At 60.2% G+C, this 57,671-nt stretch carries 48 protein-coding genes (1 of these 48 running past the window's edge); 28 read left to right on the top strand and 20 right to left on the bottom strand.

Translation table 11 applies throughout. The annotated features are described in order from the left end of the window. The 3 genes in view from DWU98_RS11295 to DWU98_RS11285 are tightly spaced (at most 15 nt apart) and all read right to left on the bottom strand, a layout consistent with a single transcriptional unit that may run on beyond the window. Positions 1–367, bottom strand: the 5' end (the start) of a protein-coding gene (locus DWU98_RS11295) for an efflux transporter outer membrane subunit (RefSeq protein WP_230474811.1). Its footprint begins 1,070 nt before the window's first position; 367 of the gene's 1,437 nt are visible here — the first part of the coding sequence; its start codon is at positions 365–367; the stop codon falls past the left edge of the window. 15 nt (positions 368–382) lie between these two features. After that, positions 383–1,549: an efflux RND transporter periplasmic adaptor subunit gene (locus tag DWU98_RS11290; protein ID WP_115495672.1), complete on the bottom strand. Its 1,167-nt coding sequence runs from the start codon at positions 1,547–1,549 to the stop codon at positions 383–385. 14 nt (positions 1,550–1,563) lie between these two features. After that, positions 1,564–4,782: an efflux RND transporter permease subunit gene (locus DWU98_RS11285; protein WP_115495671.1), complete on the bottom strand. Its 3,219-nt coding sequence runs from the start codon at positions 4,780–4,782 to the stop codon at positions 1,564–1,566. 141 nt (positions 4,783–4,923) lie between these two features. Here DWU98_RS11285 and DWU98_RS11280 point away from each other — a divergent pair, with 141 nt between their 5' ends. Both DWU98_RS11280 and DWU98_RS11275 read left to right on the top strand, forming a co-directional pair. After that, on the top strand, positions 4,924–5,601 hold the full coding sequence (locus tag DWU98_RS11280) for a heavy metal response regulator transcription factor (RefSeq protein ID WP_115495670.1): 678 nt from the start codon (positions 4,924–4,926) through the stop codon (positions 5,599–5,601). Then, positions 5,598–7,025, top strand: a complete 1,428-nt coding sequence (locus DWU98_RS11275) for a heavy metal sensor histidine kinase (protein ID WP_115495669.1) — start codon at positions 5,598–5,600, stop codon at positions 7,023–7,025. The genes DWU98_RS11280 and DWU98_RS11275 overlap by 4 nt, the downstream gene beginning before the upstream one ends. Before the next feature lie 93 nt (positions 7,026–7,118). Here DWU98_RS11275 and DWU98_RS11270 read toward each other — a convergent pair whose 3' ends face one another. From DWU98_RS11270 to DWU98_RS11255, 4 genes are all read right to left on the bottom strand, one after another. After that, positions 7,119–7,913: an SDR family oxidoreductase gene (locus tag DWU98_RS11270; protein ID WP_230474810.1), complete on the bottom strand. Its 795-nt coding sequence runs from the start codon at positions 7,911–7,913 to the stop codon at positions 7,119–7,121. A 12-nt stretch (positions 7,914–7,925) separates the two neighbouring features. Beyond that, positions 7,926–8,732 (bottom strand): enoyl-CoA hydratase/isomerase family protein, encoded by an 807-nt coding sequence (locus tag DWU98_RS11265; protein WP_230474809.1) that lies wholly within the window; start codon positions 8,730–8,732, stop codon positions 7,926–7,928. A 167-nt stretch (positions 8,733–8,899) separates the two neighbouring features. After that, a complete protein-coding gene (locus tag DWU98_RS11260) occupies positions 8,900–9,532 on the bottom strand; it encodes a VOC family protein (protein WP_230474808.1) in 633 nt (210 codons plus the stop codon). 249 nt (positions 9,533–9,781) lie between these two features. Next, positions 9,782–10,351, bottom strand: a complete 570-nt coding sequence (locus tag DWU98_RS11255; RefSeq protein WP_115495666.1) for a cysteine hydrolase family protein — start codon at positions 10,349–10,351, stop codon at positions 9,782–9,784. A 673-nt stretch (positions 10,352–11,024) separates the two neighbouring features. On the opposite strand from DWU98_RS11255, the gene DWU98_RS11250 reads away from it, so the two are divergent. From DWU98_RS11250 to DWU98_RS11190, 14 genes are all read left to right on the top strand, one after another. Beyond that, complete coding sequence (locus DWU98_RS11250; protein ID WP_230474807.1) at positions 11,025–11,978, top strand: sigma 54-interacting transcriptional regulator; 954 nt, start codon at positions 11,025–11,027, stop codon at positions 11,976–11,978. Positions 11,979–12,139: 161 nt separating this feature from the next. After that, positions 12,140–12,409: a hypothetical protein gene (locus DWU98_RS11245; protein WP_115495664.1), complete on the top strand. Its 270-nt coding sequence runs from the start codon at positions 12,140–12,142 to the stop codon at positions 12,407–12,409. A 327-nt stretch (positions 12,410–12,736) separates the two neighbouring features. Further along, positions 12,737–13,528: a hypothetical protein gene (locus DWU98_RS11240; protein ID WP_115495663.1), complete on the top strand. Its 792-nt coding sequence runs from the start codon at positions 12,737–12,739 to the stop codon at positions 13,526–13,528. 9 nt (positions 13,529–13,537) lie between these two features. Next, positions 13,538–14,128 (top strand): hypothetical protein, encoded by a 591-nt coding sequence (locus DWU98_RS11235; RefSeq protein ID WP_115495662.1) that lies wholly within the window; start codon positions 13,538–13,540, stop codon positions 14,126–14,128. Positions 14,129–14,178: 50 nt separating this feature from the next. Next, on the top strand, positions 14,179–14,745 hold the full coding sequence (locus DWU98_RS11230) for a hypothetical protein (protein ID WP_115495661.1): 567 nt from the start codon (positions 14,179–14,181) through the stop codon (positions 14,743–14,745). 22 nt (positions 14,746–14,767) lie between these two features. Then, positions 14,768–15,256, top strand: coding sequence for a hypothetical protein (locus DWU98_RS11225; RefSeq protein ID WP_147293301.1), 489 nt, complete (start codon positions 14,768–14,770; stop codon positions 15,254–15,256). Positions 15,257–15,366: 110 nt separating this feature from the next. Beyond that, positions 15,367–19,317, top strand: a complete 3,951-nt coding sequence (locus DWU98_RS11220; protein WP_147293300.1) for a S8 family serine peptidase — start codon at positions 15,367–15,369, stop codon at positions 19,315–19,317. 420 nt (positions 19,318–19,737) lie between these two features. Next, positions 19,738–19,983, top strand: coding sequence for a hypothetical protein (locus DWU98_RS21700; RefSeq protein WP_147293299.1), 246 nt, complete (start codon positions 19,738–19,740; stop codon positions 19,981–19,983). 355 nt (positions 19,984–20,338) lie between these two features. After that, positions 20,339–20,917, top strand: coding sequence for a TetR/AcrR family transcriptional regulator (locus DWU98_RS11215; RefSeq protein WP_115495658.1), 579 nt, complete (start codon positions 20,339–20,341; stop codon positions 20,915–20,917). Continuing rightward, positions 20,914–22,332, top strand: coding sequence for a nitrilase-related carbon-nitrogen hydrolase (locus tag DWU98_RS11210; RefSeq protein ID WP_115495657.1), 1,419 nt, complete (start codon positions 20,914–20,916; stop codon positions 22,330–22,332). The genes DWU98_RS11215 and DWU98_RS11210 overlap by 4 nt, the downstream gene beginning before the upstream one ends. A gap of 569 nt (positions 22,333–22,901) precedes the next feature. Beyond that, positions 22,902–23,276 carry a DUF6632 domain-containing protein gene (locus tag DWU98_RS11205; protein ID WP_115495656.1) on the top strand — a complete coding sequence of 125 codons (375 nt, stop codon included), beginning with the start codon at positions 22,902–22,904 and terminating at the stop codon, positions 23,274–23,276. A gap of 208 nt (positions 23,277–23,484) precedes the next feature. After that, positions 23,485–23,853 carry a PadR family transcriptional regulator gene (locus DWU98_RS11200; RefSeq protein ID WP_115495655.1) on the top strand — a complete coding sequence of 123 codons (369 nt, stop codon included), beginning with the start codon at positions 23,485–23,487 and terminating at the stop codon, positions 23,851–23,853. Continuing rightward, entirely contained in the window at positions 23,850–24,791 is a 942-nt protein-coding gene (locus DWU98_RS11195) for a sensor domain-containing protein (protein ID WP_115495654.1), read from the top strand. The genes DWU98_RS11200 and DWU98_RS11195 overlap by 4 nt, the downstream gene beginning before the upstream one ends. A gap of 6 nt (positions 24,792–24,797) precedes the next feature. Beyond that, entirely contained in the window at positions 24,798–25,253 is a 456-nt protein-coding gene (locus tag DWU98_RS11190) for a DUF1579 family protein (RefSeq protein ID WP_115495653.1), read from the top strand. 62 nt (positions 25,254–25,315) lie between these two features. Here DWU98_RS11190 and DWU98_RS11185 read toward each other — a convergent pair whose 3' ends face one another. The 3 genes from DWU98_RS11185 to DWU98_RS11175 are packed head-to-tail and all read right to left on the bottom strand — an operon-like array spanning position 25,316 to position 29,690. Further along, complete coding sequence (locus DWU98_RS11185) at positions 25,316–26,845, bottom strand: DUF1800 domain-containing protein (RefSeq protein ID WP_115495652.1); 1,530 nt, start codon at positions 26,843–26,845, stop codon at positions 25,316–25,318. A gap of 51 nt (positions 26,846–26,896) precedes the next feature. Further along, positions 26,897–28,096, bottom strand: a complete 1,200-nt coding sequence (locus DWU98_RS11180) for a DUF1501 domain-containing protein (protein WP_115495651.1) — start codon at positions 28,094–28,096, stop codon at positions 26,897–26,899. A 13-nt stretch (positions 28,097–28,109) separates the two neighbouring features. After that, positions 28,110–29,690, bottom strand: coding sequence for a DUF1800 domain-containing protein (locus DWU98_RS11175; protein ID WP_115495650.1), 1,581 nt, complete (start codon positions 29,688–29,690; stop codon positions 28,110–28,112). A gap of 155 nt (positions 29,691–29,845) precedes the next feature. Between DWU98_RS11175 and DWU98_RS11170 the strand changes: the two genes are divergently transcribed. Continuing rightward, a complete protein-coding gene (locus tag DWU98_RS11170) occupies positions 29,846–30,451 on the top strand; it encodes a class I SAM-dependent DNA methyltransferase (RefSeq protein ID WP_115495649.1) in 606 nt (201 codons plus the stop codon). 59 nt (positions 30,452–30,510) lie between these two features. On the opposite strand, the gene agaR is transcribed toward DWU98_RS11170, so the two are convergent. The 3 genes from agaR to DWU98_RS11155 all read right to left on the bottom strand — a co-directional run bounded on the left by agaR (position 30,511) and on the right by DWU98_RS11155 (position 33,705). Continuing rightward, positions 30,511–31,320 carry a transcriptional repressor AgaR gene (agaR, locus tag DWU98_RS11165; protein WP_115495648.1) on the bottom strand — a complete coding sequence of 270 codons (810 nt, stop codon included), beginning with the start codon at positions 31,318–31,320 and terminating at the stop codon, positions 30,511–30,513. Continuing rightward, positions 31,317–32,573, bottom strand: coding sequence for an amidohydrolase family protein (locus tag DWU98_RS11160; RefSeq protein WP_115495647.1), 1,257 nt, complete (start codon positions 32,571–32,573; stop codon positions 31,317–31,319). Before DWU98_RS11160 ends, agaR begins: the two co-directional genes overlap by 4 nt. Positions 32,574–32,787: 214 nt before the next feature. Continuing rightward, positions 32,788–33,705: a class I fructose-bisphosphate aldolase gene (locus tag DWU98_RS11155; protein ID WP_115495646.1), complete on the bottom strand. Its 918-nt coding sequence runs from the start codon at positions 33,703–33,705 to the stop codon at positions 32,788–32,790. A 92-nt stretch (positions 33,706–33,797) separates the two neighbouring features. On the opposite strand from DWU98_RS11155, the gene DWU98_RS11150 reads away from it, so the two are divergent. The 6 genes from DWU98_RS11150 (at position 33,798) to DWU98_RS11125 (ending at position 44,231) form a co-directional block, all read left to right on the top strand. Continuing rightward, entirely contained in the window at positions 33,798–34,964 is a 1,167-nt protein-coding gene (locus DWU98_RS11150) for an SIS domain-containing protein (RefSeq protein ID WP_115495848.1), read from the top strand. Beyond that, positions 34,961–35,902: a carbohydrate kinase family protein gene (locus tag DWU98_RS11145; protein ID WP_115495645.1), complete on the top strand. Its 942-nt coding sequence runs from the start codon at positions 34,961–34,963 to the stop codon at positions 35,900–35,902. Before DWU98_RS11150 ends, DWU98_RS11145 begins: the two co-directional genes overlap by 4 nt. Continuing rightward, complete coding sequence (locus DWU98_RS11140) at positions 35,899–36,861, top strand: 1-phosphofructokinase family hexose kinase (RefSeq protein WP_115495644.1); 963 nt, start codon at positions 35,899–35,901, stop codon at positions 36,859–36,861. The genes DWU98_RS11145 and DWU98_RS11140 overlap by 4 nt, the downstream gene beginning before the upstream one ends. A 217-nt stretch (positions 36,862–37,078) precedes the next feature. Next, positions 37,079–40,096, top strand: a complete 3,018-nt coding sequence (locus DWU98_RS11135; protein ID WP_230474806.1) for a TonB-dependent receptor — start codon at positions 37,079–37,081, stop codon at positions 40,094–40,096. Positions 40,097–40,185: 89 nt separating this feature from the next. Beyond that, entirely contained in the window at positions 40,186–42,201 is a 2,016-nt protein-coding gene (locus DWU98_RS11130; protein WP_230474805.1) for an alpha-galactosidase, read from the top strand. A gap of 152 nt (positions 42,202–42,353) precedes the next feature. After that, on the top strand, positions 42,354–44,231 hold the full coding sequence (locus DWU98_RS11125) for a beta-galactosidase (RefSeq protein ID WP_115495642.1): 1,878 nt from the start codon (positions 42,354–42,356) through the stop codon (positions 44,229–44,231). 152 nt (positions 44,232–44,383) lie between these two features. Here DWU98_RS11125 and DWU98_RS11120 read toward each other — a convergent pair whose 3' ends face one another. The 3 genes from DWU98_RS11120 to DWU98_RS11110 form a co-directional block, all read right to left on the bottom strand. Next, on the bottom strand, positions 44,384–45,730 hold the full coding sequence (locus tag DWU98_RS11120; RefSeq protein ID WP_115495641.1) for a carbohydrate porin: 1,347 nt from the start codon (positions 45,728–45,730) through the stop codon (positions 44,384–44,386). Positions 45,731–45,998: 268 nt separating this feature from the next. Then, positions 45,999–47,828, bottom strand: coding sequence for a translational GTPase TypA (gene typA, locus DWU98_RS11115; RefSeq protein WP_115495640.1), 1,830 nt, complete (start codon positions 47,826–47,828; stop codon positions 45,999–46,001). A 268-nt stretch (positions 47,829–48,096) separates the two neighbouring features. Next, a complete protein-coding gene (locus DWU98_RS11110; RefSeq protein WP_115495639.1) occupies positions 48,097–48,366 on the bottom strand; it encodes a hypothetical protein in 270 nt (89 codons plus the stop codon). 127 nt (positions 48,367–48,493) lie between these two features. Between DWU98_RS11110 and DWU98_RS11105 the strand changes: the two genes are divergently transcribed. The 3 genes from DWU98_RS11105 to DWU98_RS11095 all read left to right on the top strand — a co-directional run bounded on the left by DWU98_RS11105 (position 48,494) and on the right by DWU98_RS11095 (position 51,437). After that, the gene (locus tag DWU98_RS11105) at positions 48,494–50,239 is read left to right on the top strand and encodes a 3-hydroxybutyrate oligomer hydrolase family protein (RefSeq protein WP_115495638.1); all 1,746 of its coding nucleotides are present in this window, start codon (positions 48,494–48,496) and stop codon (positions 50,237–50,239) included. A gap of 119 nt (positions 50,240–50,358) precedes the next feature. Beyond that, entirely contained in the window at positions 50,359–50,868 is a 510-nt protein-coding gene (locus tag DWU98_RS11100; protein ID WP_115495637.1) for a peptidylprolyl isomerase, read from the top strand. 137 nt (positions 50,869–51,005) lie between these two features. Continuing rightward, positions 51,006–51,437 (top strand): YidB family protein, encoded by a 432-nt coding sequence (locus DWU98_RS11095; protein ID WP_115495636.1) that lies wholly within the window; start codon positions 51,006–51,008, stop codon positions 51,435–51,437. A gap of 75 nt (positions 51,438–51,512) precedes the next feature. Here the strand turns inward: DWU98_RS11095 and DWU98_RS11090 are convergent, their stop codons facing one another. Further along, positions 51,513–51,767 carry a GlsB/YeaQ/YmgE family stress response membrane protein gene (locus DWU98_RS11090; RefSeq protein ID WP_115495635.1) on the bottom strand — a complete coding sequence of 85 codons (255 nt, stop codon included), beginning with the start codon at positions 51,765–51,767 and terminating at the stop codon, positions 51,513–51,515. Between the two features lie 240 nt (positions 51,768–52,007). Here DWU98_RS11090 and DWU98_RS11085 point away from each other — a divergent pair, with 240 nt between their 5' ends. Both DWU98_RS11085 and DWU98_RS11080 read left to right on the top strand, forming a co-directional pair. Then, entirely contained in the window at positions 52,008–53,207 is a 1,200-nt protein-coding gene (locus DWU98_RS11085; protein WP_115495634.1) for an aminotransferase class I/II-fold pyridoxal phosphate-dependent enzyme, read from the top strand. Positions 53,208–53,276: 69 nt separating this feature from the next. Continuing rightward, positions 53,277–54,263: a malate dehydrogenase gene (locus tag DWU98_RS11080; RefSeq protein ID WP_115495633.1), complete on the top strand. Its 987-nt coding sequence runs from the start codon at positions 53,277–53,279 to the stop codon at positions 54,261–54,263. Between the two features lie 150 nt (positions 54,264–54,413). On the opposite strand, the gene lpxH is transcribed toward DWU98_RS11080, so the two are convergent. From lpxH to DWU98_RS11065, 3 genes are all read right to left on the bottom strand, one after another. Continuing rightward, positions 54,414–55,139, bottom strand: a complete 726-nt coding sequence (lpxH, locus tag DWU98_RS11075) for a UDP-2,3-diacylglucosamine diphosphatase (RefSeq protein WP_115495632.1) — start codon at positions 55,137–55,139, stop codon at positions 54,414–54,416. Beyond that, entirely contained in the window at positions 55,136–55,810 is a 675-nt protein-coding gene (locus DWU98_RS11070; protein WP_115495631.1) for a peptidylprolyl isomerase, read from the bottom strand. The genes lpxH and DWU98_RS11070 overlap by 4 nt, the downstream gene beginning before the upstream one ends. A 136-nt stretch (positions 55,811–55,946) precedes the next feature. Then, complete coding sequence (locus tag DWU98_RS11065; RefSeq protein ID WP_425480226.1) at positions 55,947–57,446, bottom strand: Ppx/GppA phosphatase family protein; 1,500 nt, start codon at positions 57,444–57,446, stop codon at positions 55,947–55,949. Positions 57,447–57,671 lie beyond the last annotated feature (225 nt).

Below are 57,671 nucleotides of genomic sequence, written 5' to 3'. Positions count from 1 at the left end.
TGCGATTGACGGCCACGCCGGCGCTGATGGTCGGCATATAAGCCGCACGCGCTTCACCGACCAGTGCTTGCGCCTGTTGCAGATTCGCCACGGCCTGCTTGATGGTCTGGTTGGAAACGGTGACACGCGATTCCAGTGCGTCGAGTGGTGCGTCGTGGAAAACCGTCCACCATGCGCCTCGATCGAGGCTGTCTTGCGGTACGGCTGACTTCCAGCCGGGTGGCGGCGTGGTGGCGCCGATGCCCTTGTAGTGATCCGGGACCGCAACACTCGGCCGTACATACGCCGGTCCAGGTGTGCAGCCTGTCAATGTAGCGACTGTCAACGCAGCGATCATTGCAACGAGTTTGGTGATTTTTTCATTCATGGCGTTCTCCGGCAATCAGGTCGATGCAACCGCTGTCGGCGACACACGCACGGACTGGCCCCCGCTAATCGCATCGCCAGGATTGACAATCACGCGTTCGTAGCCGCGCAGCCCGCTTCGAATCTCTACACGCGTACCGAAATCGCGACCCAGGACAACCGGTATCAGCTGAACTTTGCCCTGATCGTTCACCACCGCCACCTCCACACCTGTCGGTCGGAACAGCAAGGCGTTCGCGGGCAGGCTGAGTCCGGGTCGTGAATTGGTCAGACCCAAATGCACTTGCGCAAAGGCGCCCGGAAGAATCGCGTCGTTCTTGTTGTCGACGTCGACCTCTACACGCAGCGTGCGACTGACGGGATCGATGGCGCCCGATGTGCGCGCCACGACACCGCTGAATAGACGTCCCGGATATTGCGGCAGGCTCAATTGGGCGGTCGTTCCAGCGACAACCTCGGGCGCCTGATCTTGCGGAACATCGACGAAAACACGCAAGCGATCGATCTCGGCCAGGTCGAACAACGCAGCAGGCGCGCCGCCGTTGCTGCCCGCGTCGATAAGCGAGCCTGTATCGATATTGCGACGCGTAATCGTGCCGGCAAACGGCGCATAAACCTTCTCGTAGGACTGCATCTGTTCCAGACGTGCCACGTTTGCATTCGCCGCGGCCAGCGCGGCCTGCTTCGCCTGCATGGCGCTGAGGTTTTCCTGTGCGGACTGGCGCGAAACGGAGTTAGTGGCAAGCAGCTGCTGCCACCGATCCGACGTGATTTTTGCAATGCGGTAATCGGCGAGCTCCGTATCCGCGTCTGCCCTCGCTTGCTGCAGTTGCGCATCGACTTCAGGCGCGTCGATAGTGGCCAGTAGCTGACCGGCTTGCACTTGGGTGCCTATATCGGTGTACCAGTGACTCAGGTAACCGTTCGTTCTCGCGTAGATGCGTGTAGCCTGGAAAGCCTGCACGTCACCGGGCAGATCGATCGTCCGCCTCTCGGGTGCAGCAGTGGGACGGACTACGGCCACAGTGGGTTCGCTCAGCGACTGCGTCTGGCGATTCACCGCCATGTGCGCGATGAGTCGTGGCGCTGCGCCGATACCCAGTGCGAGTACCACGACGGCACCGGGTATGAGCCGAAGCATCAGCGTCGATCTGGACGAACGTGATTTGGGTTGCGTAGCCATGACCGTATTCCCCGTCAGGATTTTGATTCAGTGTCGAGTGACAGATTTGCCGGCGCGATGGCAGCACGACGGCGTTGCAAGCAGCCTTGGGCGGCGGCAAACAAGGTCGGCACGAAGATCAACGTGGAGAGGGTGCCGAACATCAAGCCGCCGATAACGGCGCGGCCCAATGGCGCGTTCTGCTCGCCGCCATCGCCCAGTCCAATTGCCATCGGCAACATGCCGATCAACATCGCCAGCGCCGTCATCAACACAGGCCGGAAGCGGCTGCGGCCCGCGTCAAAGGCCGCATCGAGCGCGGTTGCGCCGGAGGCAAGGCGCTCGCGCGCGAAGCTCACCACCAGAATGCTGTTGGCCGTGGCAATGCCGATGCACATGATCGAGCCGGTCAGGGCCGGCACGCTCACCGTTGTGCCGGTCACAAACAACATCCAGACAATGCCGGCGAGTGCGCCAGGCAGCGCGCAGATGATCACCAGCGGATCGATCCACGATTGGAAGTTCACCACCATCAGCGCATAGACCAGCCCGACGGCGAAAAGAAGTCCAAGCAGCAATCCATGGAACGACGACTGCATGGTCTGAACTTCGCCGCGAATCTCTATACTCGATCCACCGCCAAGGCCGGCGCGCGCTTGATCGACCAGCCGCGAAATATCGCCAGCCACTGCGCCGAGGTCACGCCCCTGCACGCCGGCGAAAATATCGATCACCGGCTGCACGTTGTAATGGGAGACCACCGCATCCTGGTTAGTGCGCTGAAACGTGCTCAGCGATCCGAGAATCGGCACCGTCTGGCCCGATGGAGGCGCCGTGCCGCTGCCAAGGGTCGCATTCAAAGGGATATTGCCCAGCGCCTGCAGCGAGTCGATGGTGTACTGCGGGGACTCCGTCATCAGTGGGTAACTGACGCCATTCTTGGGATTCAGCCAGAAATTGGGCGTCGTTTGCGAACTTCCAGAAAGCGCTATCAAGAGGTTCTGCGCAATCGTTCGTTGCTGGAAACCGGCCTCGATCGCCTTCGTTCGATCAACCTTTACGTTGATGGCAGGCGCATCATCCGGCTGCTGGATGCGGGGGTCGACCAGACCTGGCACTTTGCGGAATGCCTGCAACAGTTTCTCCGCCGTGGCGCGATTGGCTGTCTCATTGTTGCCGACGATCTGTACATCGATCGGGGAGGGCAGGCCGAAATCGAGAATCTGGCTGATGATGTCCGCTGGCAGGAACGAGAAGCTGGTGCCGGGAAAATCCTGATTGAGCTTTTCGCGCAACAACGAAACGTATTGCTGCGTCGGCTTGTGGCCGGGCTTGAGCGTAATAAGGATATCGGCGTCCGCAGAGCCGACCGGGGACGATGAATCGTAGGTGAGATTGATGCCGCTTACCGGCAGGCCGATATTGTCCAGGATGCCGGACAGTTGCGATGGCGGAATAAGCTCACGGATCCTCTGCTCGGCCAGATCGACCAATCGCGCCGTCTGCTCAATCCGCGTTCCTGTTTTCACACGCATGTGCAAACGGATCTCGCCGGTATCGGAGGTCGGAAAGAAATCGCGCCCGAGCACCGGCAGCAGCAGCATCGAACCGAGACAGATCGCGGCAAATGTCACGGCAACCTTGCCGGGGTGCGCGAGCGCGTGATGCAACAGTGCGTGATAGTGCTCGCCAAGCGCTTTGAATCCGCGCTCGAAGCGCCGCTGAAAGCGCGCCAGCGCATGCGTGCTCTGCTTTGCGCCAGCGGTTCCCTTGCACTCGTGGCGCAGCAGATACATCGCCAGGGTCGGAACCAGCGTGCGCGAGAAGAAATACGACGCTAGCATAGCGAACACCACCGCATCCGCCAGCGGCACGAACAAATAGCGCGCAACGCCCGGCAGCAGAAACATGGGCAAGAAGACAATGCAGATCGACAGCGTCGAAACCAGTGTCGGTAGCGCAATCTCCGCGGATGCGTCGACGATGGCGGTCATCAGCGGTTTGCTGCGCTCCAGATGATGGCTGATGTTCTCGATTGCCACGGTCGCGTCATCGACCAGAATGCCTACTGCCAGCGCCAGACCACCCAGCGTCATGATGTTGATCGTCTCGCCAAGACACGAAAGTACGATCAATGACGTCAGAATCGACAGCGGAATGGTCGCCGCGATGATAAGCGTGGAACGCCAGCTACCGAGAAACAGCAGAATCATCACCGCAGTGAGACCGGCTGCGATCACGCCCTCGCGCACCACGCCACTTACCGCCGCGCTGACAAAAATCGACTGATCCGAAACCGGCTTTATGACCAGTGCCTTCGGCAAACCCGACGCGATTTTCGGCAGTAGCGCCTTGACGTTGGCGATGATGTCGAGCGTCGACGCATCCCCGGTCTTCTCCACTTGCAAAAGGGCTGAACGTACGCCGTCTACGCGCACGATATTCGTCTGCGGCGCATAGCCATCGCGCACCGTCGCCACGTCGCGCAGATAAATCACGCCACCTTGCGTCGCTTTGATCGGCAGATTGTTGAGTGCGGCTATCGAATTGGTGCTGCCATTCAGATTGACGTTGTATTCCAGTGCGCCGATCTTCGCGGTGCCACCCGGAAGAATCAGGCTCTGCGCGTTGACAGCGTTGACGACGTCGAGCGGAGACAGCCCCTTGGCTTGCATCGCCTGCGAATCGATATCGACCATCACCTGACGCACCTTACCGCCGAACGGCAACGGCACCGCTGCGCCCTGCACGGTAGCCAGCTGCGTGCGGATGAAGTTATTGCCAAGATCGTAAAGCTGTTGTTCCGACAGCGTCTTGCTGGACAGCGCCAGTTGCAGGATCGGTACGGTGGATGCGTTGTAGGAAATGATCAGCGGCGGCAACGTCCCCGGCGGTAATACGCGCAGCAGCGATTGCGAATTGGCAGAAGCCTCAGCAATGGCGCGATTGATATCGGCGCCGGCGTGAAAGTAAACCTTGACGACAGCGACGCCGTTAACCGTCTGCGACTCGATGTGCTCAATATTATCGACGTCAGACGTCAACGCCCGTTCGTAGGGCGTGGTGATGCGATTGGCCATGTCGGTCGCGGAAAAACCGTTGTACGACCAGACAATGCTGAGTACCGGAATATTGATATTCGGAAAGATATCCGTCGGCGTACGCCGGATCATCAGCGGCCCGATGATCGCGATAAGCAGCGCCAGCACGACGAAGGTGTAAGGCCGTTTCAGCGCAAGTTGGACGATCCACATACTGCTTTCCCCGTCACGTTGGCTCGGGCTGCAGACTAGGTCGGCGGCGTTTGCCTGGCCCTGACGGAAAGCTGACAAATTTGTAATCGCGCCGCTTGGGGCCCCCGCGTATGATTTCCGGGTACGCGGCGGAGACGCTCCATGCGCCTTTTGGTGATCGAAGATGAACGCAAAGCCGGCGAGTACCTGAAAAAGGGGCTCGAGGAATCGGGTTTTACCGTCGACATCGCCTGCAATGGCATCGACGGCTTGCATCTTGCCCTTGAAGACGATTACGAGTTGATTATTCTCGACGTCATGCTTCCAGGCATCGACGGCTGGACGGTGCTGGAAAGGCTACGCGCAAAGAAAGAAACACCCGTGCTTTTTCTCACCGCGCTGGACGAGCTGGAAGAACGTGTGCGCGGACTTGAGTGTGGAGGCGATGATTATCTGGTCAAGCCCTTTGCTTTTGTCGAACTTCTGGCGCGTGTCCGCACCCTTTTGCGCCGCGGGCCGCCTCGAGATGTCGAACATGTCCATATCGGTGATCTTGAGATCGACGCTATTCGAAGGCGTGTACGCAGAGCGGGCCAGAAGATCGACCTGACACCGAAGGAGTTTTCATTACTTCAACTTTTGGCGCGTCGGCGCGGCGAAGTCTTAAGCCGTACGCAGATCGCTTCCTATGTGTGGGACATGAATTTCGACAGCGACACCAACGTCGTCGAAGTAGCGATACGACGCTTGCGCGCGAAAATCGATGACGGTCACGATGCCAAGCTTATTCATACGGTGCGCGGCGTCGGTTACGTGCTCGATCTGGAAGAACGTGGATGAGCGGCCTTTCGCTAAGCACACGACTTGCTGCGACGTTCATCGCGATCACCGCCGTGTGCTTCATGGCGGTTGGCTTTCTTCTCTACGATGCACTCGCCTTGCGTCTAACCGCACAGGACGATACGAACATCGTGCTTGCGGCACGCCATTTGCGTCGTCTGGTGGCGGAGGTGCAATCGGATGCGGAGGTGACGCAGCATCGCGATCGCATGGTCAGCCTTGTGCTGGGAGATCCGGCCATCGCCATGCGGATATCCGACGCGAACGGCCACGCTCTCATCGATTACAACCCATCCGGCATCCCGCTCCAACCGATGGCCGCGACGCAAGCGAACGAACGCATCACGCGGAAGAATGTCCAGGTCTGGCGCGATCTCAACGGTGCACCCATCGATGGTGTCGCGACACAGGGCGTCCTCGCGGGTGGTTCGCATATCGTGATTGCCGTAGCGCGGTCGCTCGAGGATAGAGCGGTGTTGCTCTCACGCTTCAGGCGTGACATTGCCGCCATTGTGGTGGCTGCCATGGTGCTGGCGGCAATGTTGAGTTTCCTGCTGGTTCGCCGTGCGCTGCGCCCGCTTCATGCCATGGCTGCGCAGGCCAGGGTCATTACCGCGCATCGCCTGGACGCGCGAATGTCCTTGGAACAGACCCCGGTTGAACTTCAACAGCTGACATCGTCGCTCAACGATATGCTGGAACGATTGGAACAAGGATTTTCCCGGGTGTGGCAGTTCACTGTAGACCTGGCCCATGACCTTCGCACGCCGTTAAGCAACCTGCGTGGAACGAATGAGGTGGCGCTTACACGACCTCGCGCGGTCGCTGAATACGAATCGCTGCTCGGTTCCAATATCGAAGAATGCGAGCGGGTCAGTCGCACCATCGAAAGCGTCTTGTTCCTGGCGCGGGCCGAGAACCCACAATTCGCGCTGCGTATCGTGGAGATGGATTTGGCCGAGCAACTTGGCGCCATGGCGGACTACTTCGAAGGGCTATTGTCCGAGGCCGGCATATCGATAGACGTATCAGCTGAAGGCAGCGTCTTTGCCGATCGGGAGCTCTTCCGTCGTGCAGTCAACAACCTATTGGCCAATGCCATTCGCTATACGCCGCAGAGAGAGACCGTCGTTCTAAGGGGTTTTGCCACTGCCGATGAAGTGGTGGTTTCGGTCGAGAATCCCGGAGTAGGCATTCCGCGTGATCAGTTGGAGCATATTTTTGAGCGTTTCTTCCGTGGTGATCGATCGCGTAGCGGCTCAGCGAATTCAGCCGGACTTGGACTGGCGATAGTGAAAAGCATCATGGATCTTCACGGCGGTTCGGTTGTTGTGCAGAGCCAATCTGCTGGCCTTACGAGATTCGATCTCCGATTTCCGCGAACACCGACCGTTGGCGCGTTGCCTGCCGCCATCGGTCAATGAGAGCGGTTGGGTTCTTTTCGTATGTTCTCTGTCGAGGGCATCCATAGGGGATATTGTTTTAGGCCCATTGAAATGAACATCCGGACGGCGACTTCATCCAGTCTGCGGCAGGTAGATGGGTCTGGCTGCCGTCAGGCCTTCCTTCACCTGCCTCGTGCGTTCATCGGCCAGAACCTCATCCAGCCCCGATTCGAGCCCGTCGAGCGCGCGTTTGACGATCTCTTCAGCACTGGACTTCGGGGCGTCGAACCCGCGCGCAAGATCGGTATCGACAAAACCCATGTGCAGCGCGAGCACCTGTGTCTTCTGCGCAGCCAGTTCGATGCGCAACGCATTGGTAAGCGACCAGGCGGCTGACTTGCTCGCCGAATAGGCGGCCATCGCGCCGCTCACCCATGAGACGACCGACAATACATTAAGCAATGCGCCACCGCCATTGGCCTTGAGTACCGGCGCAAAGGCCTTGCTCATGCGCAACATGGCGAAAAAGTTGGTCTCGAAAATGCGTCGCGTGACATCTTCGCTGTCCGGTGCAAGGAAGCCGCCGGCCTGAGCGATGCCGGCGTTGTTGATCACAAGCGTCACGTCTGACGCCGTTTCTGCGGCTGCTGCTACATCTTCTGCGTTGGTGACGTCGAGCCGCAGCGGCTGAACGCCGGGTTGCGTGATGGATGCAGGGTCGCGTGCACCGGCATAGACCTTGCGGGCGCTGCGGGCGAGCAACTCGCGTGTGAATACCAGACCGAGCCCGCGATTGGCGCCGGTGACAAGAACAGTAGCGTTCTCGATTTTCATAGCAAACTCCAAAGGTGCAAGAAGAAAGGGGAGGGCATCGCCCTTAAGCCTGCCATGGGCCGTCAGAGAAGTTGAAAACAATCGCGGACGCATCACGCATGGTCATTATTTTTGCTGACCTGTCTGCTGCATATGCGTGCCATCGGCGTCTGTGCGCCCGAACGCGGGGAGGTATCGCCCGAAGTTCAATTCAAAGTCGCCGGGGACGCCGTAAGCCATGCCGCGGACCTTGACTCGGCGAGCCTGCGCACTGGGTGAAGCCAGCGTCGAGAAGAACATGTCGATGCTCGATTGAAGCTCGGCTGCGCTCGGCGTTCCGAATCGATTGATCTGTGCCTTCGCCGGGGCCAACGTTTCACGGTCGAACGATGCCAGCCGCGCGCAGAGCCCATCGACGTACGCGTCGAGGTCGGCATCGTTCAGCGTGCGGTTTACCCAGCCATAACGTTCAGCGATATCCGCGTCGAAATCATCGGCACCGAGGACAATCTCAAGTGCCCGCGAGCGACCGACCAAACGCGGGAGCCATTCCATCGCTCCGCCGCCCGGGACTAACCCAACGCCAACCTCGGGGTTGCCGAACATGGCATTTTGCCGGCTGGCAAAGCGCATATCACAGGCCAGCACGAACTCATTGCCAATGCCGCGTGCGCGGCCGCGAATCTTGGCAATGCTCACGACTGGCGAGGACGAGAGGCGCAGCACGGCGTCGCGCCAAAGACCCAGCACCTCAGGTCGCTCCGCTGCCTTGGCCACGTCGAGATGGGCGATGAAAAAACGGGATCCGCCGACTGGAACACGATGACCTTCACGCACGGATTGGCGTCGATATCGGTCAACAATGTCGCCAATTCTTCGATTGTCGCGGGGACAAACATATTGATCGGTGGGTTGCTGAAAGTAATCGTCCACCGACCTGGATAGGTGCGATCGATATTGAACTGTGAGAGGGCAGACATGGCAAATCTCCTGGAAGCGTTGGGGCCGGATTTGCGTTCAAGGTGATCGCGGGGCGCGGCCGCTTATACGATGGCATCGTTAGCCGCAGTGCTGCGACATGTCGGCATTCACCATGATCTTCACAATGGCAACTCCTTCCCCGCCTGTTCGTGAATGAGATATTCGGCGTACCAGTCCGGCCAATTCTCGTCGCGTTGGCCACCGTTACGCTTCTCGTGCTCGCCGTGCGCGGCTTCCGCCCGCCGCAGCGCAGCCGCCAGGTCTTTCGGCGAGGTAAATGTCGAGACGTCCGTATCCACGCGACCGGGTAATCGATCGGTGATCTCCTGAAACAACCAGCCATTGCCATCAGGGTCATTGAACGATGCGAACGAGCGGTAACTTGCATGTTGGGGATGCGAGCCGCCAACCCGGATGCGCCCGAACAGGTAGGGCTCATCCGGGCCAGCGTAAGCGCCGGCAGCGTCATGGAACACTTCGCCGATCTCCACGCCCCGGCGGACTAATTCATTGCGCGCTGACTCCATGTCGGTGACGATCAGGTACAGTCCTTGGGCCGAGCCTGGGCGAGCCGCGGTGACGTTCTTGCCGAAGATAACGGAGCATCCGGAACCGGGCGGCGTGAACTGGATGACGCGGTAGTAGCCATCATCTGAGGCGTAGTCAGCGTCTAGCCGCCACCCTAGGCTTTCATAGAAGCGCTTGGCGCGGTCGACGTCCGAGACAGGGATGACGACGACCTCAAGTTTCATGTCCACGCCCCGCGCGAGGGGGATATCGACTGCAGCGCTGCTCATAGGAACCTCCGATTGCCAGGACCGCAACACGGCCTTTGGGGTTGAGCACAACTAAGGTGTGGTGAACGGAGCAAAGTCGGCGTTGAGCCATTCCTTCCTACGCGACAATGGATACTCATGGTTCTATGGCGCGCTGGGCGCCGCAGTCTCGGCGGAAGACAGCAAGCCGGCGATTTCCTGCGCTGTGGCGATGTGGCTGGCGTATCAGGGAATGTTGACCTCCAGAGCGGCGTACATCTGCTTGTCCGAATAGTCCGCCGTCGCATCGCTTACTACCTTCACCCCATAGCCAAGCTCAGCGGCAAAGCGGACTGTCGATTCAAGGCAGGTATGCGCGAGGAGTCCCATGATGATGAGCTGCTCGATGCCATGCTTCCCCAGCTGCAGATCCAAATCCGTATTGGCAAATCCGCTTGAGCACCAATGCTCCGTGGCGACGATGTCACCCAGCTTAGGCACGAACTCGGGATGTATCTCGCCACCCCAGCTACCGTATTCGAAGGCCTTGTTCGTCCAGGCTAACCTTTGAACGGGGGCGATGTACTTCCACGTCTCGTAGTCGCCCGGGCGATAGCGATGATGAAGTGCATAGAAAACGCGAAGCTTCGCTGCGTGCGCCGCTTTAAGAACCTGCAGTATGTGAGGAACGCACCCGTTTGCTTCTGCGACGGCGCGAAGGCGTCCCCACGCCTTGCCTCCCTCGGATAAAAAGTCGTTGTAGGGATCGATCACGACAAGCGCCGTGATCTCCCGGTCATAGGGATGCGTCGTCATGGCGCCGTATCCGTCCCAAGCTGTGTGGTCGTTGCAAAAAAACTATGGGCTGAAGCAGTCGGCGAATGGGCGGCGAAACGCGCAACGATTTCAGCTCAGGAAAACTAACGCTGCGCACGTTAGCGCGACGTACTGTGGTCGTTGGCATAACGTTTCAGAAAAAGACGTCTCCCCTTGGCCGGATATTGCACGAGGTGCCTTGCATCGTGTGCGTGGTTACATACGCGCCTGGCATGTGCTGTGGCATCAACGTTTGCGCGGCTTTGGAAGCCAGCGGCCGTGCAACCGGCACACATCGTTCGCACCCCTTGCGGTGCATCCAAAAGCCACGCATGCGCCCTTGCAATGAGACAAGATCTATTGAATCGGTGTTTTCATGGTCGATCTAATTTGACAAGCAAGGCGTGTACCCAAACCCGGCGCATGACGTTCCTGCTTGTGCATTTATCTAACGAGTGCTCGCAGCATACGCATCTGAAATGGATGCCATGAACCATGGGTGGTCCATTCGTATTAAGCCAATCATCACAAATGATTACGACAGATGACACGGCTGCAGGCGCAAACTATGAAAGAGAAGCGTTGCGAGGTGCTGCAGGGGATGGCACCTATGAAGTGCATGCTTTGACAGGCAACTCGGGAGCGGGCGATGCCAGTCATGCTCGGGCAATCCATGGCCTTCAAGGTGGCGTGCGCGCAGCTCAGGCGCTACGCCAGCTGTGACGTACCGGTTCTTATAGAGGGCGAAACCGGCACAGGCAAAGAGCTGGCGGCGCGCGAAATTCACTACAGCAGCGCGCGTAGGGAACTTCCCTTTATCCCCGTTAATTGTGGGGCGATTGCCGACAACCTGATTGAGAATGAGTTGTTCGGCCACGAGCGTGGTGCCTACACAGACGCCAAATGTGCCCAGCGAGGGTTGATCGACCATGCGCGCGGCGGCACGCTGTTCCTTGATGAGGTCGATGCGCTCTCCGGCAAAGCCCAGGTAGCACTTCTGCGCTTCCTTGAAAACAACGAATATCGTCCCGTTGGCGGTGGCATGATTCGCATTTCGGACGCACGCATCATTTCGGCGACCAACAGTTGCCTTGAGGAAAGAGTGGCAGCAGGCTGTTTTCGCAGCGATTTGCAGTATCGGCTCAATGCACTGCGTGTGCGTTTGCCGCCCTTGCGCGAACGTGCCGACGACGTGCCTTTGCTCGCCGAGTACTTTGTTGGTGTTGTCGCTAAACGGTTGCGCGGGCCCATGAAACATTGGAGCATAGACGCATTGCAGGCGCTGACTACCCATGCATGGCCGGGAAATGTGCGCGAGCTGGAGAACGTGGTGCTTCGTGCCTATATGCGCACCGAAGGCGCGATCATCGAGCTAGACGCCGCTGAGTTGGTGTTCTCGGTACCGGCCGATGCCGTGGGTCCCGTCATCGATGGCAGCAAAGACAGCTTTATTGAGGCCAAGCATCACGCGATCCGGGCCTTCGAGTACCGCTACCTTTCGCAATTGATGCGCCGCGCCGGTGGCAACGTCAGCGCAGCGGCGCGCATGTCCGGCACCGAACGTCGCCAGCTCGGGAGGTTGCTCAAGAAGCACGGCATCGAGACGAATCAATTCCGCAGCCAGTAGGTGGCCCCCAGTGGGGCCACATGGGCCCGGAACGATGCTTCACTGGGTCATGGCGAGCCCACCCTTATGCAAGGAAGGGCGATCGTTGCGGACGTTCGTCGATGGTTTTATGTGGATGGTACGCATGTTGCCTTCACGTTGACGCGAGTGGAGGTTTTTGTATGACGCATCGACCATCCGAAGAAGAGAGCCGTCGACACGAGGTGGAGAACGCAGTGCTCGGCTATCTGCAGCGGCGACCTGGCGCGGCCGACACGATCGATGGCATTGTCGGTTGGTGGTTGCCTCAACAGCGCTACGAAATCGAGCGGCAACGCATCGAGCATGTGCTTAGCAACCTGGTCGCGCGCGGAAAACTCCGATGCGAGGAGCTCCCTGGCGGAGTCATCCTCTATGCGCTGAGCGAACCCCGCGAGCCCTATACGCATTGATCCGGTGGTACTGGGCATCAGCGTGCGTCGCCCTAACGGGCGCATTCACATCGCATTCTCGCTACGGCCGCTGTCAGGGCTCGGCAACGATCGCCCAGCGCCCATGCATTGGCTGCACAGGCAAACCGCGGGCGCATTGAGGGTGGTGGGTCTTCGCAGCCCCGATCCAACGCGCAGGTGGGGCGGCAATGTCCCATGTACCTACACGCCGCAAACGCGAATACCGCTACGTAGCGAGACTTAAGGAGTCCGTTCGCAAAGGCATGCTCATTGCTTCGCTCGTTGCGGGCGTTTCTCAATGAGTCAAGCATCGAGAGGACTATTCGGATGCCATTCGACAACTCCTATCCAGGCATTCGCTCGCAGCTAAAGCCAGGCTTCGCGGACCTATCGGATGCAAGCATCGAAGCCGAGCTTGTGCGACAAAATCTGAATCCCGTGGCGTTGGAAGGTTTCCTCAGCGACATCGGAAATTTTGCGTCCAGTGCCGGCAAGGAAATTCTCAAGGCGGCTCCTGCGGTGCTACCCGTAGCGGGAAAGATCATTGGTGGTGCAGTGGGCGGCCCACTGGGTACGCAGCTGGGTGGCACGCTGGGATCGCTGGCCGGCGGGGCGCTTGGTAGCGTTGCCGGCGGTGGCGCGGGCGGGCGCGCCGGTTCTCCGGCCGCGACGCAATTGCTGCAGACCGTGCTCAATCCGCAGACCTTGCAGGCGCTTGCATCGATGGTGCTTGGGCCGCTCGGAAAGCCCAACGTTGCAGTGGGCGGAACACCTGTCCCGGTGAGTGCATTCACGAATCTGCTCGGCACCTTGGCCGGACGCGCGGAAGCGGAATACAACAGCGTACTGGCCGCATCGCGCGAAGCGGCGGGGCCCGCGTACATGCTCGATTATGCAGGCGAATACAAGGCGGACCCCGCTGTGGCGGAGAATCGCGCCGAAGTGCTCTTTGAAATGCTGCAATCGTCGAACTCCGAGTCGTTGGGCGCCGAAAGCAGTGAGGCCTCCGAATACGCCGAGTACCAAAGTGAGGCAGAGGCATTGGAAGCCGAGTACGACGCGATCGAGCAACTCGAAATGGAGATGGACATGGCGATGTCTGACTCCGAGGAACTGTGAGTCGATGTCATGAACTCATCATTCATTCTCGAAATGGTGGCGGCACGGGCGAGCGCGAGCGGCAATACGGCAGTCGCCGATGTGTTGGCCCGCATGCGGGCGCAATCCGGAGCACTTTCCAACGAGGCAACGCAGGATCTGCTTGCGCAGTTGGGGCAGAGCAATCCGTTGTTGAGCGCATTCGTCAAACAGATGGGGGAGTCGCACGCGACGGCACCCACGCGTGAGCCCGTGATTATCGATGCGCAAGAAGTGGAGACGCAGGTCGTCTCTCCCACGCAGTCGGACGTTGAAAGCCCCGTCGATACCATGAACGATGCGGTGAATGCGTTGCGCGAACATGCGCAACAGATGTTCGCGGAGCTGCAGATACTGCGGGAGCGCTCCGACAGCCTTGCTTCCGCTTTAGGAGCATGTTGCCTGTGCTGGGGCCATGACACGGACTGCCGCAACTGCCACGGACGCGGCGCTCCGGGGTTTTCGCTACCGCATGAAACGCAATTCGAAGAATTCGTGCTTCCAGCCATACGGACACTCAAGGCGCAGATGTCCGCATTCGAGGCGCGTGCACGACGAGTGAGCGAGGCGCCGAACGCGTGAGTCCAGCGCGCACGCTTGATTGATGTGCAACCGACCGTGAGGAAAAGACCATGGGTTACGAAGCATTTGATGCAATCGAAGGCTGGGAATCGGAAAGCGAAGGCGCAGAAGCTGCGCGCTCGCGCGTACCGCGTCCGTCCAATCAGTCGTCCTTCAAGCCGCGACCACCGGCTACAGCCAGTTACGTCACGCAAACCCAATTGGAGGCGGCGCTTGCCCGCGTCGATGGAAAGATCAAGACGGTCGCCGACGGCATGTCGAGCATCAACTCCAAGGTGAATTCGCTGGCGTCTTCCTTCAAGAAGGAGGCGGACGAGAGAAAGAAATCCGTCGATGGACAGAGCAAGGACATCAACCAGAAGCTGCAGATGCTGGCCTTGCTGCCTTTGCTCGTCACCCCGCCAAGCGTCACGCTGGCCTCAAACTCTATTGGTCCAGGCGGAACCAACCTTCCGTCGGTGTTGGTGCCCGACACCAGCACGATGGATACGCTTCTTCCGCTGTTGTTGGTGAGCGGCATGGGTGGCTCCGGTGGCCTGAGTTTAGGCGGCGATAGCAGTTCGGACGGCGGCATGATGATGCTTGTGTTGGCGCTTGCACTGTCGAAGAACTCGTAATGCTTTCCCCGCGGAGTTCGTCATGAATCCATTGACCTTTGTTGTCATCCGAACGATGGCAGTGAACCAGGGCATCGACACGAGCGATGCAAACAGAATCGGCCTGGTCGGATCCATACCTCGATCGCCCATCATGGGCATCGTGCTGGGATCGGCCATGATCAGCAACGATCAGCCCGTTCCGGTTGCGGCTGCTCCCGCGCCCATCCCCACGCCAACCCCGACACCTTCATTAACCGGAATAGCTACATCACCCTCGTTGCCTGCACCGGGCACTACCAGCTACTTGCAGGTAGACAAAGTGATTCACCTGCATACGCTCACCGGTGCGCAGGTCATGAAGATTGCGCAAGACCTTGGCTTCCAGGTGGTGTTCGACAAGGAGGCGTCGGAACCCCATTGGGTGGTGGAGGAGCAATGGCCTGCGGCCGGACACCCGGTTCCTCAGGACAAAGTCATCAAGGTTCGCCTTGTGCCGCATGCGCCTACCGGCAAGAAGTCCAGCTCCTAGGATGGTGTGAATGAGGCGTAATCGAAAACGTATTTCGATCGACAACTCGGGCTGTCCTTGCATCGACTGTTCAATCAACGGGCGCCTGACCGACTCGTGTGGAACGTGATATGGACTCGGGCCTGTGGGAACTGTATGAATTCGGCAACCAGGACGACGAGGTTGCCGCCATCATTCGCCTTGGGCATCACTCGGCTTTGCCCAAAGGTGTTCGCGTTGTTGCTCAATTCAGCGACATCATTACGGCTAGGCTGAAGCGCAGCAATATTCCTGCGGTGAGCAGTGCTCCCGAAGTCGCCAGCATGGTGGCCGGCGATGCCTACAACGGGCCCGAAGTGGAAATCACCGATGTGGATATGAAGGATGCCGACCTGAAGGAAGGCTCCGACTATGTGGTGCAGCCCAGCGACATTCGACGCCCCGCCGACCAGACGGCGACAGGCCGCGGCGTGATTGCAGGATTTGTCGATTGGGGCCTCGATTTTGCGCACCCCGACTTCAGGAATCCGGATGGAAGCACGCGAATTCTGGCGCTATGGGATCAGCGCGGAGGTAAGCGCCCCGATTCACCTACGCCATACGGTTACGGTGTCGTGCATTCGCGCGAGGCGATCGATCGGGCGCTGAAGCAAAAGGATCCGTACGCAGCACTTCATTATGATCCCGCTGACGCCGATACCGGCATTGGTTGCCATGGAACTCACGTCGCGAGCATCGCAGCCGGCAGTGGCGGGACGGATCGTCCCAGCGGTATAGCTCCCGAGGCCAACCTGGTCTTCGTGCACAACTCGCCATGGGATGAAGAAATCTCCGACAAGCTCGGCGATTCGGTCACCTTGCTTGAAGGCATCGACTTTATCGCGCGCACAGCCGGCAATCGCCCCTGGGTGATCAATCTGAGCATGGGGCGGCATGGTGAGCAGCATGATGGCTCGACCTTGATCGAGCGAGGATTGGATGCCGCCATTCGCAGTGAGCCCGGCCGCGCTATTTGCATGAGCGCCGGCAATTATTTCGACAAGCGCATCCATGCAAGCGGTCAGCTGCGGCCGACGCAGGAGCGCACCTTCGTGTGGAACATCAATGGCGGAAAACCAACCGACGCCAATCAACTGGAGATCTGGTACTCGTGGGAAGATAAATTCGAGGTAGCCATCCGATCGCCGGACGGCGACATCACGGCACGCGTAAAGATCGGCGAGAAAGCCAAACTTCTACTGGGCGGCAAAGAAGTTGGGAATATCTATCACCGTGGACAAGAGCCAGACAATCTCGACAACCACATCACCATCATGCTGTACAAGGAGGCTCCCGCAGGGGGCTGGGACGTAACAATTGTTGGGGCCGACGTCATCCACGGAAATTTCCACGCCTGGATAGAGCGGGAGGTTGCCTGCCCAGGCTGCCAATCCCAGTTCAGCAAGGAAGATGCCGATCCGACGTCCACCACGGGAACGATCTGCAATGGTCGCCGTACCATTGCCGTAGGCGCCTACGATAGACATGATCCCGAGCGGCGCATCGGCCATTTCAGCAGCGTGGGTCCTACGCGCGATGGACGACGCAAGCCCGATCTGTGTGCGCCTGGCGTCTCCGTGCTTGCGGCCCGATCCTCGCCAAAGCAACGCAGTGGCAAGGTGCCGCTATTGACGGTGATGTCCGGCACCAGCATGGCAGCGCCGCATGTCAGCGGTGTCGTCGCCTTGATGTTTCAAGCAGCGCCGCGGCGATTGCGCATTGAAGAGACGCATAACCTGTTGCTGGAAAGCGCCGAGAGAGTATCCGTGCCCGAAGATATTCCCGATCGCATCGGTATCGGATTTCTGGATGTCAACGCCTCGGTAGAAGCGGCGCGCAAAGTGAGTGCAGGGCAACAGACCGTCAAGCCGGTTGCAGCGCACACCCCGGTCGCACCACCGGTGAAAGCTGCACCCAAGGCCGATGTTGAAGCCGATGAGGCTTATGAGTCCATGGCCTCCGGTGCAATCGCCACCGAGTCATCGGTTGCCCGCGTTCAAACTGCACCGATGGACAGTGTCGGGCTAGCGGCGCCAAGCGTGTCCATGGAAGGCACCCAGGCAGCTCATTCTTTCGCGCAGCAGACGAGGGGTCGAGCTGGGGATGGCATCGGCAGTGCGGCGCCAACCCAGGTGTCGGCGATGGAAGTGAGTTCAGCCCGATCACGGCGTCATGCTTCCACATCGCGTGCAGAGACTGCTTCCGTTGGCGGCGAAGCGTCGCGCGTTGCGCCAGTGCTGCCGTCGCTTGAGCTGATCGAACTTGCCGATCAAGTCGCAACGGAGTGGCCTCGATCGCGGTCGTCAACACCGATCATGCACGAAGTGTTCGCGCGTTCCGGATTGTCCGAGGCCTTGACGACGGACGCCACGGGAGGTTTGGCCTCCCCGCGCGAGATATTCGAGGCCTTTGCCTATCCGAGCAATGCAGGCAAACGCGCACAGTTCGAACGAAACTTCGACGTCATTGGATTGCCGAGGGCGCGATTGACCGGTGACTTGCGCGAGGGCGACATCCTGATACGCCACATGGACGGCGATTTTGCGCATACCTCGTTCATTGCTTCGCCCAAGTTAAGCAGTCGCGAAGCGCTGGCGTCCGACGGATTGCGCGGCGAGGGCGCCTCAGAGGGTTATTACGTGCAGGTCGTCGATACCGGCGCTCGCGCACATGGGCTTTCCGAAGGGTTCGCACGCCGTATCACCGAGTCAACGGGTTTGATGCCTGGTGATTCCATGGTGCTTCGATTGCGGCGCGGCGGCGCGGAAGGGGAGTCGATTCATCCGTCGAATAACGACCGCGCCGCATGGTCCGAATCACCATCGGTTGGCAATCTGCCGCCTACTTTTCCGGCGGCACCCGGCACGAAACTGCCGTTGGACGTTGAGTTAGTGGCGCAGTTGTTTGTCTACGCGGCCGACGACCACTGGAACTTGATCGATGACCCTGCCAGTCGCCAGATGAATGCGCTTTCTCAAGCACCTTTCAGTCTGATGCCACTACCGGGCGGCGAATGGTTCATACCCAGGATGGAAGTTTCCATCAATTTCGGACCGAACAAGGCCAATGCCATCAACGTCGGCGCATTCAAGACCGGCGAAGTGCGGGTGCTGTTCGAGGTGCGGATCTCCAATATCGCCGACCGGAAGTCGCCCAAGACACAAGCATTCTTCTGGCGCTGCACCGCAACCAAATCCCAGGGCATTTCGAGCATAGAACTGCTCGGCGCGCAGCCGGGCCGCACGCCGAGCAGTGCATTCATGTCGTCACCCACCGGCGATAGCCCCGTGCTGGGGGCCATTCAAGGAACGGTCACGCCGTCGTCGAATGCTTCCACCCGGCAGGTTATCCAGGCCAGCTGTCAGATTCAGGGCGCCAGCTCCGTACTGCAACTTCAGGGAGGCTTGAACTTCACGGCCACAGGTGTCGTTGGCTATGTTGCCAATTGGATAAAATCACTGAATTTACCCGTGATATCAGGGATCGTTTCACCCCTGTCCGCCACGGTGGCGACCCAGCGAACGCCGCAGCCGCCGACCTACGCGCTCACGCTAACCGCCGACATCATCGCCGAGGGCATCGAACAGCAGGTTCCCGATGCACTGAAGCATCTGAACTATTACGTCAATTTTGCCAACGATTCATCGACCATCACGGACGACGAAACAACGAAGCTGTTGACCTGGGCCCGCGAAACACTTGCTCAAACGCCGCATTTGCTTGAGGGCATCCGGATCGGGCAGATTCCCCTCATCCTGATCGGAAAGGCCAGCGTGCGCGGCAAGCCCGCACACAATTTCGCGCTCTCGCAACATCGACTGGAAACGGTACGAATCGCCCTTCAGGGCGGGGCCTCAGGCACCGGGGGGTATCGCTCCCAAGGCGGTGTCCTAGGCAGTGAAAACGTGAAGATCGACGCCGTGGCCGATGGTGATTTTCACGATCCTCGCCCCAGCGATATCGATGTAGACCGGGTAGTTCAGATCGCCATCGACGGTAAGGTCGCTGCTGCTGCTGTGAATCGCCTCGCTGATGGTGGCTGAGGGACCCTAGTGGTTATCGGTGCAGGCAAGCGTTTGCTAAATGCGAAGCGGCTTCACCAGCATCCATGAGTCCAACGGCAGTAACAAACCAGTGAGAATTAAGAGGCAGTGTCGCGTTTGCGAAAACGGCTTTTCTTAATGATCGGGAGGGTTAGCCATGCGCGTCAGGTCATTTCGCATTATGTCTGGACTCTTCGGGTTGCTTTTTTTGCTACTGACGGCAATGACTGTCGCGGCAGATTCCGGCAAGGACAGTCCGGCCGACATTTTGAACGTACGAAATGTTGAGATCACCTTCCATCAGGCAGGAAGTTGGCTGCCAAAACCCGATCTCGATCTGATGATGAGTCTGTATGCGAACGATGCTGTTCAGACGGACACGGCACACGGCAGCAAAACGTATGCCGGCAAGAGGATCAGGTGCGCGCCTATTTCGCACATGCAGCGCCATTCCAGCCCAATAATCATTGGATCGGTTACACGCCGGCGATGCGGATCAAGGCTGCGGTTGATGGCGACAAGGCTACGCTCTACTTCGAATGCCTGTGGATGGACATCGATAAGAATGCCATCGGCGCGCACTCTTTTTCTGACATGACGTTAGAGCGGGTGGGAGACAAGTGGCTTATCAAAACGATCCGAGTCGGTAAGGTGAGCAAACTCTGAGTTTTTTTACGTAGGCAGTCCGGTCCAACACGGAGTCTGGTTCACTCCCTCTTATCCGACGGGAGTGTTTCACATCGCCTCCGGCACCAATGTTTGTACAAGCGGTATATGCATTGGCGTCATTGCGCCAATCCGCGTTGACCTGTGTTATCGCCCGGGTTCCCGCTCGCTGTCGGTCCTCGGCCCACACACGGAAAGAACCCTGCCGCCTCACCGTCCGCGACTACGAGACGAACGCCGCGTCCTTATTGCAGTTACTTTGAACAATGGCATGAACCTGAGCCCCTCGGGTGCCTGGGACCCTGGCCTCGAGATCAGCTTGTGTACTTAGTACCCATTTGTGTACAGTGTACGCATGACCAAGGACCGCATACTCTCGGCCGCGAAAGCAGTGCTCGAATCCGCAGGTTTCGAGGGGCTGACCATTCGCAGCGTCGCCCAGCGAGCGGACCTCTCGCCGATGGCGCTCTATCGCCATTTCAAGAACAAGGACGAGCTGCTCAACGCCCTCATGCAGGACGGTATCTCCGCGTGGGAGGCGATCGTTCGCGGCATCCGCGCCCAAGACCCGGTGGCGTGGCTGGAGGCGCTCATGGAGGCCTATCTCGATTTCGCGCTCAAGCAGCCACACAGGTTCGACGCGGCGTTCTTCCTGCCTGCGCCCGCGGCGCGCCGGTTCCCCGATGATTTCGCCGCGGGCCGCTCGCCGGCGATTGCGCTCGCGATGGCTCGCATCGATCAGGCGAAGGCTGATGGTCGGTTCCGCGACGAGCCCACACTCGGGATCGCTGTGGCGCTCGCGGCCTACGGACAGGGATTTGTGTCGATGCAGCGCGCCAGGCGTTTCGCGAGCGACAAACAGTTCAAGGCGCTGTACCGCGCGGCGCAGCGCCAGTTCCTTGATTCCCTTAAACCGTCTGGGAAAAACGAATGATCACACTGCTGGCCGCCGTGTTGAGCGGCATCATGTTTTATCTCTCACAGGGATACGACCACGTCTGGGCACTGGTCTGGCTCGCGCCCGTGCCGCTGTTGTGGCTCGCCTATGGCCATTCGCGCACGTGGCAAGTGATCGGGGCGAGCGCCATCGCGCTCCTCAGCGGCGCAGGCTATATGTTGCAATCCCCCTATCTCCACCTCATACCGCCGCTCGTCCTCGCGTCGGTGCTGGCGGTCAATACCGGGCTGTTTTGCGTCGCGGTATGGTTTGCGCGCTTCGTGCAGCACAGGGCATCACCGCTCCTCACGTTGTTTGCGTTCCCGGCTTGTTGGACCGCCTTCGAATTCCTGATTGAACTGCAGTCCCCGAACGGCACCTACGGATCGCTCGCCTACAGCACGATGTCAGCGCCCGTCCTGATCCAGGGCGCATCGCTCTTGGGGATGTACGCCGTCACGTTCCTGATCTGCCTCTTCGCCAATACCCTCGCCATGGCGTCGCGGCTCAAACAGAATGCAGCCGCAGTCGGCCTCGGGCTGGTGATCTGTGTGGCCAATTTGGTGTTCGGTATCGTGCGGCTCGCGCACCCTCAGCCCGACGTGCTGCGGGTAGCAGGAATCGTCGATGAGACGGCCGTAGCGGATTCCTGGCGAGCGAAGACCGTGTCCGCCGATCTCGCGGTGACCGAAACCTATGCGCGCGAGATCCGTGCCGCTGCCCGGGAAGGCGCCAGATTCGTGGTTACGCCGGAAGGCGGCATGGTATCGACCCCTGCCGAACAGAGCGTGATCGTTGCGCCGCTCGTTGCCGCCGCCAGGGATACGGGTGTGCAGATCATTGCCGGCTTCCACGCTGTGACGCCGGCCGCCGACTTCGCGCTTGCGATCACGCCCGATGGCAGGATTCAGCGCTACGACAAGCGCCACCCGGTGCCAGGCCTTGAGCGCGATCTCACGCCGGGTCATGTCTCGGGCTGGTTGGGCGATGGCCGTGCCGAGGAGATCTGCAAGGACATGGATTTCCCCGACACCATTCGTTCCGATGCCGCCAAGGGCACCCGCCTGATGGGCGTGCCCGCGGGCGACATGGGCATCGATGGCTGGCAGCACGGAATCATGTCCGTGATGCGCGGCGTCGAAGGCGGATTTTCGATCGTGCGGGCTGCTAATCGCGGCCTGGTGTTCGCCAGCGACGCGCAAGGGCGCCTGATCGCCCTCAAACAGGATGCGCCTACGGGCCTGACCATGATCGTCGCCGGCCTGCCGCTGGGATCCGGGCCAACACTCTATACGCGGATCGGCAACGCCTTCCCATGGCTCTGCGGTATCTTCGCTCTCGCGCTTGGCGCAGGGCTGCCGGCCTGGCGGCGGTTGCGAAGCACCGCTCTGTTGCCGAGCGTTGAAAATTGACCAGAAAGGGAATTCCAACCTGGTCTGCAGGATTTATGGCGCAGCAAGTACGCGCAGAGGTGGTCAGTTTTCAGCGAGCGCCAATAGCCCGGTCGGACAGGCGGCCTCCGCCTCTGACACCATTGTTTGTACAAGGTGCACAAACATTGGTGTCATGCCCCTCAGATGGGCATGACGCCAAAGTGGGTGCACTTTTGGAAGCCAAAGTGCGTGCAATTCGAGACCGATGTGTACGCACTTTGCTTTCTAGCAGTCGGCAAAGTTTATGCATATCTATTTAGATCAATTATTTAAGTCTCGCCGGTTCTCGCCTAAAGCGCCCCTTTGACAACCAAAGTATGTGCTGAAAGCATTGGGTGAACGTACGCTTTCGACTGCGGATTCAGCCGGTCGATACATCGGATTGTTAGCCGGACGTGGGCCGGGTAAAGTCCAAACAGTTCAGTGATTTAAGGCTGCGTCCAGCAAGTGCGCGCAGATGTATAGCCGGACGTGCACATCCGTCTATGAGGTAGTTGGGCGGCAGCACGTTGCATCACCGTGCATTACCGAACCTTGTAGGAGGCATCATGTCTCGAGAGCTGACTTTGAAAGTCGTGATGATCGTCATCGGGCTGTTTTTTCTGGCTGGCATCTATCCGCTAGTAATGTTTTTATGGTTCTGGCCTCACGCCAATGACATCGTGCCAATGTTCCTCAGCCTTTATGTCACGCTCGGCGTTTTTATGCTGATCGCGGCGCGGAGCCCAACGGAGCATCGCAGCCTAATTTGGTTCACGGCGTGGTCTAGCTTCGCGCATACAGGCGTCATGCTGGCTCAAGCGTACAAAAACGTTAGTGGTCGCCCAGAGTTATTTGGCATGTCCGCCGTCTTGATTGTGATCGGCCTGCTACTAATTGTTCTGATGCCGGCCCAACCCGCCTCTGTACGAGGTGGTGATTAATCGCTCATTCCATCTGTCTCATCGCAAATTGCGCCGGCTGGCACCATTGTTTGTACATCCCCTCTGACACCAATGTTTGTACAACGTGTACATACATTGGTGCCATGCCCACACGATGTGCCCACGTGCAGCATGACTTCATACCCATGCACTAGTACGAACTTCGTACTACTGTTGCCTCCATCATAAGCAGAAGAGCGGGGCAGCCGTGGACGATAGCGCGGCCCAACTCAAGAAGTTTCAGAAAGAGCTGTCTACCGGCACCGTCTCGTTGGTGTTGTTGGCGGTGTTGGGGCAGTCGCGGCAGCCGCTGTATGGCTATCAGATCGCCAAGCGGTTGGAGGAACTGGGGGAGGAGGGCGTGCTGGCGGGTAAGCAGAGTGCGCTGTACCCGGTGCTGCGCAATCTCGAGGGAAGCGGCTTGCTGGCCAGCGAAGTGGAGCCCTCGGTAAGCGGGCCGCCGCGGCGTTATTACCGTATAACCCGGGTTGGGCGCGATGTGCTACGTGAGTGGATCGCAGCGTGGGAGGCCACGCGCGATTCGGTCGACAAGGTTTTGCAAGGAGACTGGCGATGAATGCAGATGCACCTAAGATGCCTAGGACGATTGCCGAATATCTTGAGCAATTGCGCGCCGCATTGCGCGGTGCTGATCCGGCATTGATCCAGGATGCGTTGTACGACGCCGAGGAACACCTGCGTGCCGAACTGGCCGAACGGCCAGGGCACAACGAAGCGGAGATGCTGGCAAAGGTCGTCGGCAGCTACGGTGCGCCGGAGGAAGTGGCGGATATTTATCGCGATCAGGAAGTGAAAACGCAGCGCGCGCTTGCCCCACCGCGGCGACCGCGTCCGAAACAGCGTTCGTGGGCCAGCCACTTCTTTGGTGTTGCGGCCGACCCACGCACGTACGGTGCGCTGTTCTACATGGTGCTCGCGCTGGCGACGGGCATCTTCTATTTCACGTGGGCAACCGTGGGCATTTCGCTCTCATTTGGCCTGGCGGTGCTGATCATCGGCATTCCGTTTATCGTGCTGTTCTTCGGTTCCGTGCGCATGCTTTCGTTAGTGGAGGGGCGCATCGTGGAGACCATGCTGGGCGTGCGCATGCCAAGGCGCCCGACGTTTTCCATGCGTGGCATGCCATTCTGGCAGCGCATTGGCGCGATGTTTCGCGATCCGCGCACATGGGGCACACTGTTTTACATGTTCCTGATGCTGCCGCTGGGCATCATCTATTTCACCCTGGTAGTGACATTGCTTTCCACGTCGCTCGCACTTGCCGCGGCACCCGTTGTGAAGCTTGTTTTTGACATGATCGGCTTCACGGATTATGGGCAGTGCGATGGGCCGGCGTGGGTGTGCGGTTGGGTGCACTTTTGGTCAGGTTGGCCCGGTGCGTTCGCCGCATGCATCGTCGGTATAGCGATGCTATTTGCCACACTGCATATCGTGCGCGTGCTCGGTTATCTGCATGGACAGATCGCGCGGCATTTTCTGGTCGCAAGGGAGTAAGCCGTCATGGAAGGCAATGCGCTGGCTACATTGGTGGGCGAATGGTTGGGCGATGAGACGATCGCGACCACGCGCTGGGGCGAAGGTGGCCCGGCTGTTGCGAAGGTGACGGCGCGTTTTGATCTTGGCGGCAAAGTGCTGCTGATGGATTACCGCGCAGAGCGTGACGGCCAGCTGGCACTGCAGGCCCATGCAGTCATCGTTGCAGGGCAAGAAGCCGGCGAATATGCCATGTATTGGTTCGACAGCTATGGCTTTACGCCTTCGCAACCGGCAACCGGCCATTGGGACGGCAAGCGCCTGGTATTTCTGCGCAGCTCACTGCGCGGGCAGACGCGGCACGTTTACGAGATGGCGGTCGATGGGGGCTATCGGCTCATCTTGGAAAGTTCGTTTGATGGTGGAGTGAACTGGGAGAGAGTGATGGAAGGTGAGTATCGACGTGTCGAGTGTGCGGCCTGAATGGGGCGCACACGAATCCTCAAGTTGGTATCTTCCAAGCGGACAGGCAAGGACGCTCATCGCTAGCGGTAGTTGAGATCGGGTGAGGAGAGTAGAAAGCTGTTCCATTCCTGCTGCGACGTGGCCTTTTTCAGCGCATCGCGTGTTGCGCTCGATAGGTAGGGCTCAATGGCCTGGTAATACAGACGCGTCGTGAGCATCGGAAAACCACCGGTGCGCGCGGTGCTGCCGGCAGGTGTAAAGAGCTGATTGTTGCCGGTACCGATGGCGCGGGCGATATCGAAACGTTTGGCCATCTGGCCGGAGCTGGACCAGGCATCACCATCGAGCGGCCAGCCGTCGGGTGTGATGCGTCCAAACAACGGTTGATCGAGCTGATTGAGCCAGCCAACCAAAGGCTGCGCATTGGCAATGGGTGTGCCATCGAATGCAAGGCGCACGGATGAAACCACGAATTGCATCGGGTCTTTGAACTTCTTGCCGGCTTGTGTGAACAGGGCTTGTGACTGGAACATCACGCGCACCACCTGGGCGATATCACCGTCGGTGCGCTGAAAGGTGCGAGCCATGCGGGACACCAGCATGGGCGGCGGATCGTCGGAAACAAAATACCGCGCAAGTTCGAGTGATATGAAATGCGCGCACGCCGGTTGTCGCACGATCATATCGATGGCTTGTTTCACTTCATCGAATCCGCGGCCTTTGATGGTTTGCCCAAGTAGTACCTTGTCGCTGAAATCGTGGCGCTGCGGGTTGAACTCGAATATGCCGTGGCGCACGACGAGCGGAGCCATTTGCGGATTGAAGTTCTGCGGCTTTCCATCTACCGGCGCAAGGCCAACGCCGGTGAGTATCAGCGCCAATTGCTGCACATCCTGCTGCGTGTAGCCGCCATTGACGCCCAGCGTATGCAATTCCATCAGCTCGCGTGCGTAGTTTTCGTTGACGTGTCCCTTTGCGTTTTGCGCGTTATCGAGAAATTCGAGCATGGCGGGGCTTTGCAGCGTGGCCATCACCAAATCGCGAAACCTGCCCAGTGCGTGCGGACGAATGACGTTTTGTTCGTAATCGGCCAATTCCCAGCGCACGCGGCCTTTGCCGGCGTAAACGCTGAAATGATTTAGCCAGAACCACACCAGTTGTTCCTTGAGCTGGTTCTGGCCATAGATGGCGTGTAGCAACTCAAACTGCTGTGCTTGCAACACGAGTTGGTTGCTCTGCGCCTGGATGGCTTTGTTTGCGGCCTGCTTTTCAGGGCCATCCGGCAGGGTGCGAAGTTGCTGTTGTTGCTGCTGCAGGGAGGTCAGCACGAGTTCCACAGGTGTGTGGAATGCCTCATAGCCTGTAATTTGCGCGTTGATGTCGGCGGGCAACGCGTCGCCGAGTTCATCCTTGAGTTGCTTGTCCAGCAACACGTTTCGGCCCAATGTGCGATAACGCGCCACCGTGGCGGTGTCCAGGCCGAAACTATCGCGATGTAGCCATGCGATGTCGTTTGGGTTCAAGTTTGAGGTAGTGGCGGCTTGGATCGGCACCACTGCCAGTAGCAAGCTCAGTGACAGCGCCAGAAATGCCAGGGCAATGAGCCGCATGCGGTGTTTTCCACGAGTCGCCGATGATGGATCTTGCAAAGACAGCCAGTGTTACACCAATTGAAGATCCTGCGGCTTGGCTTGCGGGAACACGGCCTGCAACTGATTGCCACTCAATCCCCACATACGCGCGAGCAATCCGCCATACACATCGCGATAGTTGTTGAGCACTTTGTAATCGCGATTTTGCAACAGGTTCTGCTGCGTTACGGCGATCTGCTCGCCAGCGATGCGGCCGCCACTGACCTTGCCACCCATGATCCAATGCACCGTGCCATGGCCGTGATCGGTGCCGCGATCGCCGTTTTCGCGAAATGTACGGCCGAATTCCGAAACGACCACCACGACGGTGTTGTTCCATTCGTTGCCGAGCGCGGCGGCGTAGGCGGCGAGGCCCGCGCCAAGGTTACGCAAGTTGTTGGCGAGGCCACCGGTGACATTGCCTTGGTTCACGTGCGTGTCCCAACCGCCCACATCGACAAAGCCGAGGCGATATTGATCGCGCATCAAGGTCGCAATGCGCTGTGTTTCCTGGGCGAAGCCCGATGCGTTGGGTGCGCCACGGCTGGCGGCGACCATTTCATCGCGTAGATCCTTGGAGACGGTCGTGCGCAGGCTCAGGCCATCGGCGGCGGCCGAAGCCAGGGGTGTGTTCTGGTACATGCCGGCGAGAATCGCCGATTGGCGTTGGTCGAAATGCGCCTTGGTGTCGCCTTTGAGCGAGATGTTGGGAATATCCCTGCTCGCGCCCTGAAAACTCAAGGGCAGGCTGTTGGTGAAAGCGATCGCAGGCACACCTGCGAGCTGGCTGGACAGGCGCGCGAGGAAGCCGGAACGATAGTTGCCTCCTGCGCCGAGCGGTTCGCCCCGTTCGATATTGTCTTGGGTCTCGAAATGGCTGCGGGAGAGGTCGTCCGTGCCCGCAAACGGAATGAACGCGACCTGTTTCCTTTCCCACAACGGATAGATCGAATCGCGCAATACCGGATTCAAACCCCAATTCGAATCCAGCGCGATGACGGTGTGCGGGTCGTTGGCATTGGGTTTGGCGATAGCGATGGTGGGGCGCGATTCGTAGTAGAAATCGCTGCTATAGGGCACCAGGAAGCTGTTGCAGTCATAGCCGCCACGCAGGAAGACGAACAGGAAACGCGGCGATTGCGGCGGCGCTGCAAAAAGACGGCCGGAAAAAGACAGCGCGGGAAGCGCGGCAGCGCTGGCAGCGGCAAGCAGAAATTCGCGACGATTCATGGCGACCCTCGACTCAGCGGTAATTGAAATCAGGCGACGACAACAAGAAGGTGTTCCACTCCATTTGCGAGGTCGCCTTGGCGAGCGCGTCGCGCGTAGACGTGGACAAGGTTGGTGCGAGTGTTTGCTGGAACAGCGTGGAATTGAGCATCGGCGGCCCGTTGTGCGGTACTTCGCCATCATCGCTGGCGAACAGCCGGTTGCGACCGCTGCCGATGGCACGCGCCACATCGAAACGTTTCGCCATCTGCCCGGAACTGGACCAACTGGCGTTGTCGCTGGCCCAGCCATCCGGCGTGATGTGGCCGTACACGGGTTCGGCCATTTGATTGAGCCAGCTGATCAGCGGCTGGGCGTTGGTGATCGGTTTGCCGTCATAGGTGAGACGCATCGCCGAAACCAAAAATTGCGTGGGATCCTTGAACTTCTTGGCGTTGCCGCGGGTGATATCGTTGGACAGGAACATGGTGCGCAGCACGGCAGCGATATCGCCGTCCGTGCGCTGGAATGTTTTGGTCATGGCATCCACCAATTCAGGCGGTGGATTGTCGGAGACAAAATAGTCGGCAAGCTTGCGCGATATGAATTGCGCGCACGCCGGTTGATGCACGATCAAATCCACGGCTTCATCGATTTCATCGAAGCCGCTGCCATGGATGGTATGGCCGAGAAACTGCTTGGTTGAGAAATCGTGCCTGCCTGGCAAGAACACGAACAACCCGTTGTGCACGATGCCGGGGCGCTGATTGAGGAAACCGCCGTCGACACCGTCGATGACATTGGCGCCGCGTTGTGGGGCGATGCCCGCACCGGTAAGGATCAATGCCAGTTGCTGCACGTCTTGCTGGGTATAACCGGCGTTTACGCCTAGCGTATGCAGCTCCATCAGTTCGCGTGCGTAGTTCTCGTTGGTTTTGCCGCGCACGTTATGCGCGTTGTCCAGATACAGCTGCATGGCCGGGCTTTCCAGCGTGGCCATGACCAGATCCTTGAACTTGCCCAGCGCATGCGGGCGAATCGCGTTTTCTTCGTAGTCGGTGGCGAACAGGCCGACTTCGCCCTTGGCTGCATAAATATTGAAGTGGTTGAGCCAGAACCACACCATTTGCTCGCGCAGCTGGTTGCGGCCATAAATCGCGCGCAGGAGTTCCACCTCGGCGCTCTGTTTGTAAAGTTCGCGGCGGTATTTCTGGAAGTTTTTCTTCGCCATTTCCTTGTCGGCGATGTCGGCGGCATCGATGGCTTTCACTTTTTTCTGTTGATCGCGGTAATCGGCGATCAGTTTTGCCGGCGAGGTGTTGTAGACCGGGTAGCTGTCGATCATGGGCGCGACGGCCGGGGGCAGGGGGTCATCGCCGCCGGCCAGTGCTTCATCGAGAAAGCGCGTGCGCCCCAGTTCGCGGTAGCGCTCGATGGTTGCGCTATCCAGGCCGAACGTCGCGCGGCGCAGCCAGGCAACGTCGTCTGCGCTCAGGGGCGCGGTGCCGTAGGCCTTCAGCGGAAATGCGCAGGCTAGTGGTACGCATGCCAGAACGAGAAAACCCACATATCTCAAGCGTGATAAGCGTGCTGATGCAGCGGTAATTCTGAGCATGGCGTCCCCCTCGGCACTTATGCCCTCAACGTCCGTTCGCGCCTCGCGCTGACCGGTGTGGCGCGAAACGTGGCGGATATTCGGCCGTGATTCACAAAATTTCTCACGGACACCTTAAAGCAGCGTTACTATGCCTCGCTTTTTAGGGCTCAAGCATGCGCAAAGCTTACGATCAGGCTTATTTCGACAAGTGGTACCGTCACCCGAAATACGCGGTGAGGTCGGCGGCCGCCCTGAAGCGCAAAGTCGCGATGGTGGTGGCGCAGGCGGAGTATTACCTGGGCCGGCCTGTCCGCAACGTGCTGGATGTTGGCTGTGGCGAAGGGGTGTGGCGGGCACCGCTACGCGCGTTGCGGCCCGGCCTCGATTACCGTGGGCTGGATGCCAGTGAATACGTGGTGCAGCGCTTCGGGCGCAGCCGCAATATTGGACTGGCCAGTTTTGGTCAGCTCGCACAACTGCGTTTCGATACGCGCTTCGACGTGATTGTGTGCACGGACGTGTTGCATTACCTCGCGCCGGCGGAAATACGCGCTGGTCTTAATGGCATTGCTGAAATGCTGGAAGGCATCGCGTTTTTGGAGGTATTTACCCGCCGCGACGATCTGGAGGGTGATCGCCATGACCTGCGCTTGCGGTCGCCGGCGTGGTATCTGCGCGAGTTCCGCGACGTGGGTTTGTTGCCGTGCGGCTCGCATTGTTACCTGGGGCCGCGGTTGGAAAGGCAGGTGGCTGCGTTGGAGCGGGCGTGGAGCGATTGAACGCCTCGCCGGAATGACGGTGAGGGTGAATGGGGCTCGGAGTTAGACCAACCTCAGAGTTAGACCAACATCACATTCGCACCTGCGCTACGCAGGGCGTCCACCATGTCTTCCGGCGCGCTGGTATCGGTAATGACGATATGCAGGTTCTGCACGGGCGTGATCACTGAAAGGCTGCGTTGCCCAAGTTTGCTGGCGTCGAATACGGCAATGGTCTCGCGGGAGACGCGGATCATCAGTGCGTTGAGTGAGGCTTCCAACGGGTCGGGCGTGGTGACGCCTACTACCGGATCGAGGCCATCCACGCCGAGGAAGAGTTTGTCTGCCGAGATGCGTGAAAGCGCCTGTTCCGCATCGGGCCCCACCAGTGAATACGAGGTTTGGCGCAAGAGTCCGCCGAGCATCATCACGCGGATGGTGGGTAAGCCCGAAAGCTCTAGCGCGATGTTCAGCGCGTTGGTGACCACGGTAAGCGACTCGAACTTCATCTGGCGAATTTGACGGGCGATTTCCACCGTGGTGGAACCGGAATCGAGGATGATGGTTTCGCCGTCGTTGATGAGTTTGGCAGCCGCCTGGCCGATGCGTAGCTTCTGCGGATGCGAGCGCGTTTCCTTGATGTTGAGCGGCACATCGTTGGTAACGGTCTGCGCGGCCGGCAGGGCGCCACCGTGCGAGCGCGCAATGGCGCCGGTGCGCGCCAGCGATTCAAGGTCGTTGCGGATGGTGACCGTGGAGGTGCCAAAGCGGACGGCCAGTTCTTCCACGGTGGCGCGGCCGTTGGCTTCGATATGGTCGACAATCAGGCGTCGGCGCTCCTCGACCAGCAAACGTTGCGGGGGCAGGGCGGCGGCGCGTGGTTCATTCATGGCGGAAGCTTTAGCAGTCTGGCAGCGTTGTCATGGTATATCTTGCGCAGAACGCTGTCTTTCAGGCCCAGGCCGTAGATGGACCAGCGCCCCTGGGGTGGGGTCTGGGCGGGGGCATAGTCGAAGTATTCGTCCTCGGTTTCCAGGAAGCGGTAATAGATCTCGTAGAGCTCGTCGCAGAACAGCTGCTGGGGGACGTCGTCGCCATAGGGGGAAGGCACCGCATCGGTTCCGAACAGGATGCGGTCCTGGTAGCGGTCGAAAAACCGTTGCGCCGTGCGTGGCTGACGGCCTAGTTCACCGATCCGCGCGCTGATGTCCACCAGGGTATTGGGGAAGCGTTCCAGGCAGTCCGCTACCGCCTCCAGGTTCTCCGCCCAGTTACCCACGTGCATGAGCGCAAAGGTGGTGTTGGGGTGACGCGCGATGACGCGGTCGCGCGCGGCGAGCAATTCCTGATTGCTGGGGAACGCCGGCCCGTAGAACGACCAATCCGGATGGTTGCTCAATTCCTCGTAGCGCTCGTTGTGTTCATCGGTTGGCAGAAAAAACGCCTCCGGGTCGGAGACATGCATGAACACCGGCATGCCGTAAGCCGCACAAGCTTCCCACATGGGATCGAAGCGGCGATCGTCCACTGCCACCAGTGGGCCGGTATCGAGCTCCTCGCGCAGATACAGCCCCAGCGTTTTAAGCAGTTTCAAGCCACGCGCGCCGACGCTGTGCGCGTGCGCCATCGCATCGGCCTGCATCTGCGGATAGTTGGATGCGGGAAAGTGCTCGTAGGAGGGTTCGGTAAGCGTGATGAACCGGCCGGGCGCGGCTTTGTCGAACAGGTCGATGCTGCGCTCCAGCCCTTTGCCGACGCCGCCGGTGAGGTTGACCAGCGTGCGCACACCTTTGCGGTCCATCACGGGCAGCAATGCATCGGGGGTGGCAAATACCACTATGTCTTCGCCTACCGATACGCCATTGCGCACCTTGCTGGACCAGGTGAGATGCGCGTGTGCGTCGATCACCGGAAAGCGCGGGCGTTCAATGCGGTTTTTCTCCACGCGCAGCATGCTGCGTGGTTTGAAATCCTTTAGCCGAAGCTCGCTTTTGTTCTGGTCGGGCGCGGTTTGCAGCGGGTTTTTACTGCTGGCGCGAATGGTGAGCCCATCACGCGGCGGAGCACAGCAGAAGCAGCCGGCGCGGGTTTGCGTGCGGAAGGACCAGGCAGAGGGGATCGGTTTGCGTTGGCGGTTTGACATCGCTTTGCTTGCGCTGGCCTGCAAAAGATTGAAGAGGTAAGCCTCGCAGGAGGCTTTCTATCGTCATGGCGGGCTGCGCCGCCATGATGGGTAAAGCCATCGCCTCAGCTCCCTCCTGGCCGCAATGCCGCAAGCATACCGGCCAGGAGGGACGGGCGCCGCACATCACTGCCGGGAGCCGGGGAGGGGACTGCCGGCGGCAGGAGCGCGGGATTCAGCGCGGATATCTGGCCATGATCTGATGCACCTGCTTGACCAGCGCAATCGCCTGATCGAGCGGACGCAGCCACATGTTGCGCCCGAACATCACGCCAGTGGCGCCGGACGCCATGTAGAACTCCACCTTGCGCAGCACCGCCGCATCGTCGTCATTCTTTTCGCCACCGGAGAACAGCACCATAGTGCGGCCGGCCGAGCGCACTACGCGTTGCGTGCGAGCCGAGGCATCTTCGTGCAGCGTGTCGTAGGGCTTGGGCACGTTGGCGGTGTTGTCGTCGGGCTCATGTAGCTTGACGATGTCGGCCCCCAGCTCCAGCGCGACGCGTGCGGCGTAATCTTGCGCATAGAGGCTGCCTTTGCCGCCTTTGGCATCAATCGCGGCACCGCGCGGATACGACCACAGCACGAGCGGCATAGCATAGCGCTCACAATCCTGCCGCACCTTTTCGAACTGGCGAAACTCATCGTGCTGACGCGGCGAACCCACATACATGGTGTAACCCACCGCGTCCGCGCCCAGCCGAACGGCATCTTCCACCGAGGCGAACAGCGGCGAGGTGGCGTCCGCATCGCTGGGGATGTTGGTCTTGCCGTTGAGCTTGAGGATCAGCGGAATCTGCCCGCACCACTCGCCCATGTACTTCTCGGCCAGGCCTACGCCTAATGCGATAGCGGAAAAATTCCCCTCCACCGCGAGCCGGAACTGGTATTCCGGGTCGACGGCCGGTGGATGAGGGAAAAAATCGGTGGGGCCGTGCTCCAGTCCCTGGTCCAGCGGTAACACCAGCATGCTGCCATTGCGCGGACCATGTCCGTACATCAGGCGCCACAGGCGGGTTCGCTTGCCGTGGGAGAGGGTGAGGCGAGAAAACTTTTCGGAAGTTTTCGAAAGGTATTGTAACGAGTCTTTCATTTCGAATACTCTGGAGGCGTCATCGAATGATTTCACATTCGAGCGAATTGGGCAAAATGTCAAGTCTTCATAAGAAAACGAAAGAAAAAAGCATGCTGGATACACTGCGAGGACAATCCCCCCAAGCGCAGCAGGCCGCCGGTTACGCCGACACCCTGCGCGAGATCCTGCAACAGCCCGCCACCTGGCGGGATACCTTCGGCTTGCTGCAAGGCACAGTAGCGCAGCGCGTGCTGGCCAGGGCGCTCGACCCGCGTCCGCCACATGTCGTGCTGACTGGGTCGGGCAGTTCCATGTATATCGGCCAGTGCCTTGCACCGCTGCTGCAAGCGGGCTTGGGTGTATCCGTGCAGGCCATCGATGCAGGTAGCTTGCTCACGCATTGGCGCAGTGTGCTGCCGCCAGGACCGGGTCTTCTGATCTCGTTAGCGCGTTCGGGGGATAGCCCGGAAAGTGCTGGCGTAGTGAACACCCTGCTGGCCGAAGCGCCGCAGTGGCGGCATCTGGTGATCACCTGCAACGCGCAGGGCAAGCTCGCCACGCAGTATCGCGATGAGCCGCGCCTCGCCGCGCTGGTGCTGGACGAGCGCACCAACGACCGCAGCCTGGTGATGACCAGCAGCTTCACCAATCTCGTGCTGGGCGGCCTGGGCTTGCTGCACGCCGCGCCCGCTGCGCTTACCGCCGACGGTGTCGAGACGGCGGCCGCGAATGTGCAGCGCATCTTCGATGCGCACGCCGACGCCATCGCCACCCTCGCGCAACGCGACATGCGTTCGGCCGTCTATCTGGGTAGCGGTGCCGCCTTTGGCGCAGCACGCGAAGGGGCCTTGAAGATGCTGGAAATGACGGGCGGCCAGGTCGTTACGCTGTCCGAAACATTCCTCGGTTTGCGCCATGGGCCGATGTCGTTCGTCCATCCGCACACGTTGGTGGTGGCCATGTTGTCGGCCGATCCAGCGGTGCGCCGCTACGAATGCGATCTGCTGCGCGAGCTCTCGCGCAAGCAACTGGGTTTGGCGAAGCTGGTGGTGGGGCCTGATATTCCCGAGGATGTGCTCGATGCGGATGACGTGGCGATCGACCTGGCATCGGCCGCCTCCAATGCAGACGTGTCGGCGGCGTTGGCGGGCGTGGTGGTGGCGCAGCTGCTGGCGTTCTTCCGTTGCCTGCATCTGGGCGGCAAGCCCGATACGCCGTCTGAAGGCGTGCTTACGCGCGTGGTCGAAGATTTCGCGCTGCATGGGGCCGCGCCATGACACCGCGCGAGCAGCCCCTGCGCATCCTGGTGATCGGCGAGATCAACGTGGACTTCGTGTTCAAGGGTTGTCACGACTTGCCCGCGCCGGGCAAGGAAGTGCTGGCCGATGATTTCGTGATGACGCCAGGCAGCTCATCGATGATCTGTGCGATGGGCTTGGCGCGCTTGGGCGATCCGGTGACGTTTCATGGACTTCTTGGCGCGGATGCGTCGGGCACCTTTTGTCTGGAGGCATTGCGCGAGGCGGGTATCGATGTTTCCACGTTGCGGCCGAGCCATGCCTTGCGCACCGGTGTCACGGCGTCGCTGTCCACGCCGCAGGATCGCGCGTTGGTGACCTTTGCGGGTGCCATTTGGGCCTTGCGTGCCGAAGACGTCGACGATGCATGGCTCAAACGCGCGAATCATCTGCACATCTCCTCGTACTATCTGCAAAAGTCCTTGCGCCCGGGGTGTCGCGAGCTCTTCGCGCGCGCATCGGCGGCGGGCCTGACCACGTCGCTCGACCCGGGCTTCGACCCGGCGCAAGGCTGGGAAGATGATCTGCTCAGCACTTTGAACAACGTCGATGTATTTCTTCCCAACGAACAGGAACTGCAGGCGATCACCCGTCTTGATGATGTGCGCGAAGCGTTGCGGGCCGTGCAAAACGGCCGCACGCGCACCGTGGTAAAGCGTGGTCGCACCGGTTGCGCAAGCCTGCACGATGATCAGTGGCTGGAAGTGCCCGCCTATGCGATCGAAGCGATCGACACCACCGGTGCCGGCGATTCCTTCGACGCGGGATTCCTGCATGCCTGGTTGCGCAGGATGCCGTTGGTCGATTGCATGCGCTGGGGCAGTGCATGCGGCAGCCTCTCCACGCGCGGCGTCGGTGGCACGACGCGGCAGGCTAGCGTGGATGAAGTGATGGCCTTGTTGGCGGAGGCATCGTGATCACCGTCGCCGGCTTCAACACCGCCATTGATCGCTTCATCCAGATCGACGCGCTGACGCCCGGTGAAGTGCATCGCGTGCGCGAAGAAAAAATCTATCCCGGCGGGAAGGGTGTGCATGTCGCACAGACCATCGCCGCGCTCGGTGAGCGCGTGCGCCTGATCGGACTGGTGGATGCAGCGAACCGGTCGCTTATTTCACGCCAGATGAGCGCACGCGGTGTGCTGTTCCGCGGCGTCGATATCGAAGGTGAATTGCGGCATTGCCTGGCGCTGCAAGAAGCCGGCGGCAGCATCACAGAAGTGCTCGGGCAGGGGCCGCAGCTCAGCCGGAGCGAACAGGATTCGCTGCTGCGCGAATTCCGCCAGAGCGCCGAAGCGAGCGATTTGGTGATCCTTACCGGCAGTCTGCCGCGCGGTTTCGATGACGCCTTGTATGCCGCGCTGGTGGATGACATCAACGCATGGGGTAAACGCTGCCTGGTCGACGCCAGTGGCCAAGTGCTGCGTCATGCCGTTGCTGCCAAGCCTTACCTGATCAAGCCCAATCGCGACGAAATCAGCGAGCTGGTCGGGCATCCGGTGATCAACGTTGACGCTGCAGCAATGGCGGTCGCCGCGCTACGCGAACGCGGCATCGCCATGCCGGTGGTGAGCTTGGGCGATCTGGGCGCCGTTGCCGCGGACGATACCGGCATGTGGCACGCGCAGCTCCCATCCGTACACGTTCGCAACGCGGTGGGTTCGGGCGATTGTTTTCTCGCGGGCATGGCGGTGGCCATGCAACGACGCATGCCGCTTGAGCAAGCGCTGCGTTTGGGCGTGGCCTGCGGTGTCGCCAATGCGCAATCGGAAGAAACAGGGTTTGCAGAGCGCAGCGTGGTGGAGTCGCTGCTTCCGGCCGTGAAGGTTCAACGCATACATCATGCGCCGAGCCTTCAGGCCGGGTCGCCACAGTGATGGTGGCATAGGTTGTAGGTACAAAAAAACCAAGTCCAGGCCGCATAGATGGGGGCGGTCATGGAGACGTGCGCGCATGCGGAAGGCGATCTTCACGTGATGCGACATCACAAATATGGGAGGGCAGGTTCTGATGTGTGCAACGATTCTAAAGTTTGATGGCGGGACACGCGGTACGACGTGCGGCAACGCTTCTTCAAAAACCTCGCGACGCAGAGTGCTGGCAGCGATCATCGGCACGTTGCTGATTTCGGCAGGCGCGCACGGGCAATCGACCACCAGCAACATTTATGGGCAGGTGACGCCCGGCAAGGGTCTAAGCGTCGTCATCCGCAGCGACACGGGTGTGACCCGCCAGGTCGGCACCGATAGTAATGGTCGCTACAACGCCACCCAACTGCCCGTTGGCACCTATACCGTAAGCCTGGTCCGCGACGGCACGGTGGTGCAGACACATCAGCCTGTCGTGTTGAACGTGGGTGTCGGTGTGAACGTGTCATTTGCCGAGCAACCGGTGCAGGCCGAGCAATTGGCGGGCGTGTCGGTGTCCGCCAACAGCGTGCCGCCGATCGATGTCAGTTCGGTGGACTCGCGCACAGTGATTACGGCGCAGCAGTTGGCCGCACTCCCGCTGGGACGGACGGCCGAGGCGGCGGCGCTGCTTGCCCCTGGCGCTGTACCCGATGGCGGTGGCTTTTCCAGTACGACGGGCGCTGCGCTGCCCAGCTTCGGCGGCTCGTCGGTCGAAACGAACGCGTATTACATCAATGGATTCAACACGACCGATCCGTGGCTTGGGCAAGGCGGCATCACGCTGCCCTACGGTTCGATTTCGCAGGAAGAAGTCTATACGGGTGGCTATAGCGCCCAGTACGGCCGTTCCGATGGTGGTGTGCTCAACTTGATCGGCAAGAGCGGAACCGACGAGTGGCATTTTGGTGGGCAAGTCGAGTACACACCGGCCGGACTCGTTGGCACGCAGGCCAATACGTATTACGCGAACGGTTTGCCTCCTTCGCCGGTGGCAGGAAACCTGTTCGATCCCAACAGCAGGAACAGCCAGTGGACATCTGTCTACGACGCTTATGTGGGCGGTCCGATCATCAAGGACAAGCTGTTCTTCTTCCTTTCTGCTGAAATGAGCAATGTGGGTGGCCAGTCGGTCGGTCCGGTGGCCTCCAGCGAGGGCAGTCCGATCAACGCGGGTGGTATCGCGTCAGCGCCGGGTACGGCCGAGAATTACAAGCAACACCTGCCGAAGTGGTACGCCAAGATCAATTGGAACATTACGGACAAGAACCTGCTCGAATTGACGGCCGCGTCCAGCAAGCAAGAGACGTCCGGCACGGTCTATGACTACGATTATAAAAACCTGCAGGAAACCACGTTGGCAGGATATGCCAACGACACCAAGAGCGGCGGCAATTTCTGGTCGGCCAAGTTCACCAGCTACATCACAGACGACCTGACTTTCACGGCCTTGTATGGCCAGATGAAAACCTTCGATTACAGCGTCCCTGTGGGCTACGACCCCGGCGCGACATACATTTCCGGTGCCACTTTCCAAAATCCCGCGCTCAATAACGGGGTGCCCAACAACGGCGATCAAATCGTCAGCTCGCTGACCAACCCGTACTACACCACCAACAACCTGCGACTGAGCCTCACTTATGTGCTCGGCGATCACACGATTACGGCCGGTATCGATAACTTGCAATCCCGCGCCCTGAATCAGCTGACGGAGGTTTCCGGCCCCGGTTATTACTGGAACTATGGCTCTACGCCAAATCCAACGCAGGCGCTGGTGCCGGCCCTGGGCGTAGGGCCGATTGCCAATTATCCGAATGGGGCGTCGGGTTACTACGTAAGCAAGAACATTTCCACCCAGGGCGGCAACCTGACCGCGGTGCAACACGCCGAGTACATCGAAGACCAGTGGCAGGTCACTGATCGCTGGCTGTTGTCGTTGGGTTTGCGTGATGACGGTTTCACCAACTACAACGCCGCGGCCGAGCCCTACATGCGGCAGACCAAGCCGCAGTGGTCGCCACGCGTAGGCTTCAGTTGGGACGTTAATGGCGATGGCAGCTTCAAGGTGTACGGCAATGCCGGCCGCTATTATCTCGGCGGATTGCTTGTCACCGGCCTGGAGGCCAATCCGGTACTGATAACGCAGCAGTACTACACCTACAGCGGCATTGCTGCGAATGGCACGCCGACGGGACTGACGCAGGTGTCCGGCCCCGTGTCAGCGAACAATTTCTATGGCCAGACCCCCAATCCGAATACGGTCACTGCGCAAAACCTGAAGTCCGAGGATCAAGACGAATTCATCCTGGGCTTTACCAAAACGCTTGGCTCATCCTGGATCTATGGTGCCAAGGCGATGCAGCGCAGCCTGCAGCATGACGTCGAGCAAGACTGCGATGATCAGGTCATTATCAACAAAGCGGCCTCGATAGGCATTGACGATGTCAGCAATGCCACCTGCTACTACTTCAATCCGGGCCAGGCCAACACCTTTGCCGTGCAGGACCCCAGCGGCGCTTTCCACAACGTGACGTTGACCAACGCCGAGTTGGGCTTGCCGAATTTGTCGCTCAAGTACTACAGCCTCGAAACGTTCCTGGAGCATCCGTTCGACGGGCACTGGTACGGCAAGATCGACTACTTGTTCTCGCGTAGCTATGGCAACACCGAGAGCTTGGGCGAGACGGACATCCAGGCGCTTGCTGCCAACTTGGACACGTACTGGAATTTCCCCCAGCTGATGGAATACGCCGGTGGACCGCTGGGCCAGGATCACACGCACCAGATCAAGGCTTATGGGTACTATCAGATCACGCCGGAGTGGCAAGTTTCAGCAAACCTCACGCTGATCTCGGGTGGTCCCAAGAACTGTCTGGGTTTGTATGGTCCGAACCAGACCGATCCCGACGGCTACGGTTCGCTCTATAACTGGTGTAACGGTCAACCAGCACCGCCGGGTGCTGCCGGCCGTCTGCCGTGGATGAAGCAAGTCGACATCGGTATCCGCTACCGCCCGGCGTTCGCGCAGCATAAGCTGGGTTTCAGCCTGGACGTGGTCAATCTGTTCAACAGCCAGGCGCCGCTCAACGAATACGCCGAGTACAACACCGGTACGGTGCCGGCGGCGCCGAATCCGCTTTATGCAACGCCGATGTTGTTGCAGGTGCCGCGTTATGTGCGCTTTGGCATGACGTACGACTATTGATCGGGCTCGTGACTGCGCGTCTGAGCGTCGCAAAGGTCCTTGATGCTTGCGATGTTCAGGCGCTGGTTTAATTAGAAGGATTGATTCACATGCCACATTCATTGAAGCGGTGCCGTTTTCCTTATGCCGTGGTGCGACATAGATTGTTGGCATTGAGCACGGCGGCGCTGCTTTTGGGTGGCGTGACCACCGCCTCCAGCTCGTTCGCTGAAGCAACGTCGGGCACGTATGCTTTCGGCAATGCAGCGATAGCGGTGAAGTGGCAGCCGGAACATGGACATGTCGGTGCGCTGGTAGTGACCGATCACGTCAATCAGCGCAATATCTCGATCGTTTCGCCGTTCGCCTTGAGCTTTCGCGATGGCCATACCGTGGATGCTTCGCAACTGACCCTGCTTGCGGCGCCCAAGGACGTGGCGCTCAAGGCCGATCCCGATGCGTCGCGCGAAGCGGAACGCCTGCCGGGGCACGCGATCGAAGCGAGCTTCGGCGATGCCGATGGTCGCATTCGTGTGGATTGGCAATGGGTGCAGCGCGAGGGGAGCGATTACCTGCGTGAGATCGTCACGGTCACGGCGCTGAAGCAGAACGAAGACATCTCGCGTATCGATCTGCTGCAACTGAAGGCCGATCACGCCGAAGTAATAGGCACCGTGCAGGGTTCGCCCGTCGTATCCGGGCGCGATTACTTCGGCTTCGAGCAGCCGTTGTCCAGCAGCGAAGTGCGAGGCGACACGATCCATCTGTGGATGGATGAAGGCTTGCCCTTGCCCAAAGGGCAATCGGTGACGTACTCCGCGGTGGTCGGCGTCACGCACGACGATCAACTCCGGCGTGACTTCGCCGCCTACGTGGAACGCGAGCGGGCGCATCCTTATCGTCCGTTCCTGCATTACAACTCCTGGTACGACATCGGCTACTTCACGCCGTATACCGAGGCGGAGGCGCTCAACCGTATCAACACGATCGGTGAGCAGTTGAGCGTCAAGCGCGGCGTAAAGCTCGACTCCTTCCTGTTCGACGACGGGTGGGACGATCGCAGTGGCAGTTGGCATTTCAGCAAGGATTTCCCGCATGGTTTCGTGCCATTGAAAGAAGCAGCGGCGAAATACGGTGCTGCGCCGGGTGTGTGGCTGTCGCCATGGGGCGGCTACAGCACACCCAAGCAGGAGCGCCTGAAGAACGGCAAGGTCGCCGGTTACGAAATCATCGATGGCGGGTTCGCGCTTTCGGGTCCCAAGTACTATCAGCGCTTCCACGACGCCGTCATGGATCTGTTGAACAAGGACGGCATCAACCAGTTCAAGTTCGACGGTACGGGCAATGTCAGCAGCGTATTTCCCGGTAGCCGCTTTACCAGCGACTTTGCCGCGGCGATTCAATTGATCGAGGACATCCGCAAGGACAAGCCCAATACTTACATCAACCTCACCACCGGCACGTGGGCCTCGCCGTTCTGGTTGCGTTATGCCGATTCCATCTGGCGCGGCGGCGAGGATGACTGGCATGCGGGCGTGGGCAGCGAGCGCGAGCAGTGGATCACCTATCGCGACCAGCAAACGTACGAAAACATCGTGATTCAGGGGCCGCTTTTCCCGATCAACTCGCTGATGCTTCACGGCATCATTTATGCGCAGATGAACAAGCGGCTCAATACCGATCCGGGCCATGACTTTCCCAACGAAGTGCACTCCTATTTCGCCACCGGTACGCAACTGCAGGAGATGTACATCACACCTTCTTTGCTCAGCAAAGAGGATTGGGATGTGCTGGCCGACGCCGCCAAGTGGTCGCGCGCCAATGCGGACGTGCTGCGCGATACACATTGGATCGGTGGCGATCCGGGGCGGCTCGATGTCTATGGCTGGGCCGCGTGGTCAGCGAAGAGGTCGATCATCACGCTACGCAATCCGGATGCGCATGCGCAGGTGGCGGTGATCGATCTGCAGCGGCAGTTGCAGCTTCCCGGCGGGGCGTCCCGATACTTCCATGTGCGTGATGTTTGGCATAGCGGCAAGAACGTGCCGAAGGAACTTGATGCCGATCATGTGAGCACCATCACGCTGGCGCCGTTCGAAGTATTGACCCTTGAATTGACGCCTTGAGGTACCCTCCAGCGCTCGTCGACTGCGTGATGCCCGGTTTGTTTTTCCGTTTGCAAAAACGTGCCGCTCAAGGTAAGGCCGGTTCTTCATACGCCGGAAGATAAGGAAGAGCACGCGCGCGACGTTGGGCAGGTCACCGAGATGAGGGATGTATGCAACGCCGCGATTTTCTTCGATTCGCTCTGCTGACACCGCTGGCCGCAGCGATACCGCTGGCCGAAGGCGCAACGTCTGCAAAACCGGCGGTTGAGCCCAGGCCCGACGGCAGGGCGCGCCGTTTCGAACTGGGCCGTCGCGAATTCCTGCTGGACGGCGCGCCATTCCAAATCCGCAGCGGCGAAATGCATCCGGCGCGCATCCCGGCGGAGTACTGGCAGCACCGCATCCGCATGGCCAAGGCGATGGGGCTCAACACCATCGCGGTCTGCTTGATGTGGAACTACTTCGAAAGCGAGCCCGGTGAGTTCGACTTCACCACGGAGCGCCGCGATTTCGTTCGCTTCATCCATTTATGCCAGCAGGAAGGCATGTGGGTATATCTGCGGCCCGGTCCCTATGTGTGTGCCGAGTGGGATCTGGGTGGACTGCCGGCGTACCTGCTGCGCGATCCCAGCATCCGCGTGCGCACCAAGGACGATGCGCGCTACATGGCCGCCGTGCAGCGCTACATGAGTGCGGTAGGGCCGAAGCTTGCGCCTTTGATGGCCAGTCAGGGCGGCCCGGTTTTGATGGTGCAGATCGAGAACGAATACGCCTCGTTCGGGCACGATCTCGACTATCTCCTGCGTTTGCGCACGATGTGGCAGGCGCAAGGTATCGAAGGTCCGTTCTCGATCGCCGACGGGCTGGCGGAAATCCAGAAGACCCACACCTATGTGCCAGGTGCCGCGCTGGGCCTGGACGGCGATATGGATTTCGCCGCCGCCCAGACCATCGCCGGCGATGCGCCCGTGTGGGAGAGCGAGGGTTATCCAGGCTGGTTGACGCATTGGGGCGACATCACCTTCCAAAGCGGCCAATACGCGCCGACCTTGCGCCGGCTGTTGGCCGAAGGCCGTTCGTTCAACATGTACGTAGTGCATGGCGGCACCAACTTCGGCTTCACCGCCGGCGCCAATGCGCGCGACGATTACGCGGACTTCGAACCGGTCATCACCAGCTACGACTATGGCGCGCCCATCAATGAACGTGGCGAGCCGACCGCCGATTACCGTACCTTCCGCGCCTTGATCACGGCGCACGTGTCGCACCCGGTTCCCGATCCACCGCCGGCTCCGCCGACGACGCACTTTGACGATGTGATCGCACGCCCCTACGCATCGGTCTGGGATAACTTGCCGCTGCCGGCGCGCATGGTGAAGAAGCCTGATTCGAACGAGATTCTGTTCGCGCAGAACAGCGGCATGGTGGTGTATCGCAAGACGCTGTTGAACGGCGGCATGCTCAACATGGAAGGTCTGCGCGATTACGGCACGGTGTTCAGCGATGGCAAGTATCTGGACTACGTCTCGCGCGTGAACAAACCCGGTTTGCATGTGAAGCATTACGTGGATATTCCGCCGCCCGCCAACGGTGCGGGAACGATCGTCGACATTCTTGTTGATAGCTTCGGCCACGTGGGCTATGGACAGGCGATGTACGACTTCAAAGGCATCGTCGGTGCAGTAACGCTCGATGGCGAGGAGCTGCAGGATTGGCAGGCGCACAGTTTGCTGATCGATGAGGCATACGTGGCTGGTCTCCCGCCCATGCTGAGCGATTCGCCATCGGCACTTCGTCCAGGTTTGTTCTTCAAGGCAATCGTTACACTCGACAAGCCCGGTGATTGCTATCTCGATATGAGCGACTGGGACAAGGGCTACGTGTGGGTGAACGGTAAGCTGTTAGGGCGCTATTGGCGGATTGGTCCGCAGCAGCGGCTTTATTGTCCGGCGCCGTGGTTATCGCGCGGACGCAATGAATTGCTGGTGTTCGATATGCATCGGGTGGCGCCGACGACGATTCGTTGCAATGATCGGTTGCAGGGCTGAAGCCATCGCTCCCTCCCCTACGTGTAGTAGGGGAGGATTGGGGTGGGGTGAAGCAATCTCGCCTCACGTTGAAATAGCGCGGCAAGCTTGTGCAACCCCACCCCAGCCCTCCCCTGCAAGCAGGGGAGGGAGCTTACATTCGACACAGGCAATCAAAACTGCACGTGCGCGCGTAATCCAGCAAAGCGCGCCGGGCCACGATCACGGTTGTACCCAGGATCACGAATGAACTGCAGATCCGGGCTGATGCTGAGGTGATTGATCACCGCGATGTTGTAATACACCTCGGCAATCTCCTCCGGGCCGTAGCGCAATGCGCCGTCGCCGAGCAGAAAACCATCGCCGCCTGCTTCCAGATACTGCGCGTGTTCGCGCGAAAGTCCTTCGATAGCGACGCCCACGCCCAATCGGTCGTCGGATCGGCCCCAATGCGCGCCCGATAATTGGAAGCCGCCACTCAGCAAGCGGTCGACTTCGGCGAAGATGAACGATTCGGTATGTCCATCGTTCCAGCCTGCACGCATGAAGAAACCGGTATCGCCATCGTCCGCAACTGGAAGTTCGCCGTTGATGCCCAAACCGTATTTATGGCGAGCCGGCGCATCGTCGGCATGGATATCGGGCGTCTGTCCGGTCAGCTCGGCAATCTGGATCGCCTGCTCATAGATGCCCATGTTTCCCTTGTTGTCAAAACCAAGAAAACGCAGCGCCCATCCGTTCGGCTTGGGTTGCAGGGTCAGTTCGATCTGCTGCCCGCTGGCTTCGCCCAGCGATTTCACCAGCGCCTGTCCGTTCGCTTCCACGGGCATGCGATAGATGCCGTAGCGCAGCGCCCAGCCTTGCATCATCCAGCCGATCATGATGCCGTCGGTGTAGCCGCGCGTATCGGAAGCAAAATCCCACGCAGTGTTGTTCCACAGCGACCAGTTCATGAACTGTGTGCGGGTGGCATTGGCGTAACGGTTTTTATCGAAGTCGTCGTTCACCGCCATGAGGCCGACTTTCACTTCGATGTGCTTGACCGCTTCCTGGCCGGGGAGTTGATCCTGCCCGCGCTCGATGGTGGTGGCGTCATGGCCCAGCGGGAATACCCAGCGCAGATAATCGCGTGCTACGTAAGGGCGCTTGCCCAGGCTTGCCACACCGGAACGAATGATGTCGCCGTTGGTGAGTCCGCCAAGCCCGGTGGCATTGCTGACGCCTTCGCCTTTGAACATTTCGACATCCCAGTAGTACTGCAGATGCCAGGGCAGGGCGACGCCAAAGTATGCGCCGAAGGTGTGCGAGCGCGCGGTCGAGCCATCCGCCTTCAGGCTAAGCGGGCCGCTGTACGGTGAATGCACGCGCGACTGGTTCTGGTCGACGAAGGTGTACTGCGCACCAAGCCATTGCGGGATGAAGAGTGGTGCGTCGTTGGCGTATGAGGCGAGTGGGAGTGCGGCGAGTAGGAGGCACGATAGGAGCTTGCGATGGATGAGGTGCTTTGAAGGTTCGACCATGAGTGGAAACCGGAAGAAGGTTCCTGCGCGCCGTTGAATCTGAATTGGCCCAGCTGTCATTCCGGCGAAGGCCACAATCCAGTTCAAATATATGTCCGAAGGATTCGCTATTTTTGTGGAGGGTGCTTCGCACTGCACGTTTGTACTGGATTGCGGCCTTTGCCGGAATGACGGTGAGGTGATGATGGGGTTGCCAGTTGGCGTGAATATATCGGGTAAATAAAAAGGCCGCCTTGCGGCGGCCTTTCTTTCAACGTTTGCGCATGACTTAGGCACCACGCGACGCTTTCTTACGATCATTCTCCGTCAGATGCTTCTTGCGCAGACGGATTTCCTTCGGCGTGACTTCCACCAGTTCGTCGTCGTCGATGAAGTCCAGCGCCTGTTCGAGCGAGAACTTGGTCGCCGGTGTCAGCTGGATCGCATCGTCCTTGCCCGAGGCGCGCATGTTGGTCAGCGGCTTGGGCTTGATCGCGTTGACGGTGAGGTCGTTGTCCTTGGCGTGGATGCCCACCAGCTGACCTTCATAAATCGAATCGCCTTCCGCGGCGAACAGCTTGCCGCGGTCCTGCAACGGTCCGAGCGAGTAGGCGGGTGTGGTGCCGGCGGCGTTGGCGATCATCACGCCGTTGAGGCGCTTGGCGATCTGTCCTTCTTCCTTCGGACCGTAGTGATCGAACACATGGAACAGCAGCCCCGAACCCTGCGTGAGGGTTTTGAACTGGTTCTGGAAGCCGATCAATCCGCGTGCCGGAATCATGTATTCGAGGCGAACGCGACCTTTGCCATCGGGTTCCATGTTCTTGAGCTGGCCCTTGCGCACGCCCAGGCGCTCCATCACGGGGCCCTGATGGGTTTCTTCCACGTCGATCACCAACTGCTCGAACGGCTCCATTTTCTGGCCGTCGATGTCCTTGATGATCACTTCCGGGCGCGACACGGCCAGTTCATAACCTTCGCGGCGCATGTTTTCGATCAGCACCGACAAATGCAGTTCGCCACGACCCGACACGAGGAACTTGTCGGCATCCGAACCCTGTTCGACGCGCAGCGCCACGTTGTGGACCTGTTCGCGCTCGAGGCGATCCTTCAGCTGGCGGCTGGTGAGGAACTTGCCGCCGGAGAGATCTTTGTTGCCGGCGAACGGCGAGTTGTTGACCTGGAAGGTCATGCTGATCGTCGGTTCGTCGACGGTCAGCGCCGGCAGCGCTTCGGGCGTATCGAGCGCGCAGACGGTGTCGGAAATGGTCAGCTCCTGGATGCCGGAGATCGCGACGATGTCGCCCGCTTCGGCGGAGTCTTGTTCGATGCGCTCAAGGCCGAGGAAGCCGAGCACCTGCAGAACCTTACCCTGGCGCTTCTTGCCATGGCGATCGATGACGGCGACGGGCATGTTCTTCTTCAACGTGCCGCGCTGGATGCGGCCGATGCCGATGACGCCGACGAAGTTGTTGTAGTCCAGCTGGCTGATGCGCATCTGAAACGGGCCGGTGGGATCAACTTCCGGCTTCGGCGCGTGCTCCATGATGGCCTGGTACAGCGGCGTCATGTCGCCTTCGCGGGCATTCTCGTCGAGCGAGGCGTAACCGTTCAGCGCCGAGGCGTAGACGATCGGGAAATCCATCTGCTCCGGCGTGGCGCCGAGGCGGTCGAACAGATCCCACACCTGTTCCACCACCCACTCAGGACGTGAGCCAGGGCGGTCGATCTTGTTCACCACCACGATAGGCTTGAAGCCCATGGCGAAGGCTTTCTGCGTCACGAAGCGGGTCTGCGGCATCGGGCCGTCCATCGCGTCGACGAGGATCAGCACGGTGTCCACCATCGACAGCACGCGCTCCACCTCGCCGCCGAAGTCGGCGTGGCCTGGGGTGTCGACGATGTTGATACGGTTGTCGCGCCACGTGATGGCCGTGTTCTTGGCCAGGATGGTGATGCCGCGCTCCTTTTCCTGGTCGTTGCTGTCCATCACGCGTTCGGCCAGCACCGTGCGTTCGGACAAGGTGCCCGACTGCTTCAGCAACTGGTCGACGAGGGTGGTTTTGCCATGGTCGACGTGGGCGACGATGGCGATATTGCGCAGATTTTCGATGGACATGGATAAAGGGCTCGGGCGGACCTGTGAGGCCGCCGCGCTGGTTTCGGTAGGGTTAACCTGCGGATTATACAGGGTTATGTGACAGGTTGCTTGCTCTTGGCCCCCTACCTCCGAGGAGGGGTAGGGGGAGGGGGCGACTTGCCGGAAACCAGCTCGTCGTCCCGGCGAGTGCCGGGACCCAGTGTTGTTCGCCCTTAAAGTCGCTGGGCCCCGGCATTGGCCGGGGCGATGGGCGGCTAGTGAAGGGCCTGGATGAACGCGCGGTTCATCAAGCCTCGACGTCGTCCTCTTCTTCGTCCTCGTCCTCGAACTCGGCCAGTTCTTCCACGCGCAGGAAATTGGCGGCGTCGTCGGCGAAAACAATGTGCTTGCCGTCGGCGCACATCGGGCGCACGTGCTGTTGCTTGTTGCCGTTGTCGAGTGTTTCGGTCAGGGCGAAGCACACCAGCGTTGCGGCGCTTTCTTCACCGCTTTCGTCATAGACCGCGACCCAGCCGTTGGCGGGAAGGATCTGCAGGATGTTCGTTGATTTGGACATGGGAGTTCCGCGTGATGAAGGCGCGCAAGCTTGCACGTGGTTCATGACGATCGCAAGCGTGCGAGCGCGTGCAGGCGATCCATGTTGTACTTTCGTAGGGTCGCTCGCGTGTACGAAGGAGCCTTCAATGCAAGGGATCGATTTCTTTCTCGGGCAAGTGCGCATCACTGCGCATCGCGACCACGACGATTTGCTCAGTGCGGGGCTCGGTCTGGAAGGTTTGAAGGGCGTGCTGGCCTCGTTCGCCGATCCCGCGCACCCCACGCTGCAGGAATTACGCCGGCGTGCGATCCAGGCAAGCTGGAAAGGCATTGCCGATCTGGGGCCATTGGGTGGCTACGGCGCAGTCTATGGCGCGGTGCCGGATGTGCCGGGGCGCGAGTACCAGGCGTTCGCGAACATTCCCGATGCGCATTCGCCACATCGCGTGCTGGTGCAAGTGCCTGATCAGTTCGATCAGGCACACCGCTGCCTGGTGGTGACGGCATCGTCCGGGTCGCGCGGCATTTACGGGGCCATCGCGCTCGCCGGTGCATGGGGCTTGCCGCGCGGTTGTGCCGTCGCGTACACCGACAAAGGCACGGGATCGGGCTACTTCGACTATGCCGACAATAGCGGTGTCACGCTGGATGGCGAGCGCGCCAAACGGGGCACGGCGATGCTCGAATTCGAACCGGATGCGGCGAGCGGCAAGGGTATCGCCATCAAGCATGCGCATTCAGGCGACAACCCGGAGGCCGATTGGGGGCGTCACGTTCTGCAGGCGGCGCAGTTTGGACTCGCCATGCTGGACCGCGCGTTTCCCGAACAGGCGCCTTTCACGCCGCAGAACACGCGAATCATTGCGACCGGGCTCTCCAACGGCGGTGGCGCCGTGCTGCAAGCGGCAGGGCTCGATGAGCAATACACGCTGGCCGGCGTGGTGGCGCTCGAACCGAATGTGCACACGCCCCAGCACGGGCGCGCGCTATACGATTATGCGACCGAGGCAGCGTTATGGCTGCCATGCGCGTTGATGGACGCGTCTTTCGATGCCACGCCATTCGCGCGCGACGCGCACGGTGCACCACATGCCGCATGGACCGCGCGTTGTGCAAGCCTGCATGCACACGGTTTGCTGAAGGCATCCACGCTGCAGGCACAGGTGTCCCAGGCGTATGAACATCTGCGCAATACCGGCTGGACCGATCAGGCGATGGCGACGGCTGCATCGTCCACGGCGCTGGATTTGTGGCGTGTCATCGGCGCCGCTTACGCCTCGGCGTATCTTCGCCGTGGCGCGGACAGCATGCCATGCGGTTATCACTATGCCGCCGTCGTCAACGGCAAGCCGGGCGTGGCCGACGAGGCTACGCGCGCGAGTTGGTGGGCGGATGCGTCGGGCATTCCGCCGGGCAATGGCGTGGGTTTATTTGGCGGTACGGATGACAGCGCCGATCCCGCGCTTCCTGGAACCTTAGGCTTGCGACACCTGTGGACGGGCAACGATGTCGATGCCCGCGCACTGCAAACCTCGGTGCAGGCACTGGCCCCGAGGTTGCCGCGCAGGGATCTGCCCATGTGGGTTCTGCATGGTGCGGACGACGGCCTGTTGCCCACCGCGTTCACTTCCGAACCTTACGTGGCATGGCTGCATGAACAAGGTCGCTCGCCGTTGTACTGGAAGGTGTCGCATGCGCAGCACTTCGACGCCTTCCTGTCGTTGCCCGGCTTCGGCGACAAGCACTTGCCGCTGTTGCCGTACGGTTATGCCGCGCTGGACCGGTTGTGGGCGCATCTCTTCCAGGGACAGCAGTGGCCGGCGGAACTGGCGACTCCCGCAGGCACCGCCAGGGGCGCCGGACCGTTGCAGGCGAGCATGCTCGGTCTCTAGCGCGACGCTTTCCAATTCCATGCCCCGGCATGCATCCCATCATCTCGTGGCAGAGGGTATTCTTAGTGATTGGGCAGCCCTTCGGGGTCGCCATTGTTCAGCACTCACAAGGAATATCCATGGCCATCCAAGTTACGATCACCACCCACCGCGGCCCCATCCATTTGCGCCTGCATGACGACAAAACGCCGGTGACAGTGGCGAGTTTCGTTAATCTGGCGCGTCGCGGTTTCTACGATGGCTTGTCATTTCATCGGGTGATCGCCGACTTCATGGTCCAGGGCGGCTGCCCTGAAGGCAGTGGCCGCGGTGGCCCCGGCTACCGTTTCGAGGACGAGTTCCATGGCTCGCTGCGCCACGACAAGCCGGGCATTCTGTCCATGGCCAATGCCGGGCCGCGCACCAACGGCAGCCAGTTCTTCATCACCCATGGCGCCACGCCCTGGCTGGATGGCAAGCACAGCGTGTTCGGTGAAGTGGTCGGCCCTGAAGACCAGAAGGTGGTCGATGCGATCAAGCAGGGCGACACCATCGAGAAGGTCACGGTGGAAGGCGACGTGGACGCGCTGCTGGCCGCGCAGTCCGAGCGTGTGAAGGAGTGGAACACGGTGCTCGATCAGCGCGGCTGAGCGTTTTCTCCACAGATGTTCCAGAAGCCACCCGCATCACATGCCGGGTGGCTTTTTTTCACGTCACCGTTACGAATGTGCAGTGGACGTGGACATAAAATTGCCGGGCTTGGACTCTTTCACAAAGGAGCGCGGCCATGTCATTACTCGGTAGCTTGGGCAGTCTGTTGGGCGGGAACCAGGGCGATGGCGGCAATCCCCTGGTATCGGTGGCGGGGCAGTTGATCCAGCAGGCCGGTGGTGTGCAGGGTCTGGTCAGCACGCTGCAGCAGCATGGGCTGGGCGATGCCGTGCAGTCGTGGGTGGGCAATGGGGCCAATCAGGCCATTTCCGGTGATCAACTCAATCAGGTGTTGCAGAAGTCCGGTCTGGATTCGGTCATTGCCGGCGCCGCGAACAAGTTTGGCGTAGACCCGGGCCAGTTGGTCGGTCAGCTCGCACAGGTGTTGCCGCACGCCGTGGACCATCTCACGCCAGATGGGCAGGTGTCTTCCGGCAGCAGCGGCGGCTTCGATCTTTCGATGCTCGGTGGCCTCGCGGAAAAATTGCTCGCCGCGAAAACGGCCTGAGCATCGTACGCATGAAAAAAGCACGGCGGATGAACCGCCGTGCTTTTTTTACGTGCCTGCAGAGGCCGGGTGCCCTCAGTGTTGGACGAAACGCAACAGGTACACCAGGATGACTGCGCCGACGATGGACATCAGGAAACCCGCCGTGTGGAATTTCTGACCTGGCTCTGGTTTCTTGAATAAGGTACCGATGAAGCCGCCGATGACGGACCCCACGATGCCTACCACAACGGTCATGATGAAACCCATGTGTTCGGCACCTGGAACAATCCAGCGAGCGATAAGACCGATGATGAAACCTACGATGATGGACCAGATGATATGGAACATAGACATCCCCTCGCGTCTGCTTCGTGGTGGTTGATCGTGTGACAACCTTCCGCCCGGTCTGGCAGCGGCCGTGGGATGCATGCGGCCCACATGAAAAGGACTGCAGCCCCCGCGCCATCATGCCAGCCGGACACAACAGGGCAATAGGCATTTTCCAGGCCAATTCGACACCCTCCGGTTGACGCAGCGCCGCATGCTAAAATCCGCCGGTTTGCTGCCCCGCCCCCACCGAGGAAAGCCATGCCCCAGCTCGCTCAGCGTATGGGTCGCGCCAAGCCCAGCGCGATCATGGTCATCGCCGAGACCGCCAAGCAATTGAAGGCCGCCGGTCGAGACATCATCAGCTTTTCCATCGGTGTGCCGAACTTCCTGCCGGGTGAGCACGTATACGCCGCGGCACGCCAATCCCTATCGCACGACAGCGGCCAGTACGGCAGCAATCGTGGCTCGGACGCGCTGCTGGACGCCTTCCTCAAGCACATCGAGGCGCTCGGCTTCACCGGCTATGGGCGGTTGAACGTATCGATCGGCATCGGTGCCAAGCAGGTGCTGTACAACCTGGCCGAGGCACTGCTCAACGACGGCGACGAGATCTGCTTTCCCGCACCGTACTGGACGACGTACCACGATATCGCCGATATCGTCGGCGCCAAGGTCAACGTGCTTCATTGCGGTTCGGAGCAGCACTACAAGCTCACGCCCCGGCAACTGGAGACGGCGCTGGCGCGCAAGCCGAAAGTGTTTCTGTTCAACAATCCGTCCAATCCCTCCGGCATGGTCTATACGCGCGAGGAAATCGCTGCGCTGGCGAATGTGCTAGCGCAGTATCCGGACACCTGGATCGTCACCGACGACATCTACAACTCGATGGTGTTCGATGGCATCGGCTACCACAATTTCGTGTTCGCGCGGCCGGAATTGCGCGAGCGTCTGATCTTTGTCGACTCCATTTCCAAGACGTACGGCATGCCCGGTTGGCGCGTGGGATTGATCGCAGGGCCCGAGCAGGTGGCCAAAGCGGTCACCACGCTCAATTCCAACCACATCACCAGCGTGCCCGAAGTGGTCGCTGCTGCCGCGATTGCCGCCTTCAGCGGCCCGCAGGATGTGCCGCAGGCCAAGTGCAAGGAATTCGCGCAACGGCGCGATGTGGTGCTGGCGGCATTGGCGAAGATTTCCGGTGTGGTATGTCCGCGCCCGCAAGGTGCGTTCTATGCGTTTCCGGATATCTCGGTGGCGTTCGGCAAGAGCCACAACGGCACGCGCATCGAAACCGATGTGGATTTTTGCGCGGCGCTGCTTGGCGCCAAAGGTGTGGCCTGCGTGCCGGGCTCGGCCTTTGGCGAGCCGCGCGCCATGCGTATTTCCTACACCTGTCCGGCAGCCCAGCTCGAACCTGGCCTTGCTCGCATCACCGAATTCTTCGCCGAGCTGAGTTGATCTGTTTTTACGGCCCGCGTCGATAGGATGCGGGCTTTATCGTTTTATGCACCTGAAGGAGTTACCACGATGAAAGCCCCCGTTCGTGTTGCCGTGACCGGCGCAGCCGGCCAGATCGGTTACGCCCTGCTGTTCCGTATCGCCGCCGGCGACATGCTCGGCCCGGATCAGCCGGTGATCCTGCACCTGCTGGAAATCACGCCTGCGCTGCCTGCGCTGCAGGGTGTGGTGATGGAGCTCAACGATTGCGCGTTCCCGCTGCTTGCCGGCGTGGTCGCCACCGACGACGTGAACGTCGCCTTCAAGGACGTCGATTACGCGCTGCTGGTTGGCGCGCGTCCGCGCGGTCCGGGCATGGAGCGCAAGGATCTGCTCGAAGCCAATGGCGCCATCTTTGCGCCGCAGGGCAAGGCGCTGAACGACCACGCCAAGCGCGACGTGCGCGTGCTGGTGGTGGGCAATCCGGCCAACACCAATTCGCTGATCGCGCAGCAGAACGCGCCGGATCTGGATCCCAAATGCTTCACCGCGATGGTGCGTCTGGACCACAACCGTGCGCTCTCGCAGCTCGCCGAGAAGACCGGCAAGCACACGACCGACATCAAGAAGGTCACCATCTGGGGTAATCACAGTTCCACGCAGTACCCGGATCTGCACCACGCCACCGTGGGCGGCAAGCCGGCGCTCGGCCTGGTCGATCAGAACTGGTACGAGAAGGATTTCATTCCTACCGTGCAGCAGCGTGGTGCGGCCATCATCAAGGCACGTGGCGCGTCCTCCGCCGCTTCCGCCGCTTCGGCTGCGATCGATCACATGCACACCTGGGCACTCGGCACCGCGGAAGGTGACTGGGTGTCGATGGGCGTTCCGTCCGATGGCTCGTACGGCATCAAGCCGGGCGTGATCTACGGCTATCCGGTGACGGTAAAGAACGGCAAATACGAGATCGTGCAGGGTCTGGAGATCAACGACTTCTCGCGTGCCCGCATGGATGCCACCGACAAGGAACTGCGCGAAGAGCGCGCGGGTGTCGAGCACCTGTTTGCGAAGAAGTAAGGTTTTCTGCAGGAAAAATGCAAACGGCCATCCGAGAGGATGGCCGTTTTGTTTTATTGAATTAGCACGATTTTTCTGCCGTCATTCCCGCGAAAGCACCTCCGCTTTCGCGGGAATGGGGAGGATGGGAAGAATGCGGGTGAAGTGCACTTACGCACGAAGCGTGCGCAACTCGCGACCTTCTTCAGTCACATGCAATGTCGAACCTTGCTCATACCAATCGCCCAGCACGATGCGCTCGGCGTGCTGCCCATCCAATGCAAAATGATGCACGGCAGGTCGATGCGTATGTCCGTGAATCAGATGCGTTACGCCTGCATTGCGCATCGCCTGAGCCACCGCGTCAGCGTTGACGTCCATCAGGGTTTCCTGCGTGCCACTGGTGTAAGCACGGCTCTCGGCGCGTGATTTCACGGCGAGCGCACGGCGTGCCTCCAGCGGCATGGACAACACTTGCGCCTTCCACTCCGGCGTGCGCACCTGGCGGCGTACCTGCTGGTAAACCGTGTCATCCGTGCACAGCAGGTCGCCATGCATCAGCAGCGTGGGCGTGCCGTAGAGATCGTGTACCGCGCCATCTTCGATCAGCGTGAGGCCGGCGCGTCTGGCATACGTTTCGCCAAGCAGAAAATCACGATTGCCGGCCATGAAATACACCGGCACGCCCGCCTCGCACACCGCGCGGGTTGCGCGCGCAATACGCTGCGGGAGTTCTGCGTCGTCGTCATCGCCGATCCAAGCTTCCACCAGGTCGCCAAGGATGTAGAGCGCATCGGCGTGACGTACTTCGTCGCTAGCGAGGTAATGCTCGAAGAGCGCGGTGATATGCGGGCGGCTGTCGTCCAGATGCAGGTCCGAGATGAACAGCGTGCTCATTTTTTGCGAGGCACTGGGGCGGGGGCAGGCTTCGGCGCCGAACTGGATGCGGCCGGTGCTTCCTCGCCCTCGACCGTCACGCTTTCGATCACCACCAGCGGCGTGGGCACATCGGCAGCGAACGGGCCTTGCGGGTGCGTGGGCAGCGCCGCGATCTTATCGACCACATCCATGCCTTTGACAACTTTGGCGAACACCGTGTAGCCCCAGGTGAGTCCGCTCTGGTTGCCCGCGTAATCGAGTCGGCGGTCGTCCACCAGGTTGATGAAAAATTGCGAGGTGCCCGAGTTCGGATCAGCACCACGTGCTACCGCAACCGTACCGCGCAGATTGGACAAGCCATTGTCCGCTTCGCTGGCCACGGGCGAGTGTGTGCGGCGCGGTTGCAGTTCCGCGTTGTAAAGACCACCTTGAATGAGATAGCCGGGAATCACGCGATGGAACACGGTGCCGGCGTAGAAACGCTCATGCACATAACGCAGAAAGTTCGCGACGCTCTTGGGCGATTTGTCCGCATACAGCTCGAACGTGATGTCGCCCTCGGAGGTATGCAGCGTCACCGTGGGGTCCGCCACCGCCGGAGCGCTGGCCGTGGCGGTTGGCTTGGCCGTCTGCGCGACGGCGAGTGGGGAGGCAAGCAGGAAGAGGGCGGTCAGCAGGTACTTGGGCATGATGGGGAGCTGTACGGCTGAAATATCCGCGCATGATACGCGGAAATGCTCGATGCTCTCTCCCTCTGCGATCCCGATGGGTGGCGAAGCTTCAGCGACGGGTACTGCATTGCTCCGGCGAAAGCGGGTTCGGTGTTCAATCCGAACCGATGGACAGTGCCAAGCCAAGCTCCGCCATGGGCGTGATTTCTTGCTCCAGGTCCGCCTGGGTCAGGGGATGCTGTTCCGTCCAGGCGGCAGGCAGGCGCAGGCCAAGGCGCTGGGCTGTGGCGATCAGGCGCATGGGTGGCAGCGATTCGGGACGACGCGAGCGGCGGAACAGCACGGCCAACCGCAGCAAGGCGGTGATGTACTTGGCGAGCTGGCGGTAGCGCTGCGGCAGGGCGGAGAAGCTGGTCTTGTCCGGTTTGCGTCGATGCGCCTGCACCACGGCGGCGAGCAGGTGTTGTTCCTGCTTTGAGAAACCTGCCAGATCGGCATTGCGCAGGATGTAGGCACCGTGCTGATGATGCTGGCTGTGCGCGATGGCCAGCCCGATTTCATGCACGCGCGCCGCCCATGAGAGCCATTCGCGCGCCTCGCTGTCCAGCTTCCAGCTTGAGGCGGCCTGGTCGAACAACATCAGCGCGGTGGATTCCACGCGGCGCGCCTGGGCCCGGTCCACACCATAGCGGTTGGCCAGCGCATCGATACTGGCCGTGCGCGGATCGGTGCCACCGGCGCGGCCGATCAGATCCCACAAGAGGCCTTCGCGCATCGAGCTCTCGCACACTTGCAGCCGCTGGATGCCGAGCGCCGCGAAGGCGGCTTCGAAAATCACCACTGCACCGGCGAACACGGGCGCGCGTTCTTCTGCCAGGCCGGGCAGCTTCAACGCGTCGATCTGGCCTTGGTCCAGCACCGCGTCGCGCAATGTCGCCAGCGAGGCGGGTGTCACGCCATGGTCCGATAGCTTCATGGCCTGCACCGCGGCACCGATCGCCTTGGCGCTGCCGGAGGAACCAAAGGCATCGGTCCAGCCGGCCTCCAGGTATTCCTCCGAAAATTGCTGCAGCAACACGCCGATTTCACCACGCGCCCGCTGCCAGCGTTTGCGCGTGAGCTTGCCGCCAGGGAAAAAACGCTGCGTGGTGGCAATGCAGCCCACCTGTACACTTTCCGTATGCAAAGGCGCCAGACCGCGACCGATGATGAATTCCGTGCTGCCACCGCCGATGTCGATCACCAGCCGCGGCTCACGTGACGTGGGCAGGTCGTGCGAGACACCCAGAAAAATCAGGCGACCTTCCTCGCGTCCGGACACCACTTCTACCGGATGGCCGAGCGCGGTTTCGGCGGTCGTGAGGAACGCCTGTGGTGAGGCAAGGCGCCGCACTGTATTGGTGGCGACGGCACGCACACGCGCCGTAGGGATGCCAGCAATGCGCTGGCCGAAGCGCGCAAGGCAGTTCAATGCGCGTGCGCGATGTTCGGCATCCAGTGTGCCGTCCGCGCGCAGGCCGGCGGCCATGCGCACGGTTTCGCGCAGGCGATCGATCACCCGCGGTTCGCCGTGCTCCATGCGAGCGACGACCATGTGAAAGCTGTTCGAGCCGATGTCGACGGCGGCCATCAGTTCGCCGTCCTTGATCTGCATCTGGTCACCGAGGCTCACGCGGGACTCCTGTTCGGACTTCGCCGATTCTCGCATGGATCGAAGGGGCGGTAAGTTGGTCGTGTTGAGTGTTGTCCTGTGTATTCCTTGATGGCGCACTCACATGCCGTGTGGTTTGGGGGATGGCCTGCGGCGCTTTCCGTCGTGGAGCGACTGGTTTTTTTGCTGGCTCGAAGAGTGGTTGTGGATTGCCTGCGGCGCTTTCGG

The sequence above is a fragment of the Dyella monticola genome, from assembly GCF_003363155.1.
Taxonomy (GTDB): domain Bacteria; phylum Pseudomonadota; class Gammaproteobacteria; order Xanthomonadales; family Rhodanobacteraceae; genus Dyella_B; species Dyella_B monticola.
The sequence above is the reverse complement of the archived record's forward strand: the minus strand, read 5'-3'. Positions and strand labels throughout refer to the sequence as shown.

Coding starts and splice junctions, on each gene's coding strand:
- DWU98_RS11290 (WP_115495672.1), bottom strand. CDS start 1,549: ATGGCTACGCAACCCAAATCACGTTCGTCCAGATCGACGCTGATGCTT.
- DWU98_RS11285 (WP_115495671.1), bottom strand. CDS start 4,782: ATGTGGATCGTCCAACTTGCGCTGAAACGGCCTTACACCTTCGTCGTG.
- DWU98_RS11280 (WP_115495670.1), top strand. CDS start 4,924: ATGCGCCTTTTGGTGATCGAAGATGAACGCAAAGCCGGCGAGTACCTG.
- DWU98_RS11275 (WP_115495669.1), top strand. CDS start 5,598: ATGAGCGGCCTTTCGCTAAGCACACGACTTGCTGCGACGTTCATCGCG.
- DWU98_RS11270 (WP_230474810.1), bottom strand. CDS start 7,913: ATGCGTCCGCGATTGTTTTCAACTTCTCTGACGGCCCATGGCAGGCTT.
- DWU98_RS11260 (WP_230474808.1), bottom strand. CDS start 9,532: ATGAAACTTGAGGTCGTCGTCATCCCTGTCTCGGACGTCGACCGCGCC.
- DWU98_RS11255 (WP_115495666.1), bottom strand. CDS start 10,351: ATGACGACGCATCCCTATGACCGGGAGATCACGGCGCTTGTCGTGATC.
- DWU98_RS11250 (WP_230474807.1), top strand. CDS start 11,025: ATGGCCTTCAAGGTGGCGTGCGCGCAGCTCAGGCGCTACGCCAGCTGT.
- DWU98_RS11245 (WP_115495664.1), top strand. CDS start 12,140: ATGACGCATCGACCATCCGAAGAAGAGAGCCGTCGACACGAGGTGGAG.
- DWU98_RS11240 (WP_115495663.1), top strand. CDS start 12,737: ATGCCATTCGACAACTCCTATCCAGGCATTCGCTCGCAGCTAAAGCCA.
- DWU98_RS11235 (WP_115495662.1), top strand. CDS start 13,538: ATGAACTCATCATTCATTCTCGAAATGGTGGCGGCACGGGCGAGCGCG.
- DWU98_RS11230 (WP_115495661.1), top strand. CDS start 14,179: ATGGGTTACGAAGCATTTGATGCAATCGAAGGCTGGGAATCGGAAAGC.
- DWU98_RS11225 (WP_147293301.1), top strand. CDS start 14,768: ATGAATCCATTGACCTTTGTTGTCATCCGAACGATGGCAGTGAACCAG.
- DWU98_RS11220 (WP_147293300.1), top strand. CDS start 15,367: ATGGACTCGGGCCTGTGGGAACTGTATGAATTCGGCAACCAGGACGAC.
- DWU98_RS11215 (WP_115495658.1), top strand. CDS start 20,339: ATGACCAAGGACCGCATACTCTCGGCCGCGAAAGCAGTGCTCGAATCC.
- DWU98_RS11210 (WP_115495657.1), top strand. CDS start 20,914: ATGATCACACTGCTGGCCGCCGTGTTGAGCGGCATCATGTTTTATCTC.
- DWU98_RS11205 (WP_115495656.1), top strand. CDS start 22,902: ATGTCTCGAGAGCTGACTTTGAAAGTCGTGATGATCGTCATCGGGCTG.
- DWU98_RS11195 (WP_115495654.1), top strand. CDS start 23,850: ATGAATGCAGATGCACCTAAGATGCCTAGGACGATTGCCGAATATCTT.
- DWU98_RS11190 (WP_115495653.1), top strand. CDS start 24,798: ATGGAAGGCAATGCGCTGGCTACATTGGTGGGCGAATGGTTGGGCGAT.
- DWU98_RS11185 (WP_115495652.1), bottom strand. CDS start 26,845: ATGCGGCTCATTGCCCTGGCATTTCTGGCGCTGTCACTGAGCTTGCTA.
- DWU98_RS11180 (WP_115495651.1), bottom strand. CDS start 28,096: ATGAATCGTCGCGAATTTCTGCTTGCCGCTGCCAGCGCTGCCGCGCTT.
- DWU98_RS11175 (WP_115495650.1), bottom strand. CDS start 29,690: ATGCTCAGAATTACCGCTGCATCAGCACGCTTATCACGCTTGAGATAT.
- DWU98_RS11170 (WP_115495649.1), top strand. CDS start 29,846: ATGCGCAAAGCTTACGATCAGGCTTATTTCGACAAGTGGTACCGTCAC.
- agaR (WP_115495648.1), bottom strand. CDS start 31,320: ATGAATGAACCACGCGCCGCCGCCCTGCCCCCGCAACGTTTGCTGGTC.
- DWU98_RS11160 (WP_115495647.1), bottom strand. CDS start 32,573: ATGTCAAACCGCCAACGCAAACCGATCCCCTCTGCCTGGTCCTTCCGC.
- DWU98_RS11155 (WP_115495646.1), bottom strand. CDS start 33,705: ATGAAAGACTCGTTACAATACCTTTCGAAAACTTCCGAAAAGTTTTCT.
- DWU98_RS11150 (WP_115495848.1), top strand. CDS start 33,798: ATGCTGGATACACTGCGAGGACAATCCCCCCAAGCGCAGCAGGCCGCC.
- DWU98_RS11145 (WP_115495645.1), top strand. CDS start 34,961: ATGACACCGCGCGAGCAGCCCCTGCGCATCCTGGTGATCGGCGAGATC.
- DWU98_RS11130 (WP_230474805.1), top strand. CDS start 40,186: ATGCCACATTCATTGAAGCGGTGCCGTTTTCCTTATGCCGTGGTGCGA.
- DWU98_RS11125 (WP_115495642.1), top strand. CDS start 42,354: ATGCAACGCCGCGATTTTCTTCGATTCGCTCTGCTGACACCGCTGGCC.
- DWU98_RS11120 (WP_115495641.1), bottom strand. CDS start 45,730: ATGGTCGAACCTTCAAAGCACCTCATCCATCGCAAGCTCCTATCGTGC.
- typA (WP_115495640.1), bottom strand. CDS start 47,828: ATGTCCATCGAAAATCTGCGCAATATCGCCATCGTCGCCCACGTCGAC.
- DWU98_RS11110 (WP_115495639.1), bottom strand. CDS start 48,366: ATGTCCAAATCAACGAACATCCTGCAGATCCTTCCCGCCAACGGCTGG.
- DWU98_RS11105 (WP_115495638.1), top strand. CDS start 48,494: ATGCAAGGGATCGATTTCTTTCTCGGGCAAGTGCGCATCACTGCGCAT.
- DWU98_RS11100 (WP_115495637.1), top strand. CDS start 50,359: ATGGCCATCCAAGTTACGATCACCACCCACCGCGGCCCCATCCATTTG.
- DWU98_RS11095 (WP_115495636.1), top strand. CDS start 51,006: ATGTCATTACTCGGTAGCTTGGGCAGTCTGTTGGGCGGGAACCAGGGC.
- DWU98_RS11090 (WP_115495635.1), bottom strand. CDS start 51,767: ATGTTCCATATCATCTGGTCCATCATCGTAGGTTTCATCATCGGTCTT.
- DWU98_RS11085 (WP_115495634.1), top strand. CDS start 52,008: ATGCCCCAGCTCGCTCAGCGTATGGGTCGCGCCAAGCCCAGCGCGATC.
- DWU98_RS11080 (WP_115495633.1), top strand. CDS start 53,277: ATGAAAGCCCCCGTTCGTGTTGCCGTGACCGGCGCAGCCGGCCAGATC.
- lpxH (WP_115495632.1), bottom strand. CDS start 55,139: ATGAGCACGCTGTTCATCTCGGACCTGCATCTGGACGACAGCCGCCCG.
- DWU98_RS11070 (WP_115495631.1), bottom strand. CDS start 55,810: ATGCCCAAGTACCTGCTGACCGCCCTCTTCCTGCTTGCCTCCCCACTC.
- DWU98_RS11065 (WP_425480226.1), bottom strand. CDS start 57,446: ATGCAGATCAAGGACGGCGAACTGATGGCCGCCGTCGACATCGGCTCG.